Source organism: Sphingobacterium sp. (genome assembly GCF_032065005.1).
Lineage (GTDB): Bacteria > Bacteroidota > Bacteroidia > Sphingobacteriales > Sphingobacteriaceae > Sphingobacterium.
Map to the genome: position 1 here is coordinate 1 of NZ_DAMBMM010000014.1, position 57,671 is coordinate 57,671.

Sequence of the window (57,671 nt, forward strand, 5' to 3'; positions counted from 1 at the left end):
AATTTGGAAAAAATTTAAAATAAATTTGGAAATAGACACAGTTCATCCCGAAATCATAAGATGAGGGAACTATTTGTTTTCATAATGAATAAATATATAGAGGATTTATTGCAAATATTCCCCCCTCTCTGCGGGTTTGTAAATTTTTCAATGAGAAAATTATCTTGGTCCATCCTCTCATCCCAATTATCCTGGTTCATATCATGACCTTGGTCCATCCTCTCATCCTTACCATCCTGGTTCAAATTACATAGGCGGGCGAATGCAATTCGCCTCTTCAAACAGGAATGTCTATCTCGCCAACGAAAAAAGGCATCCATTTTCGGGATGCCTTTCTATTTGATTTAAGATTTTTTATTAGCTTTTTGGCTTTACTTCTACCGTACAACAACCTTTGCTACATCCTGAGTTTCCTTTTTTCTTGCTGAAAAAGGGTTTAAAGATCACGTACAATGCGTAGATGAAAAGGATAAAGATGATGATGTATTGTATAATTATGCTCATTACTTTAAGATTTGGTAGGCAATAAGCGCCGCAACATAGGCTAAGCCAGTCATGAACAACGTTTGGATCATGGTCCATTTCCATGAACCTGTTTCTTTACGAACTACACCAATGGTTGCCATACATTGCATTGCAAATGCGTAAAATAATAATAACGAAATTCCTGATGCAAAATTGTATGCAGGTTTTCCGGTGTTGCTATTGATCTCCGAACGCATCCGGGTCAATAGGGATCCCTTTTGGGCTTCATCTTCGATGTCTACATCAGGTCCCATGCTGTACACTACGGCCATCGTTCCGACAAAGACCTCGCGTGCCGCGAAGGATGATATCAGACCGATTCCCATCTTCCAGTCATAGCCTAAGGGTCTTACGATAGGTTCGATTCCCATTCCGATGTAACCTAAGAAAGAGTGTTCTAATTTATATGAACCAACTTCTTGCTCCAGCTCATCACCAGAAAGGTTAGGGTTATTTTGTTGCACGATTTCTTCCGCATTGTAGAATTTTTGGTTCGGTCCGAAGTTTCCGAACACCCATAATACGATGGAAATCATCAAGATGATCTTACCTGCTTCAATTAAGAAACCAGAGGCCTTATCCCAAACATTGGTTAGGACATTTTTCCAATCTGGTAGTTTGTATGTCGGTAATTCAAAGATCAGGAAGGAAGAACGTACGCTCTTGATCACTTTGTTTAGGATCCATGCAGAACCTAATGCGCCTACGATCCCTAAGATATACATGATGAATAGGGTGATACCTTGCACGTTAAAGCCCAAATAGGTAGTCTCAGGAATGATCAGTCCGATGATAACGATATAGATCGGTAAGCGTGCGGAACAGGTCATGAATGGAGTTACCAAGATGGTCAACAGCCTTTCTTTGGGGTTTTCGATATTACGGGCAGACATAACGGCCGGAATAGCACAGGCTGCTCCAGACATCAATGGAATGACCGATTTACCGTTTAACCCAAATGGTCTTAGCCAACGGTCCATAATAAATACGACACGGCTCATATAACCAGATTCCTCCATTAAGGAAAGAAATAGGAATAGAATGACAATTTGAGGGAGAAAAATGACGATACCACCAATACCAGCTACGATCCCTTCAATAAACAGGGAAGATAATGGGCCTTCGGGAAGGACCGTGGATAGGTAGGCCGTTAGATCTCCGAAGCTTCCATCAATCCAGTCCATTAACGGTCCGGACCAACTGAATATGGCTTGGAAAATCAACAACAAAAGACCAAAAAAGATAACATAGCCAAGTACAGGGTGCAATAAGATCTTGTCGATCCTGGATGTAGTATCTAAGGTTTGATTTTTGGATTTGATCAATATTTTATCAAGTTCCAGACTGATTTGGTCCTGTCTGAAAAGCGACTCCGTCTTCTGCATCTCGTGCGGATCCAATTGGTGTTTCGCACGGATTGCGGCCAATTCTTCTTGTTGATCTATAGGCAGGTAACTTACGTTTTCCTGAGCTAGATATTGCCAAGTAAGATATTCTGTAGCTAAAGGGAAAAGTTTCTTTGCTTCGTTGAGAGCCTCGCTGTATTTTTCCGGAATCTGGAAGGTGCCTTGATAGAAAGACGGTTTTTCATCCAGGGAACTAATCAGTTTTTCCAGTCCCTTACCGGTACGGGCATTTGTCTGATAGATTTTGGTTTTCAGATAGGCTTCCAGTTTTTGGAAGTCGATCGTTACACCCTTACTTTCCACTTCATCGATCATATTGATCACAAAGATGGCAGGTAGTCCCAGTTCACGCGCCTGTTGGTACAGGATGATCCCTCTTTTCAGGGTTGAGGGTTCTGCTACCACGACGGTAAGGTCAGGACTGAGTTTATTTTCCCGCTGGCTTAATATTTTGAAAACAATTTCCTCATCCAAAGAGTTAGGAAATAGGGTATAGGTACCAGGGAGATCAATGATATGATAAGTCTTGTTGTTTGCTTTTAAAGTTCCTTCTCGTTTTTCTACGGTAATTCCTGGATAGTTACCAACCTTTTGGTTCAGTTTCGTAAGTCTATTGAACAGAGAGGTTTTACCAACATTGGGATTTCCCAGAAGGACAATATTCGGGTCTTTCATTAGATTAATTCTGCAGTGATAAGTTTAGCTTCGGATTTACGGATGGCGATAAGCGCATTGTTTTCAATGACATTGACACAGATAGGTCCACTAAGCGGAGCTTTATGTTTTATTTCAACAATGGAACCAGGGTAAAAGCCTAATTCATAGAATTTTGCAGGGATTTCTGTGGATTGGATTGTGTTAATCTTGGCAAGGTCTCCGATTTTTAATTTATCAAGGCTAATTTTTTGCGGCATTCGACGACAATTTTTTATGTTTTTTGAATAAAAATCAACAATAGCAAAGATAAATAATTAAAATCTTTTAAATTGCGAATTAAGTCACACTAATGTATTATTAAATATGCCGAAGATCGAAGAATTGGTTAAAGTAAAGCAATTCGCAAGTCCTTGGCATCGCGCTACGATCAATATTATTTACACAAACAACTGGTTGAACGTGATGCTGGAGAAGAGAGCGAATGCCAAACAAATCACCTTGCAACAGTTTAACGTGTTGCGCGTCTTACGCGGTCAGTATCCCAATCCTGTTACCAATAATTTGTTGAAGGAGAGGCTGCTAACCAAAACGCCTGATATCAGTAGGTTAGTTGATCGCATCGTAAGTAAGGGCCTAGTTTCTAGGGAAAAGAACAGCGTAGACAAGCGCGCAGTCGATCTATTGATCACCGACAAAGGCTTGGAGCTGCTAGAAGAAATCGAGACTGACATGATGCTGGATGATGTACTTCCAGAAAACATTACTGCCGAAGATTGCTTTAAGCTCAGTGAATTATTGGATAAGTTCAGAGGCCTGATGAATGAGGTCGAGTACTAACTAATGTTCATGATCTGAATGGTCATGGTCATGATGGTCATGATCGTGGGATTCTTCAGTTTGATCTGTAGTACCATGGTTATGATGAGAGTGGTCATGACCTTCAAATAAGAAGTTGGCCATGGAAACCAAAACACCTAATAACACTGCCAACATCTTTTTCTTGTTGAAGGTATGATGATCTGCCGATCCTGATTCGAACAGGATAGTGGTCGAGATGTGTAGGAATATACCGATTACAACCGCCATAATCTTGTCGAAATACTGTGCTATATTTCCGATTTCACCAGCACTGATCCCTTTGCTCGTTACGAATCCCAGTGGAGTCATAGCTGCAAAGATGGCGATAAATACGATAATGGTGGCTTTCTTTAGTCTTGTTCCGATCAATAAGCTTCCCAATGCGAAGGCTGCTGGGATATGGTGGATGGCAATACCAAAGACCAGTTCGTTTCGGTGTCCTGAAGCCAATGGGAATCCCTCAAGGAAGGCATGCAGACATAGACTGATCAGGATAGCAATGGGAAATGCCTGATGGTTATGCCCATCGTTGCTGTGATGGATATGACCGTGCTCAATACCCTGCGAGAAATGTTCCAGAACTAACTGAAACAGGAATCCCCCTAAGATATAGAGTCCAATGATTTCCCCAGGAGTTTGATTGCTGTGGTACACTTCAGGTATCAAGTGCAATACGGTGATGGCAAATAAATAGGCACCACTGAAGGAAAGGACCAATTTCAATAATTGGGTATTGTCTCTTTTGACAAAAAATACTGCAATACCACTTAGTAATGCGGAGAAAAATAGGATGGATACGATCAAGAAACTACTCATGCAGCTGTTGTTGTTGGAATGGGTTTGGGTTCAAAAAACTGAGGATAAAACCTTTTGAATAAATAGCCAGTCCCTAAACCTATGAGTGTCCCCAAGATGGCCCCGCAGAGGATATCCAAGGGGTAGTGAACTCCGACATAGATCTGAGAAAAGGATATGGAAGCCGCCCAAAGGATACATAGCCATAAGGTATGTTTCCATTTGCGACGAAATAATACAATCCAGAAGAACGCCATCGCGAAGTGGTTGGTGGCATGGGAAGAGGTAAAGCTAAACCCAGAACCACAGCGAGCGCGCAAATTAACCTGGTTTTTGAATACTACATCATTACAAGGTCTAACTCGTTTAACCGATTTTTTTATCAAATGCGAAGAGGCGCCATCTGAAATTCCAAAGGTTGCCAATGTGCAGGCAACGATCAAAATTCCGGTCTTTCCGTAATGTTTGATGAAAAAGATGATCAAAAATAAATAAAGCGGGGACCAAGTGTAAGGATTACGTAAGATAGGCAGTAACCAGTCGAAAACAATGTTGCTCAAGCCCTGGTTGATTAATAGAAATAAATCTTGATCGAAATGGATTATTTTCTCTAACATATTTTTGTTGTAGAATGGTCAATTTTCATTAATTAAACCAAATCTAAAAAAATAAGATGTAATACCTTACTTATTATAGTAAACGAAACTAAGTTGCAACAAAGATATGCATAAGAAGGAAAAAAAGAATAAAAATCATTAATAATTATTTTATTCCGTTATTTTTACGAGCATTAATAACATTTATACTTATGGCTTTAATAAAATCTATTTCAGGAATTAGGGGAACAATAGGCGGAAGACCTGGAGATAACCTAACACCTGTTGATATTGTGAAATTTACTGCTGCTTACGGAAAGATCATTACAGAAAATGCAGAGAACAAAACTATTGTCGTAGGCCGAGATGCCCGTATCTCTGGTGAGATGGTTTCTAATCTAGTTATTGGGACCTTGCAGAGTATTGGGGTTAATGTAATCGACCTAGGCTTGTCTACTACGCCTACCGTTGAGATTGCAGTGCCTAAGTTAAAGGCTGCTGGTGGGATTATCCTAACGGCTTCCCACAACCCTGGACAATGGAATGCACTGAAACTGTTGAACGAAAAGGGTGAGTTTATTGATGATGCCAAAGGTAAAGAGGTTTTGGAGTTGGGTGAGAGCCTGAACTTTGATTTTGCTGAGGTAGACCAATTGGGCTCTGTTACTAAAGACGATTCATTTTTACAGAAACATATAGAAGATGTATTGGCGTTGGAATTCGTGGATGTTGAAGCGATTAAGAATGCCAACTTTAAAGTCGCAGTTGATGCAGTGAACAGTACGGGCGGTACCTTTATCCCTGAACTGTTGAAAGCTTTAGGTGTGGAGACGGTTTATAAGATTCATTGTGAACCTAATGGACATTTTCCGCATAACCCTGAGCCTTTGAAAGAGCATTTAACTGATCTTTCTCAAGCTGTGCTTGACAACAAAGCTGATCTTGGAATTGCTGTTGACCCTGATGTGGACCGTTTGGTTTTCATGATGGAAAACGGTGAGCTTTTCGGTGAGGAATATACCTTGGTAGCTGTTTCGGATTTTATTTTGGGACAGAAAAAAGGAAATACGGTTTCTAACCTTTCATCAACCCGTGCATTGAGAGATGTTACGGAGAAACATGGAGGAAAATATTTTGCGGCAGCTGTAGGAGAAGTGAATGTGGTGACCAAGATGAAGGAAGTAGATGCGGTAATCGGTGGCGAGGGTAATGGTGGTGTGATCTATCCGGCATCTCACTATGGACGCGACTCATTGGTTGGGGTAGCTTTGTTCCTGACGCATTTAGCGAAATTAGGTAAGAAGGTTACGGAATACCGTGCTGAGCTTCCGCAGTACTTTATGTCAAAAAATAAGATTACGCTTACTCCTGAATTGGATATCGATAATCTGTTGGCAAAAATGCAAGCAAAATATGCTCACGAACAACATTCTACCATTGATGGACTGAAGATTGATTTCCCGAATGAGTGGGTTCACCTTCGTAAATCCAATACTGAGCCTATCATTCGTATCTATTCGGAAGGACCAACGGCAGAAGCTGCTGAGGCAATCGCTCAAAAAATAATGAACGAAATCCAAGAGATCGTAGGATAAGGGTCTTAAGGGACGAAATAAAAATCCCCCAAAACAGTATTTATTGTTCTGGGGGATTTCTGTTTATTTGCACTATGAAAAACATCAAGCCGATCCTTCTATGCCTATTTTTCTTGAGCTTCCTGAACGTACAGGCTCAAGAGTTTGTAAATATCAAGATCAAGCAGGATTATCAAATATTGACTGCCAAGGATGGAGTATTCAATATCCAGAAAAAACCTTTCAAGTTGGTTTTTCATGTGATGAATACCGATGGTTTTTGCATTGGGTTTACCCAAGATGAAGATATTTATCGTTCTGCAATAGGGGAGGCTGATATGGAAGTCATGTGGTTTGAGAATACGGGCATGGCTGAAAGCCGATTCAATGAGGACCAGACGGTCATGATTTCGGATGAAGCTCCAAGCTATTGGTACTTTACAGCTATCGATGATCATCGTTTTGATAAAAATCCCTACGGAACCCCGCAGGAATGGCTGGCAGAACGCACTGTCAATGCTTTTTATCTGACTGAGTTCAGTGAATCCTTCAAGATGGAAGATATGGTGAGACCAGTTTATGTCGTTGTCTATGAGCCAGTTTATGATGAGGACTACAATTTGATCGATAAAAAGGTGCTTTATCATGCCAAAATCGATATATAGTATTTATTTTCAGGAATTTTTTTTGTTTTTATAGCTATTTGTCTACAACATATTATACTATTTAATAAATTTGGCGATAAATTAAAATGATTTTCGCCAGTGAAGACCCAATTTCGCTTTCTAAGCACACTATTATTGATGTCTGTTTTGTGTCTTTCATCTTGCGAGAAAGCACCAGATTTCCAGAAGCCACTCATCAAAGAGGAAAAGGCTAATATCCAGACCAATACCGGTTTTGTTGATAAAGAAGTTCCTATGGCCTCCGACAACTGGGAGGTGGTTCATGTCAGGAATATTAATCCAACCAAGTATCTATTAGATTCCCGTTTGCAAATCATGCGATTAGGAGGGGTAGGCATCGTGGAAAATTCACAAGGTTTCATCACTTTGGAGAAAAAAGGAAATGACCCTAGAAAGTTATTTATTTCCATGACCGAAAACTTCAGCCCAGAGCCGAGAAGGTTGTTGATTGGAATTAAGGACCAAGAGTCTACCAAGGAAATTGAGATCATCCAAGAGAGAGGTGGCGACTATGAATTGGTGGATAAGATCATTACCGAAAAGACTGATGCACGTAAGGTAACTGTTCTTAAGCTGAACAGTACCATCATTGATAACAAAGCAAGCAATCCCATGACCATTAAAACTCCTATTAAGGAGTACTATAAGAGTGTGGCTGTAGTTTCAGAATTCAGTGCGAACTTTTTCAGTGTATTCGATTGGATCCCTGCACCTGATACCTTGATCAGTATGATCGCATTGGAGCACCAAGGGGTGAAGTACTGGGACGAAAAGGTCAAATATGTCAGAGGAGTACAATCTACTCCTTATATGGCAAATGCCACTCAACCTGTAGATATCATTGTGCCTGCGAATTCCATGAAAACGGTATTTGCTGAAGTTACCGTGATAAACCGTGAATGTGAATTCACTTTTAAGATCAAGAACAAACAAACCGGATATCTGAGCACCTTGAAAGGCCGTTGGAAACAACAGGTGCCTATTAAAGGTGAAATCAAAGTCATCTAACCTAACCTTTCCCTATTTTTTTATTTTTTTCTGTAACGTATTACCATAATCTATACTAACTTATGGAATTGGTAAACTATTGGCTTTGAAAATTAAAGAAAAGGAATTTTTATTAGTTATTGAACAGCACAAAGGCATCCTATATAAACTCTCTAAGATTTATATGGACGATGAATTTGATAGGGAGGACCTCTATCAAGAAATGCTGTACCAGCTATGGAAATCCTATGAAAACTTTAAAGGACAGAGCAAATTTTCTACATGGATGTACCGTGTAGCCTTGAATACGGCATTGGTCTTTGTGAAGAAGGACAAAAGGTCCCCAAAGACGGAAAGTCTGATCGAGGAGCTTGATGTTGTAGATCATTCTGATCATACAGATAAAGAAGAACGCTTAGCTTATTTCTATAGGGCGGTCAAAGAGCTCAATGAGGTGGAAAAGGCCCTGATCTTTCTTTTCTTGGAAGGGTTTTCCCATCGCGAAATTGGGGGGCAGCTGGGTATCTCAGAGGTAAATGCAAGGGTGAAGCTGAATAGAACCAAAGATAAATTACAGGAAATCATTAAAAAACAAGGATATGAATTTTGACGATTTAAAGAAGGCATGGGAAGAGGAAGGAGAAGGGAAAGATTTGAAAGAAGTTCAACTGTCCGTCGAACATGCGAATAACGCCATTGATAAGGTGCGCGCAAATATGAGGCTGGATTTTTACGGGCTGCTCGGGTTAGGGGTATTGGCAATTGTCGGGCTCAGTTATGTAGGTCTGAAGGTTGATATTCAGCCGATCGTCTTTTTTACCATAGTCAGCTTTGCATTCCTGTTCTTCAGTTTGATGTTTTTCTTCTGCTTCAAATTTTACAAGTTTTATAAACGTTCCTATAACCTTAGCTATGATAGCCGGGATAACCTAATGTGGTTCTACTATGAACTGCGGTATTTCATTGATTTCTATCATACCTTTTTCTTTGTAGCATTCGTCATGGGTTTGGCTTCCGGTCTATCAATAGGGTTGATGACCGCGACCTTGGAGATGGATCAGGGCAGTAAAGATGCAATTGGTAGAGCGCTTACCTTTGGGTTCACAGGCAAGCTGATTTATTTTGGGAGTATGGGCACCATAATTGTTGGAGGAACTTTTCTGTTCCGTTGGTTGATCCAAAAGATGTATGGGCGTTATTTGAAGCAAATAAAGCAGACCTTGGATCTATTGAAGCCGGAGGATTAGGTTGATTGAGTTAGGTTAACAAAACAGTATTAAAATAGATGAAATAGTTTTGTTGAAATGAAAAATATATTCTATCTTTGCGACTCATTAAATATTAACAATTTATAATAAATAACAATGTACGCAATAGTAAATATAGCAGGACAGCAATTTAAGGTTGCAAAAGACCAGTACCTTTTTGTACACCGTTTACAAGGAGACGAGGGCGCTAGTATTGAATTTGACAATGTATTGTTAGCAGAAGACGGTGGTAAGTTTACTGTAGGTACGCCAAGTATCTCAGGTGCTAAAGTTTCAGCTACTATTTTGTCACATTTGAAGGGTGAAAAAGTTATCGTTTTCAAGAAAAAACGTCGTAAAGGCTACAAAAAGAAAAACGGTCACCGTCAACACTTCACTAAAATCCAGATCACTGGTATCAGTTTATAATCGAATTTTTAATCTGACGCAAGTCATAAATTAGAATAAAGAAATGGCACACAAAAAAGGTGCGGGTAGTTCCAAGAACGGCCGTGAGTCACACAGTAAGAGATTAGGTATCAAAATTTTCGGTGGTCAACAAGCTATCGCTGGTAACATCATCGTACGTCAACGTGGTACTCAGCACAATCCTGATGCTAACGTTGGTATCGGTAAAGATCATACCTTATACGCTTTAATCGACGGTACAGTAGTTTTCCGTAAAAAAGCAAACAACAAATCTTACGTTTCAGTTCTTCCAGTAGAAGAAAACAACTAAGGTTAGTTTAAAAAAACAAGAAAAGGTCTGTTTGGATTTCCAAACAGACCTTTTCTTGTTTTAGACATAAAGACGCTAGACAGGGCATGGCCACTAAGAAAGTTCTATTTTCTTTTCTTTGTCTATTTTTTTGGATAAAGCTTAAAAGATGGAATGTTCTAAGATCGCAAATGGAAAGATCTAATGTCTTGTGTTTAGTGTCTTAATGTCTAACGAAAGAGGCAGGATCATGCTTGATCCTGCCTCTTTCGTTAGATTGTGGAGAATACCGGATTCGAACCGGTGGCCTCTTGCCTGCCAGGCAAGCGCTCTAGCCAGCTGAGCTAATCCCCCTTAGCGCAGCAAATATACTGGAATTTCCGATATTTCCTATTTCAATGCTAAATTATATTTTGTGCCGTCCGTGATGGATACATCCAACATGAACTTGCTGAAATCCGCATAGCTCGATACAGGGTATTCACCTTCACGGAGTTGCAGCTTTCTATAGCATATCATCTTGCCGTCCCTGATATCCACACGGAACTCATAAGTACCCATCGGGACCTCTAACTTTTTGTTGATGGGGATAATGTTGTTGGAAAGATTCTCCGGTAATTCGATTTCTGTCTCATCGATATCGGTATAGCCCCTTGAGATCCGAACGACGTTCATCCTGTTACGGATATCGGGGATGGAAGCGCTTCGGTTCAGGAAATTCGGGAATACCGTGACATTGTCATTGTTCTTGATAGCAAAGTTCTCTGCTTCAATATTCAGGTCCTCCGTTAGCGAAAGCTTGCCGTTGTTGTTTATGCTATACTTGATGTCCTTGAATTGGATACGGTTGATGTCATATTGCCTAGCCAGCGATTTGATCTGCTCATCCTTGATTTTCTTTACGTTGGGGAAGTGATTTTCAAACTGGAAGCCTGAAAATTCTGTTTTGATCATTCCGCTAATCTTTCCATCGGTATTCAGCTTAAAGGAACTTTTTCTATGTTGTAAGCTCTCATCATAAGGATAGCTGTCAGTCCTTAAGATCTTACCACCGTTTTCGGTCATGGCCAATACCAACCTGTCATCAGTAAAATCGCCTAAATAGCCAAATGGAAGGTCTTGGTTTGTGCATTCCAGCCAAGTGGTATCATTTTGAAACGGTAGACAAAGGATCACATGGTTGCCATCGATGAGGTTTGCAAATTCAGGTTCTATATTCATCTTTCGATTGCCCGCTTCCACGATGCAATAGTAGGAGGGAATATTGACTACATTCAATAATGATTGCATATAGTTTACCAAAGCCTTACAGTCGCCATAGCCTAAGCGGTCTACATCAGATGCAGGAAAAGGTTCCTGTCCACCGATACCAACCTGAACAGAAATATACCTGGTCTTTTTCTGTAGATATTCGTAGAGAGCCTTGGCTTTTTCCTGATCGGTCTTTAGGTCCTTGCAGATCTCCTTAACCTTTGCGGCGGTTGCTGCAGGCAAGTCTCTCTTGTCCTTTAGCAAGGCGCTGTTCAGCCAGTCCCCATAAGATTTCCAGTCATTGGCCTTTCCGGCATGTTTGTAGTATTCAAAAGATTCAGGAACTACAAAAACGCGCATGCCAGTCTCATGCCTATTTGGGCTATAGGGTTCAGAACGAACAGCATTGATATTCTCGATGTCCCAATAGTAGGATTTCTGTTTCCCTTTCATTTCTTCCTTGCCCTCTTTTTTGAGGTTCTTTTTCAAGATCCTCAAGGTATAGTTAGGGTCCGCCAAGATCTCATAACTGCTCTTTTGAACGGAGATATCAACAGCAAAGTCAGGGCGCCAAGAATTGATGGCCAGTGTTTGGTTGTGACGAACCTCATACTCTGTTGCTACTGTATAGGGAAAAGAAGGCAGTGAAGGCGATAAGTGCTTTAATCTGGTGTTAGTGAACATGGTCCCCTCATCAGAAGCGCTATAGTCCTTAAAATCCTTCATGGAATATTTCTTGACAGTCTTTCCATCCGAATCTAAGACCTCCACCTTGATGTTCTTGATCTGTTTGGACTTGTCATAGGACATCGTGATACTGTTGTAGTCTTCACCAGCGCTGTTATGGATGGTAATCACGCGTCGTCCTGTTTCGATCATCTCGCTAGGGCTCTTGATATCGTAGGTCGTATGTTCCTCACGTACTGTTGCCGACGCACGACTCAGCAATTCCTTAGGGATATTGGAAACCTCGTATTGGCCATATGAATCATATTGGCTCAACAGGAGGAAAGCAAGCATAAATCCTATCTTTCTGATCATATCTTCTTGAATTGAAAATCAGTCATTTGTTGTTGGATGATCCTAGAGAAGAATTCTTTCAGGTGAAAGTATTCCTCGGGAGAGAAAATGGCCTTGTTCAGCATGGTTGTTTGCTGCAGCATCAAAATGTTGTTGTCATACAGGGACCTGAAGGTGTATTTAGCTGTACTTTCAGGTAAAGACATGGCAGAATCCTTAGGTTTGTTTGAAATGGTAAAACCAGTTGGAATGCTGATATTGATGTTATAAGTCTCGCTTCTTGGCGCGCCAAAGTCAACATGGTAATTTCTTTCATCCAGTTTGAACGGGTTTTTGCTCATTCTCTCATAGATTATCGGATTCAAGAGGATCCCATCAGGTCTAAAGTTTTCCCTTAGGTCCATTTCAAACTCCAACTGTTCAACAAGAGGTTTTTCCATGTCATCAATATTTTCCACTTTGGAACTCAATAGCCTTAATGATGTTACTTTTTCCATCTGTTTTTCCTCATATTCCTCAAAGCTATTGTAACTGTCTATCTCATTTCTCTTATAAAGAGCGTCTAATCCTGAGTACTGAATACGGATAGTTCCTGTAATCTTGCCTGTGCTGTCCAGTTTTCCAAGAATGTTGTACTGTTTCCTCGAAGATATTTCATTCTTTAACGGAACCCAATCCGAACTGCTTCTCGAAAATATTACCCTGCCGCGGTCATTGATGGAGCTCATGGGCAGTTCACCGAATGGAAGGAACTTTTCAGAAGCGTCCAAAAGGTAATCCTTTCCATCAATCTTAGCCATGCAGATAACTGCATTAAAATCCGTCATCGCTGGAAACAGAAAGTTTGGAATACCATTGTTACGGGTAGAGATTATGACAGGGTAAGCCTCAATATCAGCAGCATTCAATCCCGCTACCAAGCCGAGGTTGATATCGGCAATATTGCCTTTTTTAGTTTCTAAGGCTTTTTTTACTCCTTGTTCAGCAAATTTTCCCAAGACATTATTAAACGTGATGTTTTTCTGGATATAATAGTAAATGGCCTTAGCCTTGTCCAATTTGTTTTCTTTGCTTGCCAATATCCCGGGCATTATATCCTTAAATGCGCCTTTATTTTTAATCTGTCCACCAAATTCTTTTTCCAACATCAGGTCTTGGTCGATATCCGACCAGTTTTTTGCGTAATTGGTATGCGGACCAGTCGGGTCGAGGTAAGTCCTGAGTTCATAATTGATCGACGAAATATAGTTGATAGGAGCCAACATATAATCCTCTTCCTTAAAAGCTGGAACATCCTTCATGATGTAGGTCATTTTCGAACAATCCTGTCTATCACCACCCAAAAGGAAATGCTTGTTCAAAACCGTAGACTTCTGGTCTGATAAGGGCAAATAGCCTTTCAAGTTAGTGTTATAGACAAATGTCGCGGGAATTACTGCAACATATTCACTATGCAGCTTTGGTAGATCCGATTGGAAGTACCATGTCCTGAAGGTCCTTATCCCTGGGGATGAAAGTCTGTAGGAATATTCAATAATGGAGTTGTCTTTAATATTGGGCAGGGTGAATTTTAATTCATGACTATATTGGGAGGTTTTATCGGTGAAGATGGCTTCTTTCTTCAGGTCATCTGTTACGAGTTTGCCATTTTCAAAATTATGGGTTCTACCTTTTAGGTCCCGCACATATTCCATATCAGACCCATACTTATAGAGTGGGATATTGATATTGGCAGAACTAGCACCTTCTTTGTCCAAGATCTTGATCCGAACATGTACGTTGTGGACCACCATCAAGGCTCGGTCGCTTTCGCTGTACTCCAGTTCAGTTCTCCCATGTTCAAATAATACAATTGCATGTGCAGAAGTATCGTTCTGCTTGTGGTCAGTAGAGAATAATGCCAAGTCCAATTTTGGTAAAGGATTGTCTTGAGCGTTCCCCAATAGGCATACACATACCATGCAGAGGCCTAACAACATAGATTTCATAATGATTTGGTAATAATTATAGTCAAATGTAAATATTTTACATCTGATTTAACAATAGGGGAAGGGAATTCTTTGAAAATATTTTCTGAGGATAAATTTTAAGCCTCCAACAATTGTTTTTCGTAGAGGGAGGCGTATTCACCATCCATATTCAGGAGCTGTTCATGGGTACCTTCTTCGATGATTTTTCCATCTTCCAGGACGATGATATGGTCAGCGTTTTTAATGGTCGAGATACGGTGGGCGATGATGATAGAGGTTCTGCCATCCATGATTTTGCCGAGATTATGCAGGATTTCTTCTTCTGTCTTGGTGTCCACGGCTGATAGGCAATCGTCAAACATCAAGATCCTCGGGTCTTTCACCAGTGCCCTTGCAATGGAAACCCTTTGCTTCTGTCCTCCAGAAAGGGTGATTCCACGTTCACCTATATGGGTTTCAAAGCCTTCGTCAAAACCAATGATATTGTCATAAACCACGGCATCCTTAGCAGCCTGCTCCACTTTTGGAGTATCAACTTGGTCCAGACCAAATGCAATGTTTCGGGCAATGGTATCCGAGAAAAGGAAAACCTGTTGCGGTACAAAGCCGATTTGCTCACGCACCGATTTTAGTTCATATTCCTTGATGTTATGTCGGTCATAAAGGATTTCGCCTTGGTCTGCATCAAACATGCGCATCAATAGGTTGGCCAAGGTGGATTTACCCGAACCCGTTCGCCCAATGATGGCCATGGTCTTACCGGCAGGGATATGGAAGCTGACATTGTCAATGGCCTTGATGCCTGTTTCCGGATAGGTGAAAGAGACGTTCTTTAATTCAATATCACCGTGCAGTTCATGGGTCAGTTGACCAGTTGCAATTTCTGATTTGGTATCCAGGAATTCATTGATCCGCTTCTGGGATGCTGCAGCACGTTGGATAAGGGAAGTCACCCAAGCCAAGGACATCGCAGGGAAGGTCAATTGATTGACATAGATAATGAACTCCGCAATATTTCCCGCAGTGATGTTACCAGCATTCACTTCAAGACCACCGATATAGACCGTAATGATGGTACTGAAGCCGATCAAGAAAATAATCAAAGGGAAAAAGACAGCCTGCACCTTAACCAAGTTCAGGTTAATGTCCTTGTAGCGGTCACTTTCCACCTTGAATTTGTCCATTTTGTCCTGCTCGCGGGTATAGGTCTTGATAACGCGGATACCAGAAAAAGTCTCCTGCACAAAGGAAGAAAGTTGCGACAATTGTCGCTGGATCCGTTCACTCCGTCTATTGATTACCTTGTTTACAAACAGGATAATCACCGAAATGATCGGAATGGGCAGTAGGGCATAGGTAGCCAATGTCGCGTTTACATTGTACATGGCATAGATGATCATGATGGACAATACAACCGTATTGATCGCGTACATGATCGCCGGACCTAGGTAGTTTCGGACCTGATTGACATCTTCCGTCGCTCGGTTCATCAGGTCACCCGTGTTATTCCTACGGTAGAAGGCGAAATCTAGCTGCTGATAATGCTGGTAGATTTCATTTTTAATATCATATTCAATATGTCTTGAGGTCAGGATCAGGGTCTGGCGCATCATAAAAAGGAATATTCCTCGTAATAAGGCCAAAACCAGCACGACGATACCAAAAAACAGAAGGGATTTACTGAATACCTCATAGATGATGGATTGCCTATCAAAACCATCGTACAACCGGTACAGGTCGATGTTCTCTTTGACCAAGTCAAAAGCTTCACGGATGACCTGTGCAGGCAGAATTCCGAAGTAATTGGATATAATTACGAATATCACACCTGGGATTACGCGCCAACGATATTTATAGAAAAATTTATTGAGGTATGATAGTTCCTTCATTTGAACAAAAATAATGGATAATTTTCAATAAACTATGCAGTAAAGTTGTGATAATGTCAATAGTTTGCCTTAAATCGAATATTTTAAGGCTTTTGGCTAAAGAACTAAATAATTTGCTAATTTTGTACCTGTTAATTTTGTTTGTTTATGCAAAAAGATTCTACCTCGCTATTTGATTTGATGCGTGTTTCAGACCATCAAAATATTTTCATTTGTAATGATAAGGAAGTTGGTTTGAAAGCTATTGTAGCTATTCATGACACCACTTTAGGACCTGCTATCGGTGGCGTTCGCATGTTGCCCTATGCAACCGAAGCTGAAGCTATCGAAGATGCCTTGCGTCTATCTAAAGCGATCACCTACAAAGCTTCCCTTGCTGGTCTTAACCTAGGTGGAGGTAGTGCCATTATCATTGGCAACAACAGAACCGAAAAATCAGAAGTCTTGATGCGTCGTTTTGGAAGGTTTATCAACGGATTGAATGGAAACTTTATCGCTTCCATCGATGTTGGTACCACTCAAAAAGACCTAGAATACATTCATGCAGAAACTAATTATGTTGCTGGCTTGCCAACTTCATTGAATGGTTCTGGTGATACAACCGTATTTGCCGCTAAAGGTGTTTATTACGGAATCAAAGCGGCTATCAAAGAGCTTTATGGCGATGATAACCTTGCCGGTAGAAAGATCGCAGTGCAAGGGGTAGGTAGTGTAGGAGAGCATTTGGTTTCTCTATTACGTGCTGAGAATGCTAGGGTATATGTTTCCGACATGACCGAAGAGCGTAAGATGAAGATCGCAGCCAAATACAAAGCTGAACCTATTACGTACTCTACAAGCTTTGAATTGGATGCTGATGTTTATGCTCCATGTGCTTTAGGAGGAACCGTTAATCCAGATACAGTTCCGCGTATGCGCTGTAAAATCATTGCTGGTTCTGCAAACAACCAATTGTTGGAAGAGGAAAAAACCGTTCAGTTACTGAAGGAAAACAATATCCTTTACACACCAGATTTCTTAATCAATGCAGGTGCATTGATCAGCTGTTTCTCGGAATTAGAAGGTTATGGTGCTGACCGCACTGATCACCTGATCCGTTACATTTACACAGCAACAAGACACGTTATCCAAAAATCAAAAGAAGAAAATATCTCAACTCATCAGGCCGCTAAAGAATTAGCTGAAAAGCGTATTCAGGACATGAGAAAATTAAAATAATATAGTATAATATCGTTCTTTATTAAATATTCGTTCTTTCAATAAATTATGCTAAATAGAAGACACCTTAGGGTAAAGGTCATGCAGACATTGTATGCCTACAGCTTGTCGGAAGACAAGAACATCGTCAATTTTGAGAAAAGTCTGCTCAAAAGTGTGGAGGAAGTCGATGAAATGTACATCTGGACACTGAATCTCCTAGATGAGGTGGCTGAGTATGTCCTAGTCGATGTGGAAGGAATCGCTAATAAGTGGATCCCAAGCGATAAAGATAAGACCTTTACTTCTACAAAATTAAATAGCAATACCTTCATTGATTCCTTGCGCCAAAACCGTGAGTACCTTGAAAAGGTAAAGCGCTATAAAGTTGATTGGAATTACGATCCAGAAATTGTTCGTTCTATCTTTTCCCAACTCAAGGACTCAGAGGCCTATCTGGAATACCTAAATCTTGAAGACCGTTCTATCTCAGCTGAAAAAGATATCATTAAGTACATCTTCAAAAAGATCATCCTTAAATCACCGGATATCGAGCAAGCCTTAGATGAGCGTTTCATCAATTGGCAAGTGGATAAAGAAGTTCTTCAAGCTATGATTGCCAAGACCTTCAAGAATTTTAGTTCCGAAGTTCCTGCAAAAAACAAATTGGCTGACCTGACACCAAGTTGGTTAGAGGACAAAGATTTTATCATCGATCTATTGAAGTTGACCATCAAATATACAGATGAATACCAAGATATGGTTGCTGCGAAAACAAAGAACTGGGAGTCAGACCGTATCGCTTTGGTAGATAATCTATTGATGCGTATGGCGATCACTGAATTGATCAATTTCCCGACAATTCCTGTAAAAGTAACCATCAACGAATACATCGAACTTTCTAAATCATTCAGTACCTTGAAAAGTAGTACCTTTATCAATGGTATCTTAGATAAAATCCTTGCTGATTTGAATGCACAAAGACGAATCAAAAAAGAAGGTAGGGGATTGATCGCTTAAATCATATTAACATGAAAAAACTTATTTTATCATTTGTTGCAGCAACAGTTCTGTTTGCTTCTTGTAACCAAGAGGGTAAGAAAGCGGATGCTGATGCGCAAAATACTACCGAAACAGTAGCAACTGAAGGAAACGATGGAATCGGAAAAATGCAATTCGAGGAAACCGTTTATGATTTCGGAAAGATCAAAGAAGGCGAAGTGGTTAAGCATGTTTTCAAATTCGAAAACACCGGAACAAGCCCAGTAATCCTTTCCCAAGTTTCAGCAAGCTGTGGCTGTACCACGCCAACATTTACCACGACTCCGGTATTGCCAGGGAAAGTAGGTGAAATCGCTGTGGAATTCAATAGCAGTGGGCAGGTAGGACAACAACAGAAAATAATCACCATTGCTTCCAATGCTGAGGCAAACATCAGCACCGTTCAACTGAAAGGTGAAGTAGAGGCAATCTAATAAGTAACTATAAACTATAATATACAAATGATTTCAACAATTTTATTACAAGTAGGAGGAAGTGGCTTTACACAGTTAATTCCTATGGTATTAATCATTGTGGTTTTCTATTTCTTTATGATTAGACCACAAATGAAAAAGCAAAAAGAACACAAAAAATATATCGAAGAAATTGGTGTAAACTCTAGAGTAGTGACTACTGCTGGAATCCATGGCCGTATCGTTGAAGTAAGTGACAAAACTTTCTTGGTAGACGTAGGTAACGGTGTTAAAATCCGCTTTGACAAAACTGCTATCTCGCTAGAGGCTTCTAAAGCTTTGAATACTGAAGCTAAATAGTATTTAGTAGAAAGTATTTAGTATTTAGACTTTACTATATAGTTTGATCGGTTAATTTAGGTCTTGATCTAGTTCAATCGGTGTCTAAATACTAACTACTAACTACTAAATACTTCAAAAAAATCTCGCTGCATTTCAAAAGATGCAGCGAGATTTTTTTTGGTTTCATTCGAGACATGTTCGAGACATGTTCGGGAAACCTTCGGAAAAGCTTCGGGATTTTCCTTAGATTTTTCTAGCGCATTTTGCGAGTTTTTGCAATGAGTCTTGAATGAGGTCAAACTTAAAATATAATTCCTAAAAAGGGAGGGATAAAAATAAACCTGATTGCATTTTCTGTAAACAGAATCAGCAACCAGGTTTTCACTAACGTATTAAATTCTAATGTGGAATTTCTAATGAGGGAATTCGAGGATACGGACTTCCGAAATCTGGAAGTTGCTTCCTCCATTCAATTCAGTCATGGAGAATTTGTAATAGTTATAGGCCGTGTTATTGGTGAATCTAAAGGTTCTAGACTGCCTTCTTTCCGTGAAGTATTCTGGACCTCTTTCATCAACCACTACCCAAGTCTTACCATCAATGGAGCCTTCTACTTTCCAACGTCTTGGGTCACGGTCTGGCGAGTCATTACCTGAGGTCATGCTATAGCCATTCACGACTTGCGGTGAGTCAAATAGGAACTGCCAGCTCATATTTGGTCCCACACCTCCGACGAATATTTTGGTCGTGATATCACCATCGATCATCTTCTTGGATCCTTCTCCACCATCAGGGCCACCATTGTTCTCATGAGATACAGAGAACATGTTCTCAAAGGTAGTCACATCTTTGATCAGTCCCAATTCGGACACAAAAAGATTCATGAGAGCGACCGATCCTTTTGCGGTCGTCAGCTTTAACTGGATCTCTTTAAAGGTTCCTGGATCAAAGGTAAGGTCAATGGTTTTGTCGGTACTGAGGATCGCTCCTGAGGATTTATATCCATCACGCCATTCCGTTTTGCTCACGGCCATACTGGTCGTAAAGGAAAGGTTCAGTTTGCCTGCACCAAGGGTCTTGGTATTTACCTTGATCAGGTTCGCTGCAGAGATCCGGATCGTCTCTTCACGCTGTGCCCAATAGCCTTCTCCATTTAGTGCTACCATTTTCACGACATAGGTCCCAGTATTCAAAAAGGTATGTGAAGGTGCAGCCACAGAGGACGTACTGTCATCCCCGAAGGACCAACGCGTTTCCATGAAATTGGTTCCCTTGTTGTCGAATTTATAGGTAAAGGGGTCATTGGCATTTGCCAAAGCATAGGTAAAAGCAGCAGTTGGCTTCGGCTCTTTCTCTATGATTTCAGGAACCCCCTGTTCATCCTTTGTACATGCGCTGCTGATCGAAGCCAAGATCAAGCAGAAAAATGCATATTTCATTATTTTCATCGTTCTGATCATTGTAATTGTTAAGGAATTCTAACCATTCTCCATTCCGCCATTTGGAATAAACTACTGCTTCTAGTTCTTTCAATATGTAGCTTGAACTGTTTGTATGCTTTAGGGAATTCAATGTTAAAGCGTTTGGTTTCTGTACGATTATTGAAAACTTCCGTTCTGCGTGTATCCAAAGCTTCCCAAGTGGTTCCATCATTGGATCCATAAAGTACCCATTCTGCTGGATCTCTTTCTTGCGCATCATTTCCTGAAGTGAAGGTATAGGCCCCGATCTTCTGCGGCTCATTATAAACAAGCTTCAATTCTAGGTCTACGAAATCAAACAATAGGAATTTGCTGTTGTAATTGTTGTCAATCAATTTGACAGCATTTTCATTTTGATTATCATTATTTCTGCTGTAAGAATATTCAGCATCGTTGGTCACATCTACTTCAACTACATTTTCTGAATCGATCAGAAGGATACTATAGTTTTTCTGTGGATTAAGCACATGTAGGGTAGGAGCGCTCAGTTCTACAAGAACAGCTAACTTTTTATCCAGATTAGCATTGACTACCGACCATGGAACGTTGATTTCAAGACCTGCAGATTTCGCATTGCTTGCTACCTGTACTTTAGATGGTATGGTATATTGCTCAGGTGTAAGGCCAACCGTATTTGCTGGTAGCTTACCGTCCTTGATCAATTTCGCAATGGTATCAGTCGAGGTTACCACATCCACGGTAAAAGCAGATCCAGGGAAACTGGCCAAGCTAATACCCAATGGTATGGTCAATCCTGAGGAAGAGCTGACATAATTTACTTGGTTTTTCGCTTCTAATATCGCTCCTGCGCCATTGGTTAGGGAAATGAAATGTATGTCTGATTCCGTGATCAGGTCATTGACTTTCAGGATAAGAACACCTGTTGCATTGTTTTTATCAATATTGTTTCCTTTCCCGGCATTGGTAATGCTATAGCCAATGACAATGTTCTTTCCGAAATATTTTTCCACCTCGGTACGGGTTATCGTAACATTGAACACAGCTGAATCTGCTCCGAAATTTACCTTGGTACTGTTTAGTAAAAAGATAGATTCTGGCTTGATAGCAATGTAATTACTGCCTAGGTTCTTGTTTTTGATATGGTCCGCTGCAGCTTTCTGATTCACCGCTAGGTTTACATCAAAAGCTTTAGAAGCGGGCGTGCTCAGTTTGATACTTACCGGAACGGTGATCTGTTCATTGGTTTTCGTAATGCCACCAGCGATGTCCCCCGAACCCACCGTCGTAGCAGAGCCCGGTTTGAGGGAGAAATCCTCCAAGGCTGTATCCTTACATCCGAACAAGACGGAAATACAAAGGATCGGCAGGTATATATTTTTGAATAATTTCAATATGGTTTTCATAATCTATAGGTTTATTTATCAATCCAAACACGACCATCAAGACCCCAGCTCAATTGTCTTGGTACTTTCAACCAACTGATAATTTGCGTAGAGATATCGATATTTCTAGGTACCATTGAACTCAATGTTGACGAAGTAGGCGCACAAATGAAATCGTTCAATGTGGTAATCGGATAAGTTCCGTTTGTTTTCAGGTTTGCACCTAATGGACCTTCATCCACGATGGTGGTAGCATCCTTCGAGTTCATTGGCCAATAAGCAGCCAAGAAATTAATGTTCGGATGGTTTGATACTATACCTACATCACAACTGTATTGTTTGATGGTTTCCGGAGAAAGAGCCTCTTTCCAGAATTTCACATCGGCTATGTAGGCATCGGAACGCCAGCCTTCACGTGTCTCTAGGAAACCGATCCGGAATTTGGCATCTGATGTAATAGAACCCCAACCTGTAATGTCAGCTTCTTTGGTTTGCTCGCCATTGGTGAACAACCTTACGGTTCTCTTGCCATCTACCATCTGTCCGGTGATAGCGATCGAGTTCCAGGTACCACGGTTCATGTTTCGGTCCGCTTTTACCTCACCCGTTCCTTTATCACCACGGGCGTTGAAAATCCAGGACTCACCATCTAGGTGGATTACCCAACCGATACCTGTTGGATCTTCACCCCAGCCGCCTTGCCAATGTTGTCTCTTGCCAATAATGGATGGATACCAGAATGCATAGTTATTGTCCCGGCCTTTGTTCTTTTTGATTTTTAACTCAATAGTGAAATCGTCGTTGTCCAGATTGAAAACACTGTTGTCACCAACATCCAGTTGGGCATAGTTTTCAGCATTGAAGCGCATAAAATCACCGATGAATTTATTCCCAATAAATGGTTTACCGATAAATTTGGTTGCATATTTTGGTGAATAGATTATGGTGAATGTGTTCAATGCCGCATTACTAAAGATGGTATTGTCATTTTGCGCTGGAGGGATTTCATAATCGCCACCTTGGCTTGAAGTAATGATCACCATCCAATTTTCCTTGGCATAATTAGGTCTTGCTTCCAAGGCCTTGATAATCTGCCCTACCTGTCCATCAAACTTCTCGATTGCAGCCTTGTATGCTGGTTTAGAGACATCGTAGCCTTCGGTTTTTCCAGCAGCATCAATGGCTGTGAAATGACCTGTGATGAAAGATAGCTTCTCGTCCTTTAAGTCATTGATCACTTTCGTGGTTACATCATCATCATTTTGGGCAGCCTGTGCTTTGGTATTGGCTCCAAAATATTTGAGGAAGGTAGCATTTGGGCTGATGGTGCTCATCTTAATGGAATCACCAGACGATTCTTTGATCCTGGCAGCCAATAGTGGATATGCATCAAATTTGTTGGCTTCCAGGTCATTTTCCCTTACCCCATGTTTGCTGTAGTTTACACCAGTGAACAAATTTGCCCAGTTGGAATATATACCTGCTGCGTTTTCTTCACTCAGGGAAACCCAAGAGTAAATGGAGTGGGGCAGTAGGGCATTGATCGTTGTGACATTGGAGGTGCGTACGGATTCACCGCGGGCACCATCTGCTATCAACAACAATACCTTTGGCGTACCGTAGATTACATCTACGGTATCCGTATTGTTTTCTGGAATAACCTTCGAGAATTCCTCCTGACAGGAAGTGATATTAAGGCCCAGAATTATCAGCATGAAGGCTGAAATGGAGTTTAAAATACGTTTCTTCATAATTAGGAGTTTATTCAATGGTTATTCTAGTTATACCTCTCGTGTCTATGTTGTCGAATTTGTAGAAATCACCTAACAACAAGAGCGCTCGCTTACCGTCATCAGAACGCGTTTCATACATTCTCGAGATCAAACCGCCAACCATACCGGTATTGTTCATGCCACTTACTAGATCGCCTTTCGCATCGATGATCATGAAGTTGGTCCTTGAAATACCATTGTAAGTAAGGAAGTTACCTGAAACGGCAATCAATCCATCTTCTAGCTGTAAGGCAAATTTGCTGGTACCACCTTCATTAAATGCTTTTACTTTAAAGTTGGTATCAATCGATCCATTCGCATTTAACATCACTAATTTTGGTGTATTTACGCCGTTAAAGGTGTTGAATTCCCCACTCACCATATATTTTCCGGTTTTTTCATTGTAGGTCACACTTTCCACTTTATAATTGGCGCCTTTTCCGACATTGAAGGTTTTGTCCACAGTTCCATCCGCATTCAGGCGAACGATATAACCATGAGGTTCAGCGTCGAAACTGGTAAAAGAACCAAAAACAACCATTTTGCCTTTTAAGCTTCCGGTTTTGTGGTAGAAGCCTTTGGTTTGTCCATTAGCACCCGCAAATGCTTTGTTTCCAGAGAAACGGAAGGTCTTGTCAAGCGTACCGTCCAGGTTCAATAAAGCAACAGAACGGATCTCGGTACTGTCTAGGATTACAGAATCTCTGGTCTCTAGATAGTTTGGTTTACCGTAAGTTCTATGGATATGATATCTAAAGTCACCAACTGCCAATATTTTGCCATTGTGTTCATTGATATTGTTCACCATAGCATTAAAACCACCATTGAATTTAGCGTAGTATTTGATGGTATCAGGTAGGTGAGGTGGGCGATAAGGTTTTACAGCCATGGTATCGATCTGTCCTACTAAGTTGATACGGGTCAAATTGGAGATATTGTCGGTCCGCTGATCATAACCAGAGAAATTTCCGGCGATATAATAAGCATTTTGGATCTGTATGATACTGCTCAAGAAACCTTGTACTCCATTTCCAGGACGGAAACTCGCATCAAACTGTCCATTTTTAAAGGTTCTGACAATTCTATTGATCGGTTTGATATTTCCTTTGTTTTCATAGTTGTTAAAGGAACCGATCAGGATGTTTTTCTCTTCTACGGTTTGTAAATAATCGTATACACCACCACCAGCGGCACCATATGTTGCTTGCCAAGAAGGGTCTATCTTAACCTTTCCTTGAACTGAGAAATTGGGACCATAAAATATGATATCATCAATGAGGATACTGGTAATACCCGTGCTGGCGAATTCCGGCACCTTAACGGTAATTTCAGAATCGGTGATGGATACAATCTCTGCCTTCTGTCCATTGAAGTTGAATACGGCTTTATCTTTATGGGCAGCCAAACCCGACACTTTAATTTTCACTTGGGTTCCTGGTCCACCAGTTTCAGGGGATGGTTTTTGCGTACGTTCCATCACAATGCCCAAAGCTTGTTTACCTTCTTGATAAGGTTCAGCATGGTAATCCACTTCTTTGGAGCATGAGAACAATCCGAAGACCGCAAATATGAATATATAATATTTAGCTAACTTGTTCATAATTTTATCGTTTACTTTGAGCAATATCTTCTATCATTTCTTGCGATCCAGGATACAATCCAAAAAAGCTTTTATTATAATCCAAGACGTGGATTATGCCATTGTTGGGCTGTATGTCCGAGGTCGCCACGGGATACGTCACATAAACATCAGGGTTTGAAGCATCAGGGAAATACGAGAGGTGCAGTTGTCTGTATCCTTTATATTTCAATCTGGATACTTCCGTAGTTCCACTCATCTGAATAATATCATTGAATACTACTCCAATATTGGATACATTACCCGATTGCGAAATGTAGTTTTGACCTGGATAGGTGCCCATCAGCGAATAATCGATCTGTGGGTAGTCCGCCAGTTTGTTCTTTCCGTTGAACATATAGCGCAGCAAGTTTTTTCTCCAGATAGCAGAATCAATATCACTCAATTTTTGGATGGTATCCAAACCCATATTAAATAGGTAGGTATTAAGTGAACCACCGGTTCTAATAGTTCCGATCAATTGCTTGATATCCGGATCCGAGGGAGCAAAAAAGGTAAACTCTTTGGTCATGAATTCATTTTCCAGTCCGGCAAGTTTGATGACTTGGACTAGGGAATCAAATAATACTGGTTTAGATTCCAGGTATTCCAATATGGTTCCATTAAATTCAGCCTTTGCCAATCCGCCATCCTCGTAATAATCGTCTTTACTACAGGCGCTTATAAACAGGATTCCGAAAAGGAAAAGAGCGATGTGTAGGGGTTTAAATATCTTTTTCATCTTATCGTCCAATTGTAGTCCAGTATTCATTTAATTTCATGTACGGGTTGTTGTTCAGGGCCGATGGGTCGATAGGCCAAGTCCAACCACCGCGGTTGTATTGATCCAGTGTAAGCGGGGACATGGTCCACTCGGAGCTTAAGATCCTTCGGGTACGGATCAGGTCGAAATAACGAATGCCTTCACCGATCAATTCCCGTTCTCTTTCTAGGAATATGAAGTTCTTCAGGTCAGCACCACCGCCACCGCCGTAGCGTGCAGCTTGAGCACGGTCACGAACCATGTTCACGGCTGCTATTGCATCTGCATCTTTGCCTAATTCAGCAGAAGCCTCTGCATAAAGTAGGATTGCATCTGCATAACGGAAAATACTAAAGGTATTGTCTGGGTTTTTATCTTCGTTTCCAGAAGCATACACGTTGGTTCCGAATTTCCTTAGCACAAATCTTCCATTGTCTGAAGTAATATCTTCAAACCACATTTCTCTTCTCTTATCGGCGTCACCTTCAGGGAAGATCTGGTTCATGTAAGAGGAAATAAAATAACAGTGACTCAACTGGTTGTCAAAGCGAGGGAATTTATATGGCCAACGCAAGAAGTGGTCCCAGAATGGCGCTAATGCTTCCACATTATCGCCGTAGTTGATACTCTTGTAGAACTCAAAAAGAGATTCTTCACTTCTACCTTTAGTTACCACTGCCCAGTTCTGGTCGGTGAATGGTGCAACCAACTTATGTTGTTTGCTGTCGATCAATTGCTTTCCTAAAGCAGCCGCCTCTGTTAGGTATTTTTGTTTGTTACCAGGATCGAAGCTTGAATTCCACATGTTCATGTGCATTAATAAAGCGATAATGGCACCTTTTGCTGGTCTTGCTCCCCTAAGTCCTGGATCATTCAAGGACCAAGGCATAAGATCTTTTTGCGGAGTTAAGTCAGCAATACACTTATTCAATACTGAAACCATGTTTTCACGAGGAAGTGGTTCCGTATGGTAAGCATCGGTATAATATGGAACATCACCATATAACCTGACCATCCAGAAGTAGGTGAATGAACGGATGAACTTTGCTTCAGCAATGTATCTGCTCTGATCAGATCCGGTAACTCCAGGGATACCTTCTTCTAATTTTTCAATTAAAATATTGGCACTTTGGATCACTTGATAATACTTTTTCCAATCGGTGATCACATATAATTTATACCAATCGAACTGTGTGGAATACATAGCGGCTGGTAACTGATTTTTGCCTAATGCCTCTACCACCTTACGCTGACTGAAGTTATTGGCACCGTCGGAAACAAATATTTCTCCAGACCTTGCTTCTCCAATGGCACCCATTACCCATGTTTCATTGATCTTTTCAAAGAACTTTGCGTACATAAAGGCCATATTAGCTTCCACATCCTGTTGAGATAGGTAATAATTGTTGCCTGTCAATCGGTCTATGGGTTCTACGGTTAGATATTTATTACAGCTGGAGTTACTGAACCCTAAGGCAATCCCAAGTCCAATTACAGCTAATTTATTTTTTATCAATTTTTTCATAGTCATTAGAATGAAAGGTTGAAGCCTAGGGTATAAGTTCTTGGTACTGGATATCCGTTTGATGCATCGCGACCTAAGCTCGTTACGTTTTCAGGGTTTGGCCCCGAATACGAAGAGAAGGTGTACACATTGTCCATAGAAGCATAAATACGGAAACGGTCTAGTTTAAATCTCCTCAACAGATCACGATCGAATACATAGGCGAAGATGATATTGTTGATCTTGAAATAACTGCCGTTTTCTTCCCATAAGGTTTGATCATAACGGAAAGGTTGAACGCTGGCATTTCTAGAGAAGTCGTATGGATAAGGATACTTGGCAATATCACCGTCCTTCAACCAGATATCTAGGTTTTCAATAGGGACGATGGAATTGGCTCCATTACTTTGACCACCTACCAAATTGCCTCCGTAAGGATTATTGTATAGACTTAGTCGTTGTGCTAAAGCATAGTTCAAAATGGTTCTCTTTGCTGTGTATGAAGCATAGATCGATAACTGGAAGTTTTTGTAGTTCAAGGTATTTTGAACCCCGCCAGTCCATAATGGTTGTGTATTGCCAGCACGTGCATAGTCACGGTTGTCTAAAATATAATCTCCGTTCCTATCTACATAGATTGGATCTCCAGCTTGGAAGAATGTTCCATCAGCAGTACGATAGCGAAGGCCAGTAGCAGGATCAACTGGTACATCAGCATCCGTCGCATATACACCGATATTTTCTAACAAGTAATTTGATAGGGCGGAGGTACCTACGCGGTTTACCATGTGCAATTTATCCAATTGAGTATCCCATTTGATGGCTTGTCCTCTAAAGGTTGAAGGCAACTGCAACAAGATGTCTTGGTTGTAAGCACCATTGAAGGACAGGGTCCAGTTGAAAGGACTGTTTACAGAAAGAGGACGGAAGTTTAATGCAATCTCATGTCCATAGTTTGCTAGTCCAGCATCATTGGAATTAAGCTTGTCAAATCCTGAGGTATTGTTCAAGAAAGACTCAAACAATAGGTTGTCCACTTTCTTGTAATAAGTATCGTAAATGATCTCAATTTTGTTGTTCAGGAAGGTAAGGTCTACCCCTAAGTTATACTGCATGGAGGTAACTGGTAACAAGTTTGGATTTGGAATAAATTCGTAGTTGATACCGATACCATTGATCTGATTGTAAAGACCTGAGATATCATATTTACCATAGATACGTTCCAAGGTACTGGTTGGCATTACGTTTACACCCCATGTAAAGCGAAGTGATGCAAGATTGATCCAAGGAAGGGATTTTATCCATTCTTCATGGTGCGCATTCCAACGAACTCCGACAGCTGGGTTCTTGGTATAAAGGTTCTTGAAACCATTCGCAGAGGAACCATCCAAACGATAGGATAGGTCTAGGATATATTTGCTTTTGTAACTATAGGTAGTCGCAAGGGCAAATGATAGCGCTTTCTCATTTCTGAAGTTGGACAGTACACCACCACCTCTAGAGAAATAACCATCGAAACCTAATGGACCTTCGAATTGATCATTTGGAGTTCTAGCCTGTTTGGTGATGGTATTTTGACGTTGGTTATGTCTTACCTCATTGAACAAGTTGATAAAGATGTTGTGGTCCTCATTGATATCCTTGGTATAGTTCAGGATATTCCTGTTGTATAGGTTTGATTCGCGACCTGCGAATGAATACACTTCTGAGAACTGGCCTGCAGCAGCAGCTGGAGTAAATTTGTCTTCATTGTTAGAAGCGAATTCATAACTCATGGCCGATTGTAATCTCAGTCCAGGAAGGATCTCAAATTTACCTTCTACATAAGGACGGATCAATTTGGAACTGTTATCATTTTTGGTTCTAATGGCCGCGATATAATCATTGTCTGCCGAGAAGAATCCTGGAGGAGGCAATAGGGTAGAGTTCATACCACCCGTTGATACCCCTGTTTGAAGGATACCTGTACCATCACCTTTGTTCTGTTTACCTAACTGAGCGAATACCTGTCCTGTAAATTCAAAGCGTTTTGTAGGACGGTAATCCATTCTCAAGTTGGCTGAATAACGGTTGAAGCCTGTATTCTTGATTACCCCAGTTTCACCATAATAACCCAAGTTGGATTTATAGGAAAGGATTTCATTACCACCATCCAAACTTAAGTTATGGTTTTGGTTGAATGTATTCTGGTAATAAAGGGATTGCCAGTTAGTCGAGTTATTGAAGAATGCATTCAAACTATCTGCAAGCATTGGGGTTTGCATGATCCTGTCAATTTCGGCTTGTGTTCTCGCGTTATTGATAATTTGCCAGATTTTGATTTGACGTTCTAGGTTACCTCCTAAGGTCTCCCTCAATTTTGGTGGAGTTTTCAAGAAGGTACTGTGTGTATAGTTGATTCTAGGCACAGGCGAATTACCACGTTTTGTGGTGATAATGATTACCCCGTAGGCGCCTTGAGAACCATAAAGTGACGTTGCTTGGGCATCTTTCAAGATTTCGATGCTCTGTACATCCTCAGGTGGGATCAAGGAAAGCGGCGAGATACCCGGTCCCTGTTGTTGCAGGCCGAATTCTGAAGCTCTATCGGCATCCATCGGAACCCCATCGATTACATATAGGGGAGATGTAGGCATCAAGATGGACTCGCTACCAGAACCTGTTGTGGAAAGAGTCGATAGACCACGGATTTGGGTAGAGCCCCTAAAACCTGGAGCACCGGTATTTACCTGTACGTTCAATCCCGGTACCTTACCTTGCATCAATTGCTCTAGGTTGGCAGTAGGGACGTCACGGATGTCCTTTTCTCCAAGGGTGAAAGAAGATCCTGTGGTGTTTTCCTTTTTACGGGCCACATATCCACGGACCACGACTTCTTCTACTTGGTCCTGTGTAGAGCTCATCTGAACGGTTAATGTCGTTTGGTTGGCTCTTACCGTTATTCTTCTTTGATTAAAACCTACTGCTTTAAAAATTAAAGCTGTGTTCGGGGCTACACTCACGCCAAAGTTACCGTTGTCGTCTGTTGCCGTAATAGCCCTATTGGTCGCCGCATTCACTACTGTTACGCCGGCAATACCGTTATTAGACTCATCAACCACTCGACCACGCAGGTTTTGGTTCTGAGCATAAGCAAATTGTAGGCTAAAAATGCTTAAGATTAATATGATTAGTTTCTGTAATTTCATAAGGCTAAGGTTTATTCATCCTCAAATTTTGGGTTCTGATTACGGAAATGGAAAACAATTTCCCAATCTCCCTTTTTATAGATCGCGAAGTTCAGTCCAAATTGACCCACTGTGCGTCCGCCTCCAAATCCCAATCGAGAATAAGAGAATGACACATGTGCCCCGCCCGCATCTGAAAAGTCTGTGCGGTAAGGTGTCAATGGAATCGGATAGGCCACATCATATTGCACATATTCGGGGGTCATCACTTTATTGAATCCATGAACTAAGAAGTCCCATCTGGTTTCATTGAATTTCACGGGATTGATAAACTTACCGTCAGCACCCATGAACTTGAAACGTAAGCTGTTGCCTTTGCCGCCAGAAAATGGACGGATGTAAACCACGACATCTTTCTGGATGTTATTGTTAACCAAAGGCAATTGGGTTCTTTCGCCAATTACATTGTTTAAGAAACTTGGGATGATATAATCCTGTCTGGTGGTATCCTTAGGTCGCAGCGGATCTGGAGCTTTTCCTCCTGTATAGGGATTGATGTCCGTCGATGGAAAATAAGGGATCTCACGCCAAGGGATAAATTGGAAATCCTTGATGATCTGGGTACCGCCTGAGTTCTGAACTTTAAGGTCAAAGAAACGGATATCCTGCGTTTTCAGGACCGTATCGACAGGTCTTGGTTTGATAACCGCGTTTGTTGCCCCTGCCCATAAAATCATTCGGCCATTGCTGTCTACTTCGAATGCAGGTTTTTCAACCATTCTTCTCTTCGCCTCAATTTCAGCTAGGGTTTTTTCCTTGCCATCATATTCCTGGATCCATTCATAGGTTTGGACTTTGGTAAATAGGTCTGTCACTGGACGACCGTCTCCATACCTAGCATTGACAATTTCAAACTTCATCGGTAGGGTAGAGTTGTCCTCAGATAGGGAGGTAAAGACATTGTTCCTGCCTAGGGTAGGCTCAATGATCTTGATGATATAATTGATGTTTTCGCTTATAAAATCCCTGTCTTCAGGAAGGTCGTACATTTTCGAACATGCGGTAAATAATCCATAACTCCCTATAAAGAGACAGAGCAATCGGATACTATTTTTGATTTTCATTTTTCTTCAATTAAGGTTAATAGATTATTTAGTTCCTTTATTTACGCTCCAGTCGGCCAATTGGAATAGATCTCCAGAACGAACGCGTTGTACATTTAACCTGTAAAACTTGTAAGCTTTGGTGTTATTGATCCAGAAGACCCTTTGTTGGAACCTAGATGTAAATTCTTCGCCTGATTTAGAATCCAGTGTTACCCAGTTTTCTCCATCATCAGATGCTGTCAAGGTCCAGTCAATTGGATCCCTTTCAACCGCATCGTTGGCGGAGGTTAGGGTATAGGAATTAGCTGCAGTTGCTGTGTTTAGTTCTACTTGCATCCAGTTACCACCGAAACTACCTAACAGGTACTTGGTTTCTGGGTTGCCATCAAATACATATTTTGAAGCTTCTACGGCATTGACACCACCATCGTTCTCACGTGATACCGAGAATTTACCTCCTACGGTTACAAATAAGTTTGGTGGAGGTGGGATGTAGGTCAATCGGGTTACAAAGTCGTTGAAACCGAAAACATGGTTCGGAGAAACAACGTGGATCATCCCGTTCTTTGCTTCGATATTGATGGAAGCAGTGGTCGCGGTAATCCAGTTTCTAGTGAACTGACTATTTTTGGTGTCCGAGTATTCAATGACCTTAGGGCCGCCGCTTTCAAATCCTGATGAGGTCGCTGTAGTTAATTTAGCGTTCATCGTTCTTTTGAATTTGTAGTCTTGCAGTTGGATTCCATCTTTCATCATCATGGAATCACTAGGGTAGAAGCCTTTGATCAGGTATTGAGCCATCATGGTATCCAATTGCAACAGGTCCACATTGGTTAAATATTCCAAAGGTTTATCCGATTCTTTGCGGGTATTGTTCAGATTTTCGATTGCTAATTGAAAGCTCTGGTTGGTTGGTGCAAAGAAGGTGTATTTATCATTAGAAGCGAGCACTGCTTGCATTTTTGTGCGATCCAATACTTTCAGTAGGGAGTCAAAAACGCCGGGCTTACTTTGAAGGTACTCCAAAATAGTACCATCATAAGTCACCTTATTTACCGTCTCGTTGTAATATCCATTGTCTTTGGTGCATCCGCTAACCAAAATCAAGGAGAGTAAACTATAAAATAGATTGTTGACTTTCATGGTTATACGGTTTATTTCCAATATTCATTTTGGGTTAATAATTTGTTCTGGGTCAAGACTTGGGCAGAGATCGGCCAATATTGTCCTTTTGAACGGATCAGATTGCTCAGATCTGAATTATCATTCTTGATCTTGTACTGTCTGACCATATCGTACCAACGATGCCCTTCACCCATCAGCTCCCGGTTTCTTTCTTGGAAGATCGCATCGATCAAGTCTCCATTCTTCGCTGCAGAATAGTTCGTAAGCCCTCTTCTTTCACGGATGGTATTCAATAGGTCGATTGCTCCTGCTTGCTCACCAATTACCGCCAATGATTCTGCACGCAATAGGTACATATCTTCAAGACGGGTGATGATGGTTGCACTGGAATAGAACCTGAACGTTGGATCGGAGACTCCACCCATGATACATTTCACTTTACTGAAGATAGGATACTGTCCATTGAAGTTTTTGAAATAAACTTCGGTTACAGGGTTTCCTAGGGTGTCAGCAGAGAAGCGTTCATCGGTAGATTCATTGAAGATGGAAAGGATCTTGTCTTTGGACATGTACATATCCGGGATACTTTTGTTTACCACGGGCGATGCCAAGGTTAACTCTTCAATGTGCCCTGTAAAGGAACCTTCCACATGGTTGTAGATATGTCCGAAACCTAATAACTGATTCCGGTTTTTATCGTAGAAGAATCCATTTGGATCTGTAAGGTTATTGGTAGGGAGTAAAGTCAAACTACCTTTCTGTTGGTTGTCGATAACAAATTTAGCGTATGCTGCAGCATCAGGATAATTACTCTGCCAAGCTGCAACATGGGCTAAAATGGCATAAGCTGTAGTTTTACGAGCTAAGGCACCGTCCCATCTGCTGTTGGATTCGTTGTAGTAATTTCCTTGTTGCTGCGGGTCATTTGAGCTAAAAAGGAAGGGTAGATCATCGGCTGCCTTTTGCAATTCCTGTTCTACAAAGGCCAATATCTTGCTTTGATCTTCGCGAGGTTGATCATCAAAAGTACCTTCCTTAGAAGAGACGATCAATGGAACATCTCCCCAAATGCGAACCATATAGAAATAGGCAAAGGCACGTAGGAAACGGGCTTGCGCGATATCCACCACCATATTGTTGTTGGTATAGCGTTGGTCATTGTCCTTTACCTCCTGGATTCGTTCTAGGAAGATATTGGCAGCATTTACTACTGCGTACCAACGTCTCCAGCTCTTTAGGTCGTTCATTACGCCGAAAGAAGCATTCAGGTCGTGTTTGGCGATAGCTTTCAAGTCTTGGCGGATAGGAACGGAGAACTCTCCGGAGCGTACATCGCCATAGATCCAATGAGCATTGTTATCATTCAGGGCGGATTTGGTCAATCCGTAAACCCCCATTAGGGCCGCTCTGGAATCCTCCATGCTAAGCCACATATTTTCTTCTGAAACCAATCGAGTGGAATTGATGTCCAGCATTTTCTTGCAGGACACGAAAACTTGGCTCAATACGATTAAAATGATTAATATTCTTTTCATGATCGGTTACAGTTTAAGTTTGAATCCTAAGGCAAATGTTCTTGGAATCGGAAGGGAATAACCTTGGTCGTAACCCATGTAATTCACCAGTTCTGGATCCCTTCCAGAATATTTGCTGACAGTAAATAAGTTGTTGGCAGATAAATAGACATATAGATCTCCCTTTTGCCCTAAACGGTTTCCAACGATATCCCTGAAATTATAGCCTAAGGTTACCGTTCTAAGTTTCAAGAAAGAACCATCCTCAAGGAATAGGGATTGATTGGTTTGGAATGGCGCAACAGATGACCATGGGTTGTAAAGTGGATATTGATCATAATCTCCTCTTTTCTCCCAGTAGGTGATCTCTTTGATGGAATTTATGCTGCTGGCATTCTCGTTTTCAATAAAGTTGAAACGGTTTGACATCTCTTGGTTGACGATCTTTCTTCCAAGGTTGAAGTAGAAGTTCAGGTTCAAGTCAAAGTTTTTGTAAGCAACCATATTGTTCCATGAACCACTAAGCTTAGGAATGATGTTACCTTGTAGGACTTTATCCTCTTTGCTGATTTGGTTGTCGCCATTGGTATCAGACCAAATAGGATCACCAGCTTTCAAGATGATGCCATTGTAGGTCATGCGTTGACCGCCAGATTGCGGAACCTCTTGGTCAGTTTGGTACATTCCGTTGTTTTCATATAACCAGAAAGCATCGATTCTTTCTCCAACTTTCAATAACCTATCGTTCACTTCGATTTCATCCAGGTTATTTGGCAATGCCAATAGCCTATTGCTGTTCACGCCTAATACTAAGCCGGTGTTCCAAGTGATCTTGTCATTTTGTACAACGTTACCCGAAGCAGTAAGGTCGATACCCATATTTCTGACATCCATTCCAGCTTCATATTGATAGTCATAACCGAAGTCTTTCTTACCTGGCAGCATGATCAACTGATCTTTGCTGTCGCGAACGTAAGCATCAAGGGAAACTTGGATATCGCGGTTCTTGAAACCTAGGTCAAAACCTAAGTTCAGGTTATCCGAATAGCTCCAAGGAAGGTCATATCCCACCCAACCTATATTATAAGGACGAACCAATGCCGCAAAACCATTGTATCCCGGAACGATTGCATTACCGGTGTAGCCAATTTCTGAGGTATAGCTAGGTCCTTGTCCGTAATTATCATACAGATTATAGTGACCCATCCTGCCTACGCTGGCTCTGATATTAAATAAGCTTACTGATTCGTTGTCCTTCATGAAGTCATTCTTCGCATTCCATCCTAAGGCTAGGATAGGAGAGAAGAACCATCTTGTAGTCGGTTGTGCATTTGATGATGCATCGTAACGAAGTGTCAATGCAGCTGTATAGGATTCATTATAGGTATAAGATGCTTTACCGTATAGATTGACCATGTTGTGCTTGGTTCTGTCCAAGAACTTATAGACCAATTGTCTAGGGAAGGCAGTAGGATTTAAATAGTTCCCGTTGTATGGATCAGATTCCAGTAGGTTAAGTTTGATGAAGTCATTGACACCTTTATAGGCATAAGCATAGTTATATTTATAGGTATCCCACATCAAAGTGTTTCCTACTTCGAAATAGAAATAGTTTGCATCGTTTTCTATATCGTAGGAAACCTGGTTGTCAACCAATAAGCGCTGGTTGTAACCATAGTAGTTGGACGCGAAATTACTTTTCTCCAAGATGGTGCTTGGGTAGAAAAGGTCGCGGTAGCCTTCGTTGTAATCTACGGCAAACTTGCTGCGGATCTTTAAGGCACCAACATTCACCTGTAAACGGAAGAATCCTTCCAGGATATTGCTGAAGTTATTGTCAAAGCTCTTATCGAATTCCTTAAGATAGGAATCATAAACCTCTTTGTTAGGGGCAAGTGGTGCACCTAAGTCAGGAAGATAACCCATCATGGCAAATCTGTTGCGCAAGTTTCTATTACGATCTCTGTTCAACCTTGAGGCATTGAAAAGGGTTTCAAAGTTTAACCACTTAAAAGGTCTCAGGTTCAAGAAGAAACGAGCATTGTATTTGTCAAATTTAGTGTCATCCGCTACTCCTGAGGTTTTCACATTTCCCAGAGAGAACTGGAAGGTAGCACGAGGCTGACCTCCAGAGATATTGGCATTGACACCATGGTTCAGACCGTTGGAATAATAGCTGTCAGACCAGTTCGATGGGCCATAGTAATCGTTATTTAAGGAGTCGCTTAAATAGATTGGGTAGACATCGTCCTGATTGTATTTACCATTGGTGGTGTAGAGGTCATAAAATTGCTTTCTAAAGGCATTCTCATAGGCACCGTTTATGGTGGTCACCCGAGGACGTTGAGACATTCCGATATAACTGTTTACCGTAATCCTTTTGTCGCCATCACCTTCAGCCTTTCTCGACGTGATCTCTATGACACCATTAGCCCCTAGCGGACCATAGGTGGCAACTGCCGAAAGGTCTTTTAATACCTTGATGCTTTGGATGTTGTCGAAATCAATGTTGCCCAATAGGTTGTTCTCGGTACCTATACGTTCGATGTCATAGTTTTGCACATCAAATGCAAAAGGATGTTCTCCGATTAAGGGAACACCATCTAAAACGACCAAGGGTTGGGTATTGTAAATATCCCTATTGCTCAGGATAGGTTTACTGATACCGCGTACAAACATCTGGATATTACTTCCAGGCTCACCGCTTGATTCAGAAACATAGACGCCCGGTAATTCACCTTTGATATACTGCTGCAAACTATTGGCAGTAATCAGGGAATTGGTTTTCATGTTCCGAAGGTTATTGAACTTAGGTAGGTCCAGTTCATAAAGTGGCTTTAACTCCGCCAAGGTATCAACTGTAGGAATAGAATCCGTTTCGGTCGTGTCCTGCAGGGATAGGTTGGCAAAATCAACGTTATGACTATGCGCATGTCCCACGGACATAGACATAAAAATCAATAACGATTTAAACTTCCATAATACACTCATATTTGTAGTGCTGTTTATAGGTTAGTAAAATAGTAGATACTAGTTAGGTTTCGGATAGCAATTCCAGAAGGGAGCTATTCGGTCAGTAAAAGGGAAATAGAAGGCTTTGCTTTAAATCCGTTAACTGCTCATAAAGTTTAAATGCAATTTTTTTTGGTTCATAATTTAAAGTTTTTGGGTAATAGGATTCCAGTACAGCAATGGTTAATTGTGTTTAGTTTGGGTAAAAATTAAACAAGATTTCCTTTAATTAGCCGGAAAATAAATTGCAGGTTGTTGTAAGTAAAAATAAGTTCATAAAGTGACTGTTAGTATTAGTTTTGTTAATGGTTAAGACTAATTTATAAATTAAAAACGTTTTAGCAAATTTTTTTTAAAAAAATAAAGATTCCTGTCCAAATCTGCTTTAACGTTAAAGTGGATTTAGATCTATTGTAACATAGAAAAGTTTAACTAAACTTTGGTCTTATTTATTCAACTGCCAAGAAAGAATTCTGTTTATCTTGTTGCCTTGATTCATTTGTGTCACTTTTACCCCCTCTGTTTTGTGATATTCGAGGATAGCTTTTAATGGCTTCAGGTTGTCTTTATCTGAAACCAGAACCGAACATATACCAATTTGATCTCTTAGGTCAAAACTTTCATAGATCATGTTGCTAATGAACTTCTTTTCACCACCTGGGAACCATAGCTCGTTCGAAAGACCTTGGAAATTGGTTTTCGTGCTTTCAGCTTCCTGATGGAGCTTCTGGTTTTTCTTTAGGACCGTCTGCCTATAGTCTTCACGCGATTTGTAGAATGGGGGATTACATAGTACTGCGTCGAAATATTCATTGGGTTGAATAATTCCTTTCAAGATATGGTCACTGTTCTCTTGCTGTCTTATCTTGATACCTTTTTTTAGATAAGGATTGTCGTTGAGGATCTTGTGAGCATGCTGTATGGAAGGGATATGGGTATCCGATGCCACAAAGTTCCAATGGTATTCTAAGAAGCCGAGAATGGGATAGATTAAACTAGAGCCAGTACCGATATCCAGCACATTGACTTTCTTCGGGTTTTTAGGTTGGATGAGATCAGCTAAATAATGGATATAATTCAATCTTCCCGGAATGGAAGGACAAAGGCTGCCATTCAATAGGTCCCAGTTGTTGACTTTGTATTCTGATTCCAACAATGCTTTGTTTAAAAGGAAAACAGATTCCGGATCTCTGAAGTCTAAAGATTGACGGCCATCAGGAAGAACTACGATATGTTTCTTCAATTGGTGAACATGTTTGATCAGTTTCTTGAAGTCATATTCCTGATTGAACTTATTGCGGGGGTGTAGATTTTTTGAGTTTTTTTCCATTATTTTTACTGTGCACAAAGATATCTATTAATTAAGTAAATATGATCGAATCCAATATATTATTGGTCATGATTCTCTTTTTTTTCATGTCCATGTTATTTGTCGTTTCTCAGCGCTTTAAGATTTCTTATCCTATCTTATTGGTAATCGGAGGATTAGCGATTTCCTTGATTCCAGGATTACCTGAGTTCAGTATAAACCCCGATGTGGTGTTTTTGGTTTTTCTGCCACCCTTATTATTTGAAGCGGCTTGGTATACCTCATGGAATAGCTTCTGGAGCAATCGCCGATCTATCCTGACCATGGGCTTCGGACTCGTCTTTGTTACCTCCATTGCTGTTGCATATTTATCTGTCAATTTAATTCCAGGATTTACGCTTGCATTAGGATTCCTATTGGGCGGTATTATTTCTCCTCCCGATGCTGTGGCGGCAACTTCTGTCCTCAAGGGAGTGAGCATGCCTAAGCGTGGGGTCACTTTGTTGGAGGGGGAGAGCTTGGTCAATGATGCAGCTTCCCTAACGGTATTCCGGATGGCTTTGGCGGTCATTATGACCGGAGCATTTACCATGCAGGAAGCAGTGGTTGGATTTTTTTTACTCGCCGTAATGGGAGTGTGCGTGGGACTTGTTATCGCCAATATCCTTTTCTATTTCTTGAAATACATTGCCAAAGCATCCAGCATAACTACTCCGATTACCCTGATCGCACCTTATATTATGTACATTGTTTCAGAGCACTTTGAATGGTCAGGTGTATTGGCTGTGGTTTCCGGAGGGCTGTTCCTTTCCTATCGATCCAAAGACTACATGGACTACAATACCCGCATCCAGACGCGTGAAGTCTGGGAAACTGTCGGATTTCTATTGAATGGTTTTGTGTTTATATTGATTGGCCTGGAACTTCCCATTATCATTGATGGTATAGAAAGCGTATCGACCTCTTGGGCGATTGAAATTGCACTGATCATCACTTTGGTGATCATTGTGATCCGTATCGCATTTATTTACATCGTCAATTATGTCCCCAGGATATTCCCTAAGGTTCGGAAGAAAGAACCATCACCTGGATGGAAGATGCCTTTGATCTTAGGCTGGGCTGGAATGCGGGGTGTGGTATCCTTGGCCTCTGCCTTGGCGATCCCGATCTATGCTTCCAGTGGCCAGCATTTCCCGCACCGTAACCTGATCCTATTCATCACCTTCGTGGTCATTTTGATAACCTTGGTCGTGCAAGGCTTGAGTCTGCCATGGCTGATCAAGTTGGTCAACCTAGATGGCAAGTCTTCAGAGATTCCAGAAGAAGCGCAGATTGAGGCTATCAGATATCGATTAGTAAAGGAAGAAATGGAACTGCTGAAAACTAAATACGCTAAGGAGCTTGAAGAAAGCAACACAGTCAAAGCAATTAATCTATCCTTAAAACGCAGCCTCGAATCTACAGCCACCAATCTGAGCAGTGAATCCAAGATCAAGATTGCGAATGAAAGGGGCTTGTATAAACAGGTGATGCAGGATTTGATCAATGTGAGGAGGGATGTGGTCTATACATTGGTCAACGAAAAGAATTATGACGAATCAATCTTGAAGGCGCTAGAGCATAATCTAGATTTGGAAGAGTCGAGGTTGAATAGGAGGTAAATAAAACAGGGTTTCTTTTTCAAATTATTAAAATCCTGTATTAACCCTTATGCAATCCCGTTTACTTTTTCATCATATCAGTACAAAAAGTAAGGATTATGAAAAGGTTCGGGATTTATACATTGCTAATCATAATGATGATGGCATGTAGGCAGAAAAAGGAAACCAATAACATCTCAGGAAAAGAATTCTTGGACAGGGTCTTCCCGACTTATTCCCCAATTGGAGCTGAATTCTCCAAGGTTGTGGATGCGGTGGTTGAATTTGATACAGCAAGGTATGTTCTTGATAAAGATTTAGACATTAAATTCTATGATCCTAAATTTGGGAGAGGATACTACAATTCCAGCTTAGGCAGCGAATTTGATATGGAGTCTCAGCTATCTGTTCTTGAGTTGGCATCCGAGAAACTGTCCAACGACATAAAAGATTTCAATGCCTATCAAACCCAATTATTGGATACTGAAGATTACCCCAACTATACCAAACTGTCCAAAATCTTGAAACCAATACAATACAGCAAACATAACATGTTGGCATACCCCATTGAATTCTATTCGTTCGATAAACCACTGTTCACCGCTGATAAGAAAAAAGCATTGATCAACACCTATTACCACTGTGGAGTAATGTGCGGGCAGGGCGTAGTTTACTTTCTCGAATTGGTTGAAGGAAAATGGAAAGTTATAGGCTATGACTACTCTTATGATACATAAGGGTAGTTACTTGGCCTATTTGTTTGGATTATGGATGTTGAAAAACTCCTTAGTAGCCTTAGCTTTATCCAGATCATAGTCGTATCCAAGGACTTTTGAAACATCTTGAGCCATTTTATCAAACATGTCGATCATATTGCCACAGGCAATCCAGTTTTCTTCCATACCTGCTCCTGCAAAGGTTGATTCCAATCCTTCCCATTCTGCAGTACTCAGGAATTTCTTGAACAGTCGACCATATTTATTCGTTGTCACTTCCCAATGATTTTTACTACCGATATACCATTCGATCATAGGAATAAAATATTCTACCCGAATGATTTTTTCAACCATAAACTTGAGGTAGAACAGGTCTCCACGGACCAGACACTTGGGAAGATAGGTCACATCCCAAAAGAAATCCGCAACGATCTTTTGGAATTCTTCTTCAGAAGGTTCTTTGATTATACTGACCTCATAGGTCGGATGCTGTAAACCTTTGCAGAGTCCTTCCTTATCGATCAAGATTTCATAACCGATGTCCCAGTCCTCTGGAAGTTCATCAGCCAATACTTCGGCTTTAAACTGCTCCACGCTATAGATCTTAAAATCAACTTTTACCCCATCCCAATATTGGACCATCTTCATGGCATGCTTCCCTTCAAAGGCCTCAATGCCTTCCTCGTAAACATTCAGGGGATCTCCAAAAAGATTAATCCATTCCTTGGATTCCAAGTAGGGTGTAGGGTCAAGGAAAACAAGTTCGATGTCCAAATCCGAGAAATCATCCACAGGAGCCAAGGGGTTGACCAAGGAGCTCGTCAGCAAGGCTGCTCGAATGTCTTCATTGCTTCTGATCCAAGCCTTGATGGCTGCTAATTTTTCATCTCTTGCTTTCATAGGTGATTCCTCAGATTTTAAGTTAACAAAAAAATCCCAATGCTGATTGCATCGGGATTTTTCTTAACTATTACGTTATTCCAACTTATTTGCTTTGGTTGTCAATCCATTTACGGGCATTAACGAAAGCTTCTAACCAAGGAGAAACCTCATCTTTGCGTCCATCAGGATAGTTTGCCCAGTTCCATTGGAAAACTGAACGTTCGATGTGTGGCATGGTTACCAGGTGGCGACCAGTTTTGTCACTCATCATTGCCGTATTGAAATCCGATCCGTTTGGATTGTGTGGATATTGATCGTAAGCATATTTCGCTACGATGTTATATTGATCCTCTTGGTTTGGCAAATTGAATTTTCCTTCACCATGAGAGATCCAAACACCTAATGTTGAACCCGCAAGGGTAGACAACATGACCGAGTTGTTTTCCTGTATCTTCACCGATACGAAGTTTGATTCGTGTTTTTGGGAAGTGTTATGCAACATCTTTCCGTGAACTTCATGCTCTGGGTTGATCAGTTCCAACTCCATGAACAACTGACATCCATTACAGATACCTACAGAAAGGGTATCAGGACGAGCAAAGAAGTTTTCAAGAGCAGTCTTAGCCTTTTCATTGTAAAGGAAAGCACCTGCCCAACCCTTTGCCGAACCCAAAACGTCAGAGTTAGAAAAACCTCCCACAGCACCGATGAACTGAATGTCCTCGAATGTTTCGCGACCTGAGATCAAGTCCGTCATGTGAACATCCTTCACATCAAATCCTGCAAGGAACATCGCATTTGCCATCTCTCTTTCCGAGTTTGAGCCTTTTTCACGAATGATCGCCGCCTTAGGACGAGCTTTGCTTCCGTCAATCACTGGTTTCTTACCATCAAATTGAGCAGGGAAGTAAAATCGCAAAGGCTGATTTTTATAGTTTTTGAAACGCTCGTCAGCAGTTCCGTTTTTCGATTGCTTTTGATCCAATAAGTACGAAGTCTTGAACCAAGTATCTCTTGTTTCAGCTACATCAAAACGGAATGAATCCGCATTGTTTTTGATGCTCACGGAAGTACCATTGATCGCTTTACCGATTTTGAAAGCTTCAACACCTGCTTCAACCAATGCTTTTTCAAATGCAGCATCTTCTTTCGCCTGAAGAACCAAGCCGATATTTTCATTGAACAATGCTTTTACACTGTCCGCTTCGTTCAAGCTTGAAAGATCGTATTCAGCAGCCAAATCCACATCTGCAAAACATAGTTCAAGTAAAGAAGTAATTAAACCACCAGAACCGATGTCATGACCTGCAGCAACCTGCCCGTTATTGATCAATTCCTGAACCGCATTAAATGCTTTCTTGAAATACTGTGCATCCTGAATGGTCGGAACATCCGAACCTATTTTGTTCAATACCTGTGCGAAGGTGGAACCTCCAAGTTTGAAGCTATCCTGAGAAAGGTTGATATAGTAGATCGAACCAGCGTTTTTCTTCAAAACAGGCTCCACTACTTTGTTGATATCAGTACAGTTACCACCAGCAGAGATAATTACCGTTCCAGGAGCGATTACATGCTCACCATTCGGATATTTCTGTTTCATGGAAAGTGAATCCTTTCCAGTAGGGATATTGATACCTAATTCGATTGCAAAGTCAGAACATCCCTGTACCGCTTGGTACAATCTAGCGTCTTCGCCTTCGTTGTTACAAGCCCACATCCAGTTTGCCGAAAGGGAAACACCTTTCAGGCCATTGTAGATAGGAGCGAAAACCAAGTTAGAAAGCGCCTCAGCGATGGCATTTCTCGATCCAGCAACTGGATCTACCAAAGCTACCAAAGGAGCATGTCCAACTGTCGTAGCGATACCCTCTTTAGATTTATAATCCAAGGCCATCACCCCAACGTTGTTCAATGGCAATTGCAAAGGACCGGCACATTGCTGTTTTGCAACACGGCCACCCACACAACGGTCCACCTTATTGGTCAACCAATCTTTAGCAGCAACCGCTTCCAATTGAAGGACATGGTTTAGGTAATTAGGGACCTCGTTTACAGTATATTCCAGGTCAGCATAATTGCGCTGAACCTTTTTATCGTTCATGATTGTTTTTGGTGATGAACCGAAGAAATCCTCTAGGGCATAATCCATAGGTTTCTCACCAGTTTTCTTTGATTCGAAAGTAAAGCGATGATCAGCTGTCACATCACCAACGGTATACATTGGCGAGCGTTCGCGATCAGCAACGGTCTTCAATTTCTCGATATCCTCATCTGCAATCACCAAGCCCATACGTTCTTGAGATTCATTACCGATGATTTCTTTAGCAGAAAGGGTAGGGTCTCCAACCGGAAGTTTGTCCAGGTCGATCAGACCACCTGAATTTTCCACCAATTCAGAAAGACAGTTCAAGTGTCCACCGGCACCATGATCATGGATGGAAACGATAGGGTTTACATCACTTTCCACGAAAGCACGGATGGCATTGGCAGCACGCTTTTGCATCTCTGGATTAGAGCGTTGGATGGCGTTCAATTCAATACCTGAACCAAATGCACCTGTATCCGCTGAGGATACCGCTGCACCACCCATACCGATGCGGTAGTTCTCACCACCTAGGATCACGATCTTATCTCCAGCTTGTGGCTCATGTTTCTTGGCCTGGTTCAACTTGCCATAACCGATACCACCAGCTTGCATGATTACTTTATCATAACCCAATTTACGACCATCTTCTTCATGTTCAAAAGTAAGGACAGAACCTGTGATCAAGGGTTGACCGAATTTGTTTCCAAAATCAGAAGCACCATTGGATGCCTTGATCAGGATGTCCATTGGCGTTTGGTACAACCATTTTCTTTCTTCCATTGCCTTTTCCCATGGGCGGTCATTCAACAAACGTGAATAGGCTGTCATGTAGATTGCAGTACCTGCAAGCGGAAGTGCACCTTGACCACCAGCTAGACGGTCACGGATCTCGCCACCCGAACCAGTTGCCGCTCCTGCGAATGGTTCAACCGTAGTCGGGAAGTTATGGGTTTCAGCTTTCAATGAAATAACCGAATCGAAATCCTTCTCTTCATAGAAATCTGGCTTGTCTGCTGTCTTAGGAGCAAACTGCGTTACTTTAGGACCTTTGATAAAGGCCACATTATCTTTATAGGCAGAAACAATCTCATTCGGATTGGTCTCTGAAGTTTTCTTGATTAATTTAAATAGGGATGTAGGCTGTTCCTCACCATCGATCACGAAGGTACCGTTGAAGATCTTGTGACGACAGTGTTCAGAATTTGCTTGCGAGAAAGCGAAAACCTCGGAGTCCGTCAGCTTACGGCCTATCTTCTCAGCTAGCTTGTTTAGATATTCTACTTCCTCAGGGCTCAATGCCAATCCTTCCGACTGGTTGTAAGCCTCGATGTCGTCGATATCCAAAATAGGTTCAGGGCTGATGTTGATGGTAAACATATCCTGAGTCAAGGCACTGAACTTTTGGGAAATCATCGGATCGAAATCCTTGAAATCTTCCGTAACCTTTTGAAACTCTTCGATACGAATAATCCCGCTGATTCCCATGTTCTGGGTAATCTCTACGGCGTTGGTGCTCCAAGGAGTTACCATAGCGGCTCTCGGACCTACGTAGTAGTCGTTAAGCGTTTGTTCGTCGAGTTTTTTAGAGTTGCCGAAAAGCCAGTTTAGTTTGGAGATATCTTCAGTAGATAAATCATTTTGGGTTTGAACAGCATAAACTGTGTTCAATGGGTTCACGAAGAAATGAATCATTATTAAAGTGAATTTGAACGTCCTTCAATTATTCTGCAAAGTTACGTAATATTTTAAGAATAAACCGGCTGAAAATGGCATCTTTTTGCTAAGGATTCCGCTTTTTGAGCCGGATAGCTCATGCTACTGTCAAAATGTGATTTTTGCTCACAAAATATTACATTTGTAGAATGGCTTTAAGGCGGATTAACAAAGTGCAACGTCGAAAATTATCCATTTTCCTGCGTTGTATCATCATTTCTTTTTTAGCTTGGACCTTGTTTGCAATTTCCAGTGATTATACCTTCACCAAAAAGGCGAGCATGTCCTATGTTAATTTGCCGGAAAACAAAGCTTTCCATCCCCTTCAATCGGATACGGTTACCGTCAAGATCAAGATGTCCGGCTGGAAGGTGTTCATGGAACGCTTGCACCCCGATACCGCAAAAATACAGGTCGACCTTTCAGGGCTTAAATCACGGAACTTTATCGTCTTTGGTAACCAGATCGGTTTCATCAATAGGCAGTTCCCTACGGATAAGCAGGTCGTTGCCGTTTCGCCCGATACCCTTTACTTCGATTTCTCGAAACAGACCCAGCGTAAGGTTCCGGTCAAAGCCGTAGAAAGCCTGACTTTCCAAAGGCAATACGGCGTGATCGGCGAAACCCGTACCAATCCCGAATATGTTACCATTACGGGCCCATTGGAAGATGTGGCTAGTATTGAATACCTGGAGACCGATACCATCAAGGGCAAGGATGTCAATACCGATGTCCGTACCGTCGCTTATTTGAATAAGCAGCAAAGAACTAACATTACAATCTATCCGACCTTTGCAGAAGTGATCGTACCGGTCGGAGAGATTACGGAGAAGGTGATCGAACTGCCGATCAAAGTGGAGAACAGCAAGGGCTATACTTCGGTTCGCGTATTGCCGAGTAAGGTTCGGGCAACCATTTTGTTGGCTGTAAAAGATTATAATAAATATACTTCTAGGGATTTTGAGGCGGTGGTGGATCTGGATGCATGGAAAGACCATAAGGTTTCCAGCTTACCGGTCATCATTACCAAAATGCCTGATTATGTCAAGGTATTGAGCGTAGAACCTCAGAATGTTGATTTTTTTGTAAGGAGATAATATGGGTTTAAAAATCGGGATTACAGGAGGCATCGGCGTCGGCAAGAGCGTAGTGACCAAGATATTCAAGGTCTTGGGCATACCGACCTATGATGCCGATAGGGAAGCCAAGGATATCATGGTAAAGAACGATGCGGTCCGTCAATCCCTGATGCAAACCTTTGGCAAAGAGGTCTATTTTGAAGATGGTAGCCTCAATAGAGAATGGCTCGGTAAACGGGTCTTTTCCGATGCCGAAGAACTGAAAAAACTGAATGCCATCGTTCACCCTGCGGTGATCAAGGATGGCGAAGATTGGGCAGCAGCCCAGACTTCCATATATAGTGTCAAAGAAGCCGCACTCTTATTTGAAAGCGGATCCTATAAAGCTTTGGATTTCACCATCCTGGTGGTTTCTCCATTGGAACTCCGGATCGAAAGGGTGATGCAGCGCGATAAAGTGGACAGGGAAGAGGTGCTGAGAAGGATAAATAAACAGATGCCCGAAGAGGAAAAGGAAAAGCTAAGCGATTGCATCGTCTATAACGATGATCAGCATAGCCTGATTGAGCAGGTGATGGAACTGCATCAGAAATTTATTCAAGGAAAAACAAGCTAATGCAGATTATTGAAGACTTTCTAGTAAAAAGAGATAAAGGATATTATTGTTCCTATGGCGATTTCTATATAGACCCCCTATATCCGGTCAAGCATGCCGTCGTATCCCATGCCCATGGTGACCATGCGTCCCCTGGCCATAGAAATATCTATTGTACTGCGGGTACAGCTGCCATTATGCAGTACCGATACCCCAAACAAGCCTTGGATTCTTACCATATCAAGGGGTTTTCTGAATTTTTTCAGATCAATGGGGTCGATATCTATCTATATCCAGCTGGCCATATCCTGGGCAGCGCACAGATCATGATGATCTACAAAGGCGTGAGGTACCTGTATACCGGCGACTATAAGTTGCAGGAAGACCGTACCTGCGAACCTATTCAGATCGTAGAGGCAGAGGTTTTGATTACCGAAACGACTTTCGCCAATCCAGAGACCAAACATCCTGATCCTGTTTCCGAAATCATGAAACTGGATGTCAGGAGCAATATTCTTTTGGGCTGTTATTCCCTGGGGAAAGCCCAGCGTATTACCGCCCTGCTCAATGAACATCTCCCGCATAAAGAGGTGTTACTGCACTACCAGATCATGCCAATCCATCGCATCTATGATCAATTCATAGATGTACCCTTGAGATACGAGCAGTACAACAGAAAATCCATGAAAGAAGCCGGCGACAACAAGATCTATCTGGTGCCACCACTGACCTTCAACAGTTACCGCAGGGCAAAGAATGTGCTTAAGGCATTTGCCTCGGGATGGGAGCGCTTGCAGGCTCAGAACGATATCAGCCTATTTCTGTCCGACCATGTGGATTGGAATGATATCCTATATTTTGTGGGTAAGGTAAAGCCAAAAGCTATCTGGACTTTGCACGGAGATGGTAGGGCCTTGCATGCTCATTTTTCAGAAGATATTGCAATTCGAGATATACATAGTCAAACATTTATTCCAGATTATTGTTGATAGGATTGGTAAACAATTTAGATCAACTTATGAACAAATTTTTTAGAGCACTGATAGCAGGCTGGGGCGCCAAGAAGATGGGCCTCGGATGTTTTGGAACCATAGTGGTATTTATCATAATCTATTATTTGCTCGGCTATTTGTAAGAGCAAGGCAGAACTTTGAAAATCAATCAAAAAAATATGGCTAGATGCGGAATATCTAGCCATTTTTCTGTTTAACAATAATAGCCAGGACGGCTTATATAAGAAATTGTGTAGGGAACACATGATTTCCACTTTTAATATAATTCTTGAAACTCTCTGTTTGTCTACTGCAATTAATAGTCGTCGGTGTTAAGGTTTATATTGAAATCCCAATTATTAGAATTCCAAATCTCTGTATTCCGAATATATTGTATAAAAGCCAATAAATGAATACCTAACGGTAGGTATTTTACGTAATTACTTTTTTTATATGATAACTGATTGACTATTAATGTTATAAAATTAATAAAGAGAGCAAGGTATTGTTGAAATTATGGAAATTGTAATGCTTTGTAACGGGAAATGACGGAAAATACGGGGAAGGATAGGGTAAGGGATTTCGGACTTCTGTATATAAATGATCTGAGGGTATAAGGTAATTTTTTGGTAATGAGAAAGTTAATTCTTGCCTTATCGAAAAAATTGAAATCGGTCAAAAACAAAAAATCCTCAATTTTCATTGAGGATTTTTTCTGTGGTGCCAGCTGGATTCGAACCAGCGACACAAGGATTTTCAGTCCTTTGCTCTACCAACTGAGCTATGGCACCTTCAAGTTTTTGTTTTTAGAATCTGTTACTTGCCAGATTTTTGGTGGTGCCAGCTGGATTCGAACCAGCGACACAAGGATTTTCAGTCCTTTGCTCTACCAACTGAGCTATGGCACCTTTTTTTGACATGTCCGTTACCGAACTTGCGATGCAAATATACCGTCCTTTTTCGAATTCTAAAACTTTTGCCTTAATTATTTTCGTTGAAATATTCAAAGTCTTGATTTTGATTGAGATAAAATTACATCAAATAAACATTGGGAATGGGCAAATAACGGTATCTTTGCACTTCAATAAAATATTATGAGTAAAAAAGGAAGAGTTTTGGTAGCAATGAGCGGTGGGGTGGATAGCTCCGTGGCTGCAGTCATGCTACACGAACAAGGATATGAGGTCATCGGGATCACGATGAAAACATGGGATTATGCTAGTTCCGGCGGCTCTTCAAAGGAAACAGGATGTTGTAGTCTGGACAGTATCAATGACGCAAGGACATTGGCTGTAAACTATGGCTTCCCGCATTACATCCTTGATATTCGTTCAGAATTTGGAGATTATGTGATTGACAATTTTGTTGATGAATATATTGCCGGAAGAACTCCGAATCCATGTGTGCTGTGCAATACCCATATCAAATGGGAAGCTTTGATGAAGCGTGCCGATAAATTGGACTGTGAATTTATTGCTACCGGTCACTATGCGAATATCCGCATGCATGACAACGGAAGATATGTGATCTCCAAAGGTAAGGACGAAAACAAAGACCAGTCGTATGTACTTTGGGGCGTTTCCCAGGAGAACTTGGCAAGGACGCAGTTTCCTTTGGGAAGTTTTACCAAAAAGGAAATCCGCCAGATGGCACTAGATATGGACCAAAAGGAATTGGCGAATAAATCGGAGAGCTATGAGATCTGTTTTGTGCCTGACAACGATTATCGCTCCTTCCTAAGACATAAACGCCCTACCTTGGACCAAGAGATCGGACCGGGTAATTTTATCCTTTCTGACGGTACTGTAGTAGGTCAGCATATTGGCTATCCGTATTTCACGATCGGACAGCGTAGAGGTTTGGGAATTGCCCTAGGTAAGCCAATGTTTGTGATCCAGATCTTACCGGAATCCAATTCGGTGGTATTAGGTGAGGAACATGAACTGGAAAGAAGCCAAGCATTTGTCAAGAACATCAATCTGGTTAAATATGCATCCCTTGATGAACCAATGGAAGCGATCACTAAGATCCGATATAAGGATTCAGGTGCTATCTCGACCTTGACCCAACAAGGAGATATTATGAAAGTGGATTTTGTACATAATGTAAAAGGGATTGCCCCAGGTCAGTCGGCCGTGTTCTATGAAGGCGATGATTTGATCGGTGGTGGTTTCTTGATGAAAGAAGAGAGATAAGATGAGATCACTTTTATAAAAAAGTGAATTAATAAAAATGCTAAAAGGCGATGTGGATTACACATCGCCTTTTGTTGTTTTTGGACCATTTTAGTTTGAATTAGGAGATGAGCTTAATGTAGGAAATGCTCTTGGTCTCATTCGAGACATATTCGAAATTTTCGCAATGTGTCTCGAATGAGAGTAAAAGGAAAGTAAGCTAAGGTGATCAAATTTTGATGGAGTATTGGAGTTTGTTTATTGAGAAGGGATGGGGGAAGAGGGGTTGTTTTCGGTTTTGGTTTTTGGGAAAAGGATTGGGGATGGGTGGGAGACAACGGGATGGCGTTTAGTGAAAAATTAAGGGAATTGGTTTTGAACCAGGATTGAAAGGATGGGAGGATGGATCAAGATCTGGGTTTTGAACCAGGATTGAAAGGATGGGAGGATGGATCAAGATCTGGGTTTTGAACCAGGATGGAAAGGATGAGAGGATGGACCAAGATCTGGGTTTTGAACCAGGATGAAAGGGATGGGAGGATGGACCAAGATCTGGGTTTTAACCAGGATGAAAGGGATGGGAGGATGGACCAAGATCTGGGTTTTGAACCAGGATGGAAGGGAAGGGAGGATGGGGCAAGATTATATGTGGATTGAATAATTAGCAAACCCCTAGCAGGGGTGAAATCTTTATAGATTTTGAAATTATTTAACGTCCAACCCACAGAGTGGGTGAAATCTTTTTCGATCTTTAGATTATGATTTGAGCTTATCTGATTCTCTGACCTAAATTATTCTATTTCAAATTTTCCAATCCAAAAGTAGCCAGTTTATCCACAATGGGTAATGTTTTTAAGCCCAAATCGGTTAGGCTGTATTCCACTCTTGGTGGGATTTCGGGATAGGATTTTTTGGAAACTAATTTGTTTGCTACCAAGGAGTTTAATTCTTGAATCAGCATTTTTTCACTGATTTTGGGAATGCAGCGTTTGAGTTCGCCATAACGGATTACCCTTTCGTTTATTTGAAACAGTATCAGTAAGGTCCATTTACCGCCCAATAATTCCAAAGATTTCCGTACAGGGCAGTTTTCGTCGGACTGCTTAATTATTTTTTTATTTTCTTCCATTTGTTAATCAGTGTTTCTAACAAATATGTAAGTACTGTACCAATAGGTAGGTACTTGTACAAAGGTAAGTATTGTTCTAATTTTGTACAATAAACATTAATAGAATTTATTATGACAGCAAAAGAAGTAGTAATTGCATATGCTGAAGCACTTGGAAAAGCTGATGTACCAACAGCATTTTCGTATTTTTCAGAAGGTGTTAAATGGCATCAGCCAGGCGACAATCAATTTTCCGGATTGAAAAATGGTCCTGATGAAATCGGTAAAATGATTGCTGGTATGATGGAAATTTCCAAAGGAACCTTTGCATTAACGCCAAACAGTAATTTAATGGTCAATGGTGATTTGGTAGCCATGCCTTTGCGTTTCAGTGGTTCGATAGAAGAACGCAAATTGGATATGTTAGGTGTTGACCTGTTTAAAGTAGAAAATGGAAAGATTACCGAAGTTTGGTTGTTTTCAGATGATCAAGAAGCTGAAAATGCTTTTTGGGGGAAATAGTAGAATATTAATCAATGACATATTGATAAAAGAGCATTCTAAAAAATGCTCTTTTTTTATGCAGGGGAACAAGGAAGATAAGGGGAGGGTAGAAAAATATTTCACCCCCGCTGAGGGTTGGCCATTACAATCATCCAGTTTCTACAAAGATTTCACCCCTTCTTGGGGTTTTCCGTTTAACTATCCAATTTTTCTATAAAGATTCAACCCCAGCGGGCAATGTCATTAAGTTTAGGTTTTATGTGTCATGCTAAGGTTCATCCGAAGCATCTCGCAACATTCCGAACCCTTATTTGTACAAAAACGGTATTGCTGTTTTGGCGAACAGGTCCTGTACCTTCGGTATAGGATGACAAGCAGTTTGGGAGGAGGAGCTTGCAGATTCTTTATTGAACGTTCAGAACCAAAAAGCGCTAAAGAGGGATTCAGCGTGAAGCGAAGAATCTATTTTTTTATTTTATTTAGAGCTGTTTGTCATTCTGCTATCGTAAGATGAGGAAACTATTTCAAATGATTGTGGATCGTTCCGAGACCCTTCGGCGGCGCCCTCAGGGTGACACATAAAAGGTGTTGGAAAATATTTCACCCTCGCTGGTGGTTTGGGTTGTGGGTTTGTTCGAACGAGAATTTGAAAATCGATGGATTTCTTTAATCAGGATTGATGTTAATTTATGTTAGTATGGGGCGGGCGTATGCAATACGCCCATACATTATCGAGGACTTTCCAGACAAACTAACCATAATCTTGGCCCATCCTCACATCTGTTTAATCCTGGTTCAAAACCCAGATCTTGGCCCATCCTCTCATCCCTGGTTGGCGAGCGGCATCTCGACTTCGCTCTATAACCGTCGAGCCACATCCTGGTTCAAACATGAACTTGCGTACTTTTTCCCAAAAAGTACGCACAAAAAAAACAGTAGCAGCTCTTCGCCACTACTGTTTTCATATAGGGATTATTCCTGTTTCCAGGAACAAATCAAATTATCCTTATAATTTACCTACTTCTTGAGCTAGGTCGATAATTTTGTTTGAGTAACCCCACTCATTATCGTACCATGATACTACTTTCACGAAGTTGTCGTTCAAGGAGATACCAGCTTTAGCGTCGAAGATTGAAGTACGGGCGTCACCTAAGAAGTCAGTAGAAACTACATCATCTTCAGTGTATCCAAGGATACCTTTCAAGTCGCCTTCAGAAGCCTCTTTCATTGCTTTTTTGATGTCTTCGTAAGAAGCACCTTTTTCTAGACGTACTGTTAAGTCAACAACAGAAACGTCAGCAGTAGGAACGCGTAGAGACATACCTGTCAATTTACCTTTCAATTCAGGTAATACAAGACCAACTGCTTTAGCAGCACCAGTTGAAGAAGGGATGATGTTTTGGTAAGCACCACGTCCACCTCTCCAGTCTTTTACTGAAGGACCGTCCACAGTTTTTTGAGTAGCAGTCACGGCGTGAACTGTAGTCATCAAACCTTCTACGATACCGAATTTGTCGTTCAATACCTTAGCGATAGGCGCTAAACAGTTTGTAGTACAAGAAGCGTTAGAAACGATGTTGTATTCTGGTTTAAGATCTTTATGGTTTACACCCATTACGAAAGTAGGAGTGTCGTCTTTAGCGGGAGCAGACATAATTACTTTCTTAGCACCAGCTTCGATATGTTTTTGAGCTAATTCTTGAGTCAAGAAGAAACCTGTAGATTCGATAACAACTTCAGCACCTACTTCATTCCATTTCAGGTTTGCAGGGTCTTTTTCAGCTGTAACGCGGATAGTTTTTCCATTAACGATCAAGTTTCCGTCCTTTACTTCAACAGTACCGTCAAATTGACCATGTGTTGAATCGTATTTCAACATGTATGCTAAGTAATCAGGTTCTACTAAGTCGTTAATACCTACTACTTCGATATCACTGCGTTTTACAGCAGCTCTGAATGCTAAACGGCCAATACGGCCAAATCCGTTAATTCCAATTTTCATTTTTACTAATTTTTATTTATAAAATATTTAACAAGGTTTTGTACAGGTTCCCTAATAATGGTGCCCACGGCCAGATGGTTTTCATTGGCGATTTCGCGCAACCAATCGGCGTAATTATTAGCTACTGAACCTGTGAAATTTAAGGTTGAGTCAGGGTATGTCTCCGAAAGGGGGACCAAATAAGTCTTCACATATTTTTCAAGACCTTTTTTGATGATTCCTTCCATGTAAGGGTCATCCTTGTTTTCCAGGATGAAGTCGGCGAAAGAGGTCAGGAAGATGTTAGGGTTTGGGCTGTTGTACGTTTTGTCCAGGATGACCTTGCGGTCGATGTTGTGCTTGTGCAATAGCTTTTCGCGGAATCCCTGGGGCATGGACTCGGTCAGGAAATCCTTGAGGATCTGACGTGCCTGCCAGTTTGTAGAAGCTTCATCCGCAAGGATGTAGCCCAGACCATAATTGTTCTCGACGACTTTACGTCCGTTATAATATGCAGCATTTGATCCACTGCCTATGATGCCAATGATCCCTTTTTCGTTTCCGAAGGTGGAGATTGCCGAGGCCAGCATATCGTGGCTGGCTTTAACTTTGGCATTCTTGAAGAAATTGGAAAATACCTTTTCGATCTTTTCCTGTCTTTCTTTGGAAGAGGCACCGGCGCCGAAGAAATAGATCTTGCGGATCTTTTCGGCATTGTTGATCAGTTGGGTGTTTTTATTGAGCAGTTGAAAGATAAACCTTTCATCTTGGATATAAGGGTTGATACCGGTAGTACGGAATCCATGAAGGATCCTGCCTTTTTCGGCAAGTCGCCAATCGGCGTATCTTGATCCACTAAAAACGACTGCAATCATAAGTTATATGTTCATTACTTCAGCAATAGTGATGAGCTCTTCATCCAGTTTGAATTCCTTGCCACGCAAAGCTTCCTCCAGAGTGGTGCTTACCATTTTGCTACCGCGTATTCCTACTGTAGCGCTTCTATTGCCATTTATTAGTTCATTGACTGCGAAATATCCCATTCGGGTTGCAAGTACTCTGTCGAAACTACTTGGGGATCCTCCACGTTGTAAATGTCCTAATATACTAACTTTTGTGTCATAAAAATCAAATTTTTCTTCCACGCGTTTGGCCACATTATAGGCGCCGCCATTTTTATCACCTTCAGCAATAATAACGATCATGGAGGTTTTGTTTCGATCTTTTGCAACTTCCAACATTTCGATGAGTTCTTCGATGGCGGTGTCCTTTTCAGGGAGCATAATGGCTTCTGCACCACCAGCTACACCAGCATTCAGGGCGATACATCCAGAGTCTCTACCCATTACTTCAACGAAAAACAAACGGTTATGTGATGCGGCGGTATCCTTAATTTTGTCGATGGCATCAATTACCGTATTGTTTGCCGTGTCAAAACCAAGGGTATAGTCCGTACCATATAGGTCGTTGTCGATAGTTCCTGGGATACACATCACCGGGATATCATATTCTTGGGAGAACACTTCGGCACCAGTAAAAGTTCCATCTCCACCGATTGCCACCAAGGCGTCAATCCCTACTCTTTTAATATTTTCGTACGCTTTTTTACGTCCTTCAGGAGTTCTGAATTCAGGGCAGCGAGCAGATTTCAAAATAGTTCCACCTTTTTGAAGGATAGAACTTACCGAGCGACTTACCATTTCGGTGAAATCTCCCTCGATCATTCCTTCATATCCCCTAAATATACCTGTTACTTTGAGGTCGTTAAAAAGTGCTGTTCGAACTACTGCGCGAATGGCTGCATTCATGCCTGGAGCGTCTCCTCCTGATGTATAAACGCCAATCCTTCGTATCTTGTTCATTAGGTCTTTCTTATATTTTAGAAATACGAATATAATGTGTATTTCTTACACTATTAAATTTTTTTAGTAATTTGTTTGTGTAATTCTTATTATTGTTGAGGTTTTAGGGGAAACAATTGATCAATTAAAATAAATTTAGATTTTGCAAACACATTTTACCATAGATTGTGTCATTCTGACATTTGATGAGGGCCAACTAAAAGTATTGTTAGCGGAAAGAAATGAATATCCTTACAAGGATTGGTGGGCTCTACCGGGCTATTTTGTGAATAAATACGAAGAAATGGCCGATGCGGTGGCCCGTATCCTATTCGAGATGACGGGGTTAAAGGATATTTACATGGATCAATTGGCCGCCTTTGCCGGGGTCAAGCGACATCCCGAAGGGCGGATCCTGACGGTTGCTTACATGGCCTTGGTACAGATGGAAGAGGTCAAAAATAAAATTTCCTCAGGCGGTACCTATATGCGTCAGCTGAAATGGTTTCCTGTAACAGAATTGCCAGATCTGGCCTTTGACCATAAAGATATTATTGAGCTGAGCTTGGACCGACTCAAGAAAACGGTCACTTTTTCTACCACTCCCTATGAATTATTGCCAGCCAAATTTACCCTGACCCAATTGCAGCAAGTCTATGAGGCTTTACTCAACAAGCAGCTGGATAAAAGGAACTTTAGGAAAAAAATCAATAATCTGGGTTACCTCAAAGAATTGAACGAATTCCAAAAAGGAGTATCCTACCGTGCCGCAAAACTATATTCATTTGATAAGAAGAAATTCCACAAAATCTTTAGCCAGGATTAAAAAACAACTTCTATAAATATTTGTCTAAACGTAGGTCCTGTGTTAAAAAAGTGTTAATCGTCACTTTTTTGACAAAGGGATGATATTATTTATTTTCTATTTTATACTTTTGAACAATTTCTAGAAAAAGTCAAAAATAAAAAAGGTATAAAAAATGGAGAACCGTAAGGATCAAATCATTGATGCAGCGTTGAAACGCTTCTCTCATTTTGGTTTTCATAAAACCACAATGAATGAAATTGCCGATGATCTGCGAATTACAAAAGCCAATCTTTACTATTATTACCCAGATAAGTCAACTCTTATTTTAGATGTATTGATAAAGATTGGAAATGATGTGTATGCAGGCGAGAAGGAGATTGTCGAATCGTACTCAGGAGACCTGATGAAGACGATGATGGATGTGTTGGAATATAGGGCTGCTTATACCCGCAAATATTATGTGTTGCATATCTGTGAGAACCTGGACTGGATCAAAGGTCTGGATTTGAACGAGGTGATGCAGGATTTCTATAAACGTGAGGTGGCCTTGATCAAGATGCTGTTCCAACGTTCGATAGAAGCTGCCGAATTGATCATGGATGATGTGGAAGGATGTGCACAGACTCTGGTAGAAATACAGAAAGGCCTTGGGATCATTCATACCAT

General features: G+C 41.1%; 48 protein-coding genes and 3 tRNA genes (1 of these 51 running past the window's edge). 22 read left to right on the forward strand and 29 right to left on the reverse strand.

Annotated elements, in window-relative coordinates; genetic code table 11:
• Positions 1-357 precede the first annotated feature (357 nt).
• From RT138_RS17190 to RT138_RS17200, 3 genes are read right to left on the reverse strand one after another with little or no spacing between them, the layout of a single operon-like run.
• On the reverse strand, positions 358-504 hold the full coding sequence (locus RT138_RS17190) for a FeoB-associated Cys-rich membrane protein (RefSeq protein WP_185214192.1): 147 nt from the start codon (positions 502-504) through the stop codon (positions 358-360).
• Positions 504-2,606 (reverse strand): ferrous iron transport protein B, encoded by a 2,103-nt coding sequence (gene feoB, locus RT138_RS17195; RefSeq protein ID WP_313191641.1) that lies wholly within the window; start codon positions 2,604-2,606, stop codon positions 504-506. Before feoB ends, RT138_RS17190 begins: the two co-directional genes overlap by 1 nt.
• Positions 2,606-2,845, reverse strand: a complete 240-nt coding sequence (locus RT138_RS17200) for a ferrous iron transport protein A (RefSeq protein ID WP_185214194.1) — start codon at positions 2,843-2,845, stop codon at positions 2,606-2,608. The genes feoB and RT138_RS17200 overlap by 1 nt, the downstream gene beginning before the upstream one ends.
• A gap of 106 nt (positions 2,846-2,951) precedes the next feature.
• On the opposite strand from RT138_RS17200, the gene RT138_RS17205 reads away from it, so the two are divergent.
• Complete coding sequence (locus RT138_RS17205) at positions 2,952-3,425, forward strand: MarR family winged helix-turn-helix transcriptional regulator (protein ID WP_185214195.1); 474 nt, start codon at positions 2,952-2,954, stop codon at positions 3,423-3,425.
• Here RT138_RS17205 and RT138_RS17210 read toward each other — a convergent pair whose 3' ends face one another.
• Together RT138_RS17210 and RT138_RS17215 are read right to left on the reverse strand one after the other, a co-directional pair.
• On the reverse strand, positions 3,426-4,262 hold the full coding sequence (locus RT138_RS17210) for a ZIP family metal transporter (protein ID WP_185214196.1): 837 nt from the start codon (positions 4,260-4,262) through the stop codon (positions 3,426-3,428).
• On the reverse strand, positions 4,259-4,858 hold the full coding sequence (locus RT138_RS17215; protein WP_185217560.1) for a phosphatase PAP2 family protein: 600 nt from the start codon (positions 4,856-4,858) through the stop codon (positions 4,259-4,261). The genes RT138_RS17210 and RT138_RS17215 overlap by 4 nt, the downstream gene beginning before the upstream one ends.
• Before the next feature lie 191 nt (positions 4,859-5,049).
• On the opposite strand from RT138_RS17215, the gene glmM reads away from it, so the two are divergent.
• From glmM to rpmA, 7 genes are all read left to right on the forward strand, one after another.
• On the forward strand, positions 5,050-6,432 hold the full coding sequence (gene glmM / locus RT138_RS17220) for a phosphoglucosamine mutase (RefSeq protein WP_313191642.1): 1,383 nt from the start codon (positions 5,050-5,052) through the stop codon (positions 6,430-6,432).
• Between the two features lie 74 nt (positions 6,433-6,506).
• On the forward strand, positions 6,507-7,076 hold the full coding sequence (locus tag RT138_RS17225) for a hypothetical protein (RefSeq protein ID WP_313191643.1): 570 nt from the start codon (positions 6,507-6,509) through the stop codon (positions 7,074-7,076).
• A gap of 138 nt (positions 7,077-7,214) precedes the next feature.
• Entirely contained in the window at positions 7,215-8,105 is an 891-nt protein-coding gene (locus tag RT138_RS17230) for a hypothetical protein (RefSeq protein WP_313191644.1), read from the forward strand.
• A gap of 85 nt (positions 8,106-8,190) precedes the next feature.
• On the forward strand, positions 8,191-8,694 hold the full coding sequence (locus tag RT138_RS17235; protein WP_313191645.1) for a sigma-70 family RNA polymerase sigma factor: 504 nt from the start codon (positions 8,191-8,193) through the stop codon (positions 8,692-8,694).
• Positions 8,684-9,331 (forward strand): hypothetical protein, encoded by a 648-nt coding sequence (locus RT138_RS17240; RefSeq protein WP_313191646.1) that lies wholly within the window; start codon positions 8,684-8,686, stop codon positions 9,329-9,331. Before RT138_RS17235 ends, RT138_RS17240 begins: the two co-directional genes overlap by 11 nt.
• Before the next feature lie 117 nt (positions 9,332-9,448).
• Positions 9,449-9,760: a 50S ribosomal protein L21 gene (gene rplU, locus RT138_RS17245; protein WP_099367640.1), complete on the forward strand. Its 312-nt coding sequence runs from the start codon at positions 9,449-9,451 to the stop codon at positions 9,758-9,760.
• Between the two features lie 43 nt (positions 9,761-9,803).
• Positions 9,804-10,070 (forward strand): 50S ribosomal protein L27, encoded by a 267-nt coding sequence (gene rpmA, locus RT138_RS17250; RefSeq protein ID WP_094256038.1) that lies wholly within the window; start codon positions 9,804-9,806, stop codon positions 10,068-10,070.
• 259 nt (positions 10,071-10,329) lie between these two features.
• On the opposite strand, the gene RT138_RS17255 is transcribed toward rpmA, so the two are convergent.
• The 4 genes from RT138_RS17255 to RT138_RS17270 all read right to left on the reverse strand — a co-directional run bounded on the left by RT138_RS17255 (position 10,330) and on the right by RT138_RS17270 (position 16,179).
• Positions 10,330-10,403, reverse strand: a tRNA-Ala gene (locus tag RT138_RS17255).
• A 36-nt stretch (positions 10,404-10,439) separates the two neighbouring features.
• Entirely contained in the window at positions 10,440-12,341 is a 1,902-nt protein-coding gene (locus RT138_RS17260; RefSeq protein WP_313191647.1) for a DUF3857 domain-containing protein, read from the reverse strand.
• A complete protein-coding gene (locus tag RT138_RS17265; protein ID WP_313191648.1) occupies positions 12,338-14,308 on the reverse strand; it encodes a DUF3857 and transglutaminase domain-containing protein in 1,971 nt (656 codons plus the stop codon). The genes RT138_RS17260 and RT138_RS17265 overlap by 4 nt, the downstream gene beginning before the upstream one ends.
• A 98-nt stretch (positions 14,309-14,406) precedes the next feature.
• A complete protein-coding gene (locus RT138_RS17270) occupies positions 14,407-16,179 on the reverse strand; it encodes an ABC transporter ATP-binding protein (protein ID WP_313191649.1) in 1,773 nt (590 codons plus the stop codon).
• Positions 16,180-16,326: 147 nt separating this feature from the next.
• On the opposite strand from RT138_RS17270, the gene RT138_RS17275 reads away from it, so the two are divergent.
• Genes RT138_RS17275 through yajC form a run of 4 tightly spaced genes read left to right on the forward strand, consistent with a single transcriptional unit; the run spans position 16,327 to position 19,190 of the window.
• On the forward strand, positions 16,327-17,397 hold the full coding sequence (locus RT138_RS17275; RefSeq protein ID WP_313191650.1) for a Glu/Leu/Phe/Val dehydrogenase dimerization domain-containing protein: 1,071 nt from the start codon (positions 16,327-16,329) through the stop codon (positions 17,395-17,397).
• Positions 17,398-17,445: 48 nt separating this feature from the next.
• Positions 17,446-18,396, forward strand: a complete 951-nt coding sequence (gene nusB / locus RT138_RS17280) for a transcription antitermination factor NusB (protein WP_185214206.1) — start codon at positions 17,446-17,448, stop codon at positions 18,394-18,396.
• A gap of 11 nt (positions 18,397-18,407) precedes the next feature.
• On the forward strand, positions 18,408-18,851 hold the full coding sequence (locus RT138_RS17285) for a DUF1573 domain-containing protein (RefSeq protein ID WP_185217554.1): 444 nt from the start codon (positions 18,408-18,410) through the stop codon (positions 18,849-18,851).
• A 27-nt stretch (positions 18,852-18,878) separates the two neighbouring features.
• Entirely contained in the window at positions 18,879-19,190 is a 312-nt protein-coding gene (yajC, locus tag RT138_RS17290) for a preprotein translocase subunit YajC (protein ID WP_185214208.1), read from the forward strand.
• Positions 19,191-19,585: 395 nt separating this feature from the next.
• On the opposite strand, the gene RT138_RS17295 is transcribed toward yajC, so the two are convergent.
• The 12 genes from RT138_RS17295 to rlmF all read right to left on the reverse strand — a co-directional run bounded on the left by RT138_RS17295 (position 19,586) and on the right by rlmF (position 38,907).
• Positions 19,586-20,611, reverse strand: a complete 1,026-nt coding sequence (locus RT138_RS17295; protein WP_313191651.1) for a PKD domain-containing protein — start codon at positions 20,609-20,611, stop codon at positions 19,586-19,588.
• A gap of 29 nt (positions 20,612-20,640) precedes the next feature.
• A complete protein-coding gene (locus tag RT138_RS17300) occupies positions 20,641-22,017 on the reverse strand; it encodes a DUF1735 domain-containing protein (protein WP_313191652.1) in 1,377 nt (458 codons plus the stop codon).
• A gap of 11 nt (positions 22,018-22,028) precedes the next feature.
• Complete coding sequence (locus RT138_RS17305; protein ID WP_313191653.1) at positions 22,029-23,747, reverse strand: LamG-like jellyroll fold domain-containing protein; 1,719 nt, start codon at positions 23,745-23,747, stop codon at positions 22,029-22,031.
• A gap of 10 nt (positions 23,748-23,757) precedes the next feature.
• Positions 23,758-25,368, reverse strand: coding sequence for a DUF5008 domain-containing protein (locus RT138_RS17310; RefSeq protein ID WP_313191654.1), 1,611 nt, complete (start codon positions 25,366-25,368; stop codon positions 23,758-23,760).
• A gap of 4 nt (positions 25,369-25,372) precedes the next feature.
• A complete protein-coding gene (locus tag RT138_RS17315) occupies positions 25,373-26,158 on the reverse strand; it encodes a fasciclin domain-containing protein (RefSeq protein ID WP_313191655.1) in 786 nt (261 codons plus the stop codon).
• Positions 26,130-27,674: a RagB/SusD family nutrient uptake outer membrane protein gene (locus RT138_RS17320; protein WP_185214214.1), complete on the reverse strand. Its 1,545-nt coding sequence runs from the start codon at positions 27,672-27,674 to the stop codon at positions 26,130-26,132. The genes RT138_RS17315 and RT138_RS17320 overlap by 29 nt, the downstream gene beginning before the upstream one ends.
• A 5-nt stretch (positions 27,675-27,679) precedes the next feature.
• Positions 27,680-30,841, reverse strand: a complete 3,162-nt coding sequence (locus RT138_RS17325; protein ID WP_313191656.1) for a SusC/RagA family TonB-linked outer membrane protein — start codon at positions 30,839-30,841, stop codon at positions 27,680-27,682.
• 11 nt (positions 30,842-30,852) lie between these two features.
• Positions 30,853-31,944, reverse strand: a complete 1,092-nt coding sequence (locus RT138_RS17330; RefSeq protein WP_313191657.1) for a DUF5007 domain-containing protein — start codon at positions 31,942-31,944, stop codon at positions 30,853-30,855.
• Between the two features lie 24 nt (positions 31,945-31,968).
• On the reverse strand, positions 31,969-33,069 hold the full coding sequence (locus RT138_RS17335) for a fasciclin domain-containing protein (protein ID WP_313191658.1): 1,101 nt from the start codon (positions 33,067-33,069) through the stop codon (positions 31,969-31,971).
• Between the two features lie 11 nt (positions 33,070-33,080).
• On the reverse strand, positions 33,081-34,586 hold the full coding sequence (locus RT138_RS17340; protein ID WP_313191659.1) for a RagB/SusD family nutrient uptake outer membrane protein: 1,506 nt from the start codon (positions 34,584-34,586) through the stop codon (positions 33,081-33,083).
• 6 nt (positions 34,587-34,592) lie between these two features.
• Positions 34,593-37,556, reverse strand: coding sequence for a SusC/RagA family TonB-linked outer membrane protein (locus RT138_RS17345; protein ID WP_313191660.1), 2,964 nt, complete (start codon positions 37,554-37,556; stop codon positions 34,593-34,595).
• A gap of 466 nt (positions 37,557-38,022) precedes the next feature.
• A complete protein-coding gene (rlmF, locus tag RT138_RS17350) occupies positions 38,023-38,907 on the reverse strand; it encodes a 23S rRNA (adenine(1618)-N(6))-methyltransferase RlmF (protein ID WP_313191661.1) in 885 nt (294 codons plus the stop codon).
• Between the two features lie 41 nt (positions 38,908-38,948).
• Here rlmF and RT138_RS17355 point away from each other — a divergent pair, with 41 nt between their 5' ends.
• Both RT138_RS17355 and RT138_RS17360 read left to right on the forward strand, forming a co-directional pair.
• A complete protein-coding gene (locus RT138_RS17355; protein ID WP_313191662.1) occupies positions 38,949-40,547 on the forward strand; it encodes a Na+/H+ antiporter in 1,599 nt (532 codons plus the stop codon).
• Positions 40,548-40,645: 98 nt separating this feature from the next.
• Positions 40,646-41,263, forward strand: coding sequence for a hypothetical protein (locus RT138_RS17360; RefSeq protein WP_313191663.1), 618 nt, complete (start codon positions 40,646-40,648; stop codon positions 41,261-41,263).
• Positions 41,264-41,278: 15 nt separating this feature from the next.
• On the opposite strand, the gene RT138_RS17365 is transcribed toward RT138_RS17360, so the two are convergent.
• Both RT138_RS17365 and purL read right to left on the reverse strand, forming a co-directional pair.
• A complete protein-coding gene (locus tag RT138_RS17365; RefSeq protein ID WP_313191664.1) occupies positions 41,279-42,142 on the reverse strand; it encodes an aminoglycoside 6-adenylyltransferase in 864 nt (287 codons plus the stop codon).
• Between the two features lie 85 nt (positions 42,143-42,227).
• Positions 42,228-45,902, reverse strand: a complete 3,675-nt coding sequence (gene purL / locus RT138_RS17370; RefSeq protein ID WP_313191665.1) for a phosphoribosylformylglycinamidine synthase — start codon at positions 45,900-45,902, stop codon at positions 42,228-42,230.
• Between the two features lie 170 nt (positions 45,903-46,072).
• Here purL and RT138_RS17375 point away from each other — a divergent pair, with 170 nt between their 5' ends.
• From RT138_RS17375 to RT138_RS17385, 3 genes are read left to right on the forward strand one after another with little or no spacing between them, the layout of a single operon-like run.
• Positions 46,073-47,020 carry a YbbR-like domain-containing protein gene (locus tag RT138_RS17375; RefSeq protein ID WP_185217539.1) on the forward strand — a complete coding sequence of 316 codons (948 nt, stop codon included), beginning with the start codon at positions 46,073-46,075 and terminating at the stop codon, positions 47,018-47,020.
• Position 47,021: 1 nt separating this feature from the next.
• Positions 47,022-47,618, forward strand: coding sequence for a dephospho-CoA kinase (gene coaE / locus RT138_RS17380; RefSeq protein WP_313191666.1), 597 nt, complete (start codon positions 47,022-47,024; stop codon positions 47,616-47,618).
• Positions 47,618-48,586, forward strand: a complete 969-nt coding sequence (locus tag RT138_RS17385; protein WP_313191667.1) for an exonuclease — start codon at positions 47,618-47,620, stop codon at positions 48,584-48,586. Before coaE ends, RT138_RS17385 begins: the two co-directional genes overlap by 1 nt.
• 721 nt (positions 48,587-49,307) lie before the next feature.
• On the opposite strand, the gene RT138_RS17390 is transcribed toward RT138_RS17385, so the two are convergent.
• Positions 49,308-49,380, reverse strand: a tRNA-Phe gene (locus RT138_RS17390).
• Positions 49,381-49,421: 41 nt separating this feature from the next.
• Positions 49,422-49,497, reverse strand: a tRNA-Phe gene (locus tag RT138_RS17395).
• 186 nt (positions 49,498-49,683) lie between these two features.
• On the opposite strand from RT138_RS17395, the gene mnmA reads away from it, so the two are divergent.
• Both mnmA and RT138_RS17405 read left to right on the forward strand, forming a co-directional pair.
• Positions 49,684-50,784 (forward strand): tRNA 2-thiouridine(34) synthase MnmA, encoded by a 1,101-nt coding sequence (gene mnmA / locus RT138_RS17400; RefSeq protein ID WP_093098082.1) that lies wholly within the window; start codon positions 49,684-49,686, stop codon positions 50,782-50,784.
• A 456-nt stretch (positions 50,785-51,240) separates the two neighbouring features.
• The gene (locus RT138_RS17405; RefSeq protein WP_313191668.1) at positions 51,241-51,420 is read left to right on the forward strand and encodes a hypothetical protein; all 180 of its coding nucleotides are present in this window, start codon (positions 51,241-51,243) and stop codon (positions 51,418-51,420) included.
• Positions 51,421-51,559: 139 nt separating this feature from the next.
• Here RT138_RS17405 and RT138_RS17410 read toward each other — a convergent pair whose 3' ends face one another.
• A complete protein-coding gene (locus tag RT138_RS17410; protein WP_313191669.1) occupies positions 51,560-51,892 on the reverse strand; it encodes a helix-turn-helix domain-containing protein in 333 nt (110 codons plus the stop codon).
• Positions 51,893-52,003: 111 nt separating this feature from the next.
• Between RT138_RS17410 and RT138_RS17415 the strand changes: the two genes are divergently transcribed.
• Entirely contained in the window at positions 52,004-52,393 is a 390-nt protein-coding gene (locus RT138_RS17415) for a nuclear transport factor 2 family protein (protein ID WP_313191670.1), read from the forward strand.
• 988 nt (positions 52,394-53,381) lie between these two features.
• Here the strand turns inward: RT138_RS17415 and gap are convergent.
• From gap to pfkA, 3 genes are read right to left on the reverse strand one after another with little or no spacing between them, the layout of a single operon-like run.
• Positions 53,382-54,377, reverse strand: coding sequence for a type I glyceraldehyde-3-phosphate dehydrogenase (gap, locus tag RT138_RS17420; RefSeq protein WP_185214231.1), 996 nt, complete (start codon positions 54,375-54,377; stop codon positions 53,382-53,384).
• Positions 54,378-54,382: 5 nt separating this feature from the next.
• On the reverse strand, positions 54,383-55,231 hold the full coding sequence (locus tag RT138_RS17425; RefSeq protein ID WP_313191671.1) for a hypothetical protein: 849 nt from the start codon (positions 55,229-55,231) through the stop codon (positions 54,383-54,385).
• Between the two features lie 3 nt (positions 55,232-55,234).
• Positions 55,235-56,218 carry a 6-phosphofructokinase gene (gene pfkA, locus RT138_RS17430; protein WP_313191672.1) on the reverse strand — a complete coding sequence of 328 codons (984 nt, stop codon included), beginning with the start codon at positions 56,216-56,218 and terminating at the stop codon, positions 55,235-55,237.
• Positions 56,219-56,360: 142 nt separating this feature from the next.
• Here pfkA and RT138_RS17435 point away from each other — a divergent pair, with 142 nt between their 5' ends.
• Together RT138_RS17435 and RT138_RS17440 are read left to right on the forward strand one after the other, a co-directional pair.
• Positions 56,361-57,023, forward strand: coding sequence for an NrtR DNA-binding winged helix domain-containing protein (locus tag RT138_RS17435; RefSeq protein ID WP_185214234.1), 663 nt, complete (start codon positions 56,361-56,363; stop codon positions 57,021-57,023).
• Positions 57,024-57,177: 154 nt separating this feature from the next.
• Positions 57,178-57,671 carry the 5' portion of a TetR/AcrR family transcriptional regulator gene (locus tag RT138_RS17440; protein WP_313191673.1) on the forward strand. 112 nt of this gene lie beyond the right edge of the window, so only the first 494 of its 606 coding nucleotides appear in the window; its start codon is at positions 57,178-57,180; its stop codon lies off the right edge, out of view.

Coding starts and splice junctions, on each gene's coding strand:
- RT138_RS17385 (WP_313191667.1), top strand. CDS start 47,618: ATGCAGATTATTGAAGACTTTCTAGTAAAAAGAGATAAAGGATATTAT.
- RT138_RS17415 (WP_313191670.1), top strand. CDS start 52,004: ATGACAGCAAAAGAAGTAGTAATTGCATATGCTGAAGCACTTGGAAAA.
- feoB (WP_313191641.1), bottom strand. CDS start 2,606: ATGAAAGACCCGAATATTGTCCTTCTGGGAAATCCCAATGTTGGTAAA.
- RT138_RS17295 (WP_313191651.1), bottom strand. CDS start 20,611: ATGAAATATGCATTTTTCTGCTTGATCTTGGCTTCGATCAGCAGCGCA.
- rplU (WP_099367640.1), top strand. CDS start 9,449: ATGTACGCAATAGTAAATATAGCAGGACAGCAATTTAAGGTTGCAAAA.
- RT138_RS17215 (WP_185217560.1), bottom strand. CDS start 4,858: ATGTTAGAGAAAATAATCCATTTCGATCAAGATTTATTTCTATTAATC.
- yajC (WP_185214208.1), top strand. CDS start 18,879: ATGATTTCAACAATTTTATTACAAGTAGGAGGAAGTGGCTTTACACAG.
- purL (WP_313191665.1), bottom strand. CDS start 45,902: ATGATTCATTTCTTCGTGAACCCATTGAACACAGTTTATGCTGTTCAA.
- RT138_RS17275 (WP_313191650.1), top strand. CDS start 16,327: ATGCAAAAAGATTCTACCTCGCTATTTGATTTGATGCGTGTTTCAGAC.
- RT138_RS17330 (WP_313191657.1), bottom strand. CDS start 31,944: ATGAAAATCAAAAATAGTATCCGATTGCTCTGTCTCTTTATAGGGAGT.
- RT138_RS17375 (WP_185217539.1), top strand. CDS start 46,073: ATGGCTTTAAGGCGGATTAACAAAGTGCAACGTCGAAAATTATCCATT.
- RT138_RS17210 (WP_185214196.1), bottom strand. CDS start 4,262: ATGAGTAGTTTCTTGATCGTATCCATCCTATTTTTCTCCGCATTACTA.
- RT138_RS17270 (WP_313191649.1), bottom strand. CDS start 16,179: ATGAAGGAACTATCATACCTCAATAAATTTTTCTATAAATATCGTTGG.
- RT138_RS17265 (WP_313191648.1), bottom strand. CDS start 14,308: ATGAAATCTATGTTGTTAGGCCTCTGCATGGTATGTGTATGCCTATTG.
- RT138_RS17320 (WP_185214214.1), bottom strand. CDS start 27,674: ATGAAAAAATTGATAAAAAATAAATTAGCTGTAATTGGACTTGGGATT.
- RT138_RS17190 (WP_185214192.1), bottom strand. CDS start 504: ATGAGCATAATTATACAATACATCATCATCTTTATCCTTTTCATCTAC.
- RT138_RS17230 (WP_313191644.1), top strand. CDS start 7,215: ATGTCTGTTTTGTGTCTTTCATCTTGCGAGAAAGCACCAGATTTCCAG.
- RT138_RS17345 (WP_313191660.1), bottom strand. CDS start 37,556: ATGAGTGTATTATGGAAGTTTAAATCGTTATTGATTTTTATGTCTATG.
- RT138_RS17305 (WP_313191653.1), bottom strand. CDS start 23,747: ATGAAGAAACGTATTTTAAACTCCATTTCAGCCTTCATGCTGATAATT.
- RT138_RS17310 (WP_313191654.1), bottom strand. CDS start 25,368: ATGAACAAGTTAGCTAAATATTATATATTCATATTTGCGGTCTTCGGA.
- RT138_RS17405 (WP_313191668.1), top strand. CDS start 51,241: ATGGAAAGGATGAGAGGATGGACCAAGATCTGGGTTTTGAACCAGGAT.
- RT138_RS17225 (WP_313191643.1), top strand. CDS start 6,507: ATGAAAAACATCAAGCCGATCCTTCTATGCCTATTTTTCTTGAGCTTC.
- RT138_RS17360 (WP_313191663.1), top strand. CDS start 40,646: ATGAAAAGGTTCGGGATTTATACATTGCTAATCATAATGATGATGGCA.
- nusB (WP_185214206.1), top strand. CDS start 17,446: ATGCTAAATAGAAGACACCTTAGGGTAAAGGTCATGCAGACATTGTAT.
- mnmA (WP_093098082.1), top strand. CDS start 49,684: ATGAGTAAAAAAGGAAGAGTTTTGGTAGCAATGAGCGGTGGGGTGGAT.
- RT138_RS17335 (WP_313191658.1), bottom strand. CDS start 33,069: ATGAAAGTCAACAATCTATTTTATAGTTTACTCTCCTTGATTTTGGTT.
- pfkA (WP_313191672.1), bottom strand. CDS start 56,218: ATGAACAAGATACGAAGGATTGGCGTTTATACATCAGGAGGAGACGCT.
- RT138_RS17260 (WP_313191647.1), bottom strand. CDS start 12,341: ATGATCAGAAAGATAGGATTTATGCTTGCTTTCCTCCTGTTGAGCCAA.
- rlmF (WP_313191661.1), bottom strand. CDS start 38,907: ATGGAAAAAAACTCAAAAAATCTACACCCCCGCAATAAGTTCAATCAG.
- RT138_RS17340 (WP_313191659.1), bottom strand. CDS start 34,586: ATGAAAAGAATATTAATCATTTTAATCGTATTGAGCCAAGTTTTCGTG.
- RT138_RS17325 (WP_313191656.1), bottom strand. CDS start 30,841: ATGAAATTACAGAAACTAATCATATTAATCTTAAGCATTTTTAGCCTA.
- RT138_RS17205 (WP_185214195.1), top strand. CDS start 2,952: ATGCCGAAGATCGAAGAATTGGTTAAAGTAAAGCAATTCGCAAGTCCT.
- RT138_RS17355 (WP_313191662.1), top strand. CDS start 38,949: ATGATCGAATCCAATATATTATTGGTCATGATTCTCTTTTTTTTCATG.
- rpmA (WP_094256038.1), top strand. CDS start 9,804: ATGGCACACAAAAAAGGTGCGGGTAGTTCCAAGAACGGCCGTGAGTCA.
- glmM (WP_313191642.1), top strand. CDS start 5,050: ATGGCTTTAATAAAATCTATTTCAGGAATTAGGGGAACAATAGGCGGA.
- gap (WP_185214231.1), bottom strand. CDS start 54,377: ATGAAAATTGGAATTAACGGATTTGGCCGTATTGGCCGTTTAGCATTC.
- RT138_RS17300 (WP_313191652.1), bottom strand. CDS start 22,017: ATGAAAACCATATTGAAATTATTCAAAAATATATACCTGCCGATCCTT.
- coaE (WP_313191666.1), top strand. CDS start 47,022: ATGGGTTTAAAAATCGGGATTACAGGAGGCATCGGCGTCGGCAAGAGC.
- RT138_RS17410 (WP_313191669.1), bottom strand. CDS start 51,892: ATGGAAGAAAATAAAAAAATAATTAAGCAGTCCGACGAAAACTGCCCT.
- RT138_RS17425 (WP_313191671.1), bottom strand. CDS start 55,231: ATGATTGCAGTCGTTTTTAGTGGATCAAGATACGCCGATTGGCGACTT.
- RT138_RS17200 (WP_185214194.1), bottom strand. CDS start 2,845: ATGCCGCAAAAAATTAGCCTTGATAAATTAAAAATCGGAGACCTTGCC.
- RT138_RS17365 (WP_313191664.1), bottom strand. CDS start 42,142: ATGAAAGCAAGAGATGAAAAATTAGCAGCCATCAAGGCTTGGATCAGA.
- RT138_RS17315 (WP_313191655.1), bottom strand. CDS start 26,158: ATGAATACTGGACTACAATTGGACGATAAGATGAAAAAGATATTTAAA.
- RT138_RS17240 (WP_313191646.1), top strand. CDS start 8,684: ATGAATTTTGACGATTTAAAGAAGGCATGGGAAGAGGAAGGAGAAGGG.
- RT138_RS17285 (WP_185217554.1), top strand. CDS start 18,408: ATGAAAAAACTTATTTTATCATTTGTTGCAGCAACAGTTCTGTTTGCT.